Below are 55877 nucleotides of genomic sequence, written 5' to 3' on the forward strand. Positions count from 1 at the left end.
CCGATTTCCCCGGTCTATCGATCACGGTGTTCAGAATATATAATTTAGATATGGCTAGTGATAACAATTATATATGGGGGTTGTGGTACGGACGGACGCATGTCCAACGATACTGCACCGGTGTCGCGACGGCGCATGATGCGAGCGGCCGCACTCGGTTCGGCGCTCGGACTCGGCGGAATCGTCGGGTCCGACTCGGCCACCGCGGAGGCACCCCGTCGACTCAGCCGCGACGAATTGCTCCGCCACGACGGCGTGACGAAACTGGACGAACGGACGTCGACCGACTGTGATCCCTTCGCGATGTGTACGGGGAACACCTGCTCGATAAGCCCGATCCGGAACTATCGGCACATCTACGAGTGTTGCGACGACGGCTGCGAACTCGTCACGACGCGGTGTGAGTGCCCGGCGCAGATTCCGTAGTATCGCGGACGTCGACGTTCGATCTTAGGGGCCCGTTCGGATTGATTCGCCGGTTGAAACGGTGGCCCGACGCGGATCCGATCGGTCGACGGTCGGACGGTGGCTGGCCTGACGACCATCGACGATCGGCCCCTCGACGCGTGCCGGGTCGATGTATGGACCGACAGGCCGACAACGATTCGGCCCCTACGCCGGGTAGTGACACGTCGCGTCACGCACCGGGACGGCATTCACTTCGCCCTCGACCGACACGTCGTCGCCGACGCCCGCAGCTCTACAGGCGACGTCAACGTCGTGAGCCACGCCCACGCCGATCACACGTTCAGTTCGAGCCCCGGGACCGTGGTCTGCTCGGCCGAGACGGCGGCCATCGCGACGGCCAGGACCGGCGTCGACTTCGAGTTCGTCGAATCCGTTCCCAGCATCGACCTCGTCCCCGCGGGCCACGTCGTCGGATCGCGTGCAGCCCTCCTCGAGGACGCCGACGGCACGCGATACTGTTACACGGGCGACTTTTCGATCCGCGACCGGGCGTACCTCGAGGGCTTCGATCCCGCTTCCGTCGACGCGGATGTCCTGGTGATGGAGACCACCTACGGAAGCCCCCGGTATCGGTTTCCGTCGCAGGACGAACTCGAAACGTCGATCCGTGCCTGGATCCGCGAGCACGACGACCGACCGCTCTTCCTGTTCGGCTACTCGCTCGGTCGCGCCCAGAAGTTACAGAAACTGGCCGAGTCGGTCGGGGGTCGACGAATCCTCGTTTCGGAGACGATCGCCGCGGTGAACGCGGCGATCGAGGCCACGACTGACGTCTCCTTCGGCGGCGAGCGGGCCGAGGATGGACCGCTGTCCGACCTGCGACCCGCGGACCTCTCCGACGAGATCGTCGTCGTCCCGTCGAACCAGTCACGACGCGAGTGGATCGACGCGATCGCCGCGGAGACGGGCGCCCTGAAGGCGGGCTTCTCCGGCTGGGCTGTCGACGACTCGTACCTGTATCGCGGCGACTACGACGTCACGTTCGCGCTGACCGACCACTGCGACTACGACGAACTGATCGAGACCGTCCTCACGATCGACCCCGACGTCGTCTACACCCACCACGGGTTCGACGAGACGTTCGCCGACGTCCTGGCGACCGAGTACGGGTACGTGGCCAGACCCCTCAAACGTGATCAGACGGCCCTCAGCGACTTCCAGTGAATCGAGGACGGTCGGAGCGACTGCGGAGGGTGAGAGTGTGCACTCTCGATCGGCACTCGGTTTTTCTCCTTTCCCGACGCTGTATGTCGACGTCTCCAGTATCTTCGATCGATCAGTTCGACGGCCTCGTGTCGTACCGTCTCGCACCGCGTATCGCACGGGCCGCGAACACGATGGTTCCGACGGTGAAGACGAGCCAGCTCACAGTCGAGACCGCCGGATCGGCGGCCCCAACGACGCCGCAGACGATCCCCAGCACGCCGATGGCGAGGACGTTCGACCCGACCACGTTCGCGAGCGCCTCGTCGTCGGTGACGGACTCCGGATCGTAGCCGGCGACGAGTTCGACCATCCCGGCGTATTTAATCAGGCCACCGAGGACGGGGGGGAACACACCGGTCCCGGCGAGTCCGAGCGCTGCACTGCCCATACGTGTCAGTGTGTATTCCAGTCCGAAATGCCTGTCGCTCGCGCAGCCGTGTCACACGCTGAGTGTCCCGGTTCGCAACGCGTGAAAGACGTACGTCTGGACGTATCCCGCGTACTCGCCGCCGAAGCGGTCTCTGATGGCTCGCGAGGTCTCCGCGTAGGAGCCGCGATCGCACTCCGGGTACGTTGCGGCGATGGCCTTACGGATCCAGGTGTCGAGCGGGACGGCCTCGTCGAACCCGAGCGAGAAGAGCAAGACGCAGTCGGCGACCTTCTCGCCGACGCCGACGAACCGGGTGAGGTACTCACGGGCCTCCTCGTAGGGTAACTCCGCGGCGTCGGCTGGGTGTGCCTCGCCGTCGGCGACCATCCGCGCGGTGTCGACGACGTACGGTGCCCGATAGCCGAGGCCGAGGTCGCGGAGATCGGATTCGGTCGCCGTGGCGAGCTGGTCCGGCGTGGGGAAGTCGTGGTGGGTTCGACCGTCGAATTCGATCGCGGTCCCGTACTCTCGGGCGAGCGTCGAGACCATCGTGTTGATGCGCTCGACGCGCATCTGGGCGGAGCAGATGAAGGAGATCAGCGTGTCGAACGGCGGGTCCCTGACCAGGCGCAGCCCGCGGTGGGCCTCGTAGGCCGCCTGGATCAGGGGGTCGTCCGGCGCGGCGTCGACGATCCGTTCGAGATCGTCGTCGAGCCGAAGTGCGCGCCGGATGATGGGGTCCGCGTCGGTCGTCGACCGCCACTCGAGGCCGTCGCCGGTCGGTCGGACGCGGATCACCTCGCCGTCGATCGCGAGCTCGTACCAGGCGTCCGCGCTCGGGTCCGCCGCGTACAACCGACCGTCGCTACGGGTCCAGCGATAGGTCTGGCCGCTCTCGATCGTCAGGTACGCGTCGAACCCGCCGGTGAGGTCCCCGTCCGGAATCGCGCCCGTTTCCATCGACTCGAGGCAACGGAGGCGCGGCCTTTTGCCTTTCGAGATGGCCCGTCGATCGGGCCACGAGGTCGTGGCGTGAGTCGACAACGGGGCGAACCTTCATACTGCATGCGGCCGAACCACATGGCATGGATTGCAGGGTCGTCGTCGAGGCTGCCGTGCCGGTGTTCGACGTGAACACACCGGACGAAGCGATCCGGATCGCGATTTCGAAGACGGGTGAGATGCTGAACCCTGATCTCAACTACGTCGAAATCAACATGGGCGAACGGACGTCACCAGCGGGAGAGGACCTGCCACCCGCGTTCATCGCCGCCGACGAGGCCCTCGTCGCACTCGAACTGGAGATGACCGTGTTCAACGTCGAACGAGACGAACACGCCGCTCGCATCGCCCGCAAGGAGATCGGCCAGCGACTCGAAAACATCCCGCTCGAAGTGCTCGAGGTCGAAGAACTCCCCGACGAATCCACGGAGACGGCGGACGAGCCGACGGGGGAGTCTGGCGACACCGATCTGGACGAACGCGACGGCGATACCCGCGACGAGACGGCCGAACGCAACTCGACGGCCGGCGACGACGAGGACGTCTTGCCGGAGTTCGAGGACTTGCTCGAGTGATCCGTTTCCCCGTCCTGGCTGAATCGAGGCGGAGTGTATACCGGACCTTCGGTGAAACGACGAGTTGCCAGTACCGACCTCGAGATTCGAGACGTGGTAGATCCCGTCGCCCCGTCGATCTGTGGGTGCCCGAGTGTGCGTGACGAGCGACTCCGAACGCCGGACGAGCGATTGGAGACGAATCGGAGAACGTGACGTGTCCGCGTGAGTACGTAGCCACTAGGTGTCTATCGAGACGCCGCAGGAAGTACTTAATCCGCAGTCGCAGTGACCGTCTCGGTCTCTTCCGATTCGGTCATGTGTTCCGTAATTCCGTTCGCAATCGCAAAAACAGCGTCCTTGTGATCAGTTTTCGATTTGTGGATCGATGTGGGTCGAATCCCAAGTGACTCGTACTCTGTGAGGTCGATTGTACAATTGTCCCACGCTCGGCACTGGTTCGATACCTCGGCAAGAAGCCCGTGAAGGTGGATGAGTTCCTGCTTCTTCATAACCACCCGAGTCTACCAACTGCAGGGTTATATTATTATCCTGAGCCTCGTTACCACGGACCGCTGGCTTGAAACCCCGATAGTCACGCGGTAGAATCTATTTTCATTTCTACGGATCGGTCTCGTATCGCGTGACTGTGGCGTGGTAACGTGGACTTATCTCGGTAAATTCGAGATTTCCACGTCCGTAGCTCACCCGAACGCTCCAACGCGTGCCAGTTCATCGACGGCGTCTGGGCGAGTCGTCCGTGCGCGGGGGCAATCAGTGCGCGTACGGGGGTAACCGGTTTGCACGCCAGGGTGGTTCGGTGCGCGTACGGGGGCAACCGATTCGCATACGGCGGAACCGATTCGCATACGGCAGGGTAGACCAGTACGCGTACGGGAGGGCCGATCGGTTGTGAGTGCATGTGTCGGGCAGTTCGCGGTCTGGGTGGTGAGCGGCTCGTTGGGGAGGGCGAATCTGCCAGCGAGCGGTGGTGATCGAATCTCGAGTGGTGACGGTCGCGCGAGCGTGGATTCGAAGCTACGCAGTCCGTGAGGTATCGGACGAACGGGCGTGCTACCGGGGTAAACTCGGCAGACGGGGGATACGACGGTCCGTCATCGGTGGAAGTGACGTGGTGTCTGCACTGCTCTCGACCGATAGCGTCCACCCGTCGACGGTGGGTGCCCAGGCGATACACTGCTCGACGGCTCAACCGAGCGTCTTCAGCGTCCGAAGGTCCCGGTCGGTCCGGGTGAACTCCGCCGTCCGTCGACTCGCGTGGCAGTTCGGACAGTGAAACAGGTCGGCCGGGTCGGGAAGATCGGTCGGTGGCACCTGCCAGTCCTTCGCACATTCCGGACAGAGTAACTGCACGCTCGTCTCGTCCATGTCACCAATGTACACACTGCGACCTATAAACGTTAGTGTCGGCCTCCTGGTTCGTGAGGGAGCGTATCGTCGTGAAAATCGATATCGGTTGCCGTGAAACCGGGGCGCGAAGAATCGAGAACGGTCGTCATCAGGCGGGTGCGGCCATGTCCGAGGCCTCGAGCAGCTCCTTGTAGCGGTTTCGGATGGTCACCTCGGAGATGTTGGCCACCTCGCTGACCTCGTTCTGCGTCACCTTCTCGTTGGTGAGCAACGCGGCGGCGTAGACGGCCGCGGCCGCCAGGCCGACCGGGGACTTGCCCGAGTGGACGCCGTCACCGCGGGCGGATTCGAGTAGTTCGCGGGAGGTGCGTTCGGTCTCGTCCGAGAGGTCGAGCCCGCTGATGAACCGGGGTACGTAGTGTTCCGGATCGGCGGGCTTGACCTCGAGCGAGAGTTCGCGGACGACGTAGCGGTAGGTGCGAGTGAGCTCCATCCGGTCGACGCGGCTGACCTGCGAAATCTCGTCGAGGCTCCGCGGCGTGCCGGCCTGTCGGGCAGCGGCGTACAGCGAGGCCGTCGCGACGCCCTCGATCGATCGGCCGGGCAGCAGGTCCTCCTCTAGTGCGCGGCGGTAGATGACCGACGCGGTCTCGCGAACGTTCTCGGGCAGACCGAGTGCACTCGCCATGCGGTCGATCTCGCCGAGTGCCTGCTTCAGGTTGCGTTCTTTGGAGTCGCGCGTGCGGAATCGCTCGTTCCAGGTGCGGAGGCGCTGCATCTTCTGGCGCTGGCGGCTCGACAGCGACTTCCCGTAGGCGTCTTTGTCCTGCCAACCGATGTTGGTCGACAGGCCCTGGTCGTGCATCATCTTCGTGGTCGGCGCACCGACCCGGGACTTCTGGTCGCGCTCTGCCGAGTCGAACGCGCGCCACTCGGGCCCGCGATCGATCTCGTCCTCCTCGACGACGAGCCCGCAGTCTGTGCAGACGGTCTCCGCGTGCTCTTCGTCCGAGACGAGTCGACCGCCACACTCGGGACAGTGTTCTGTCTCGTCGCTCCGTTCGCTCGTCTCTTCCCGGTGCGTCTCGTCCGTGTAGGTTCTGATTCGTGTTTCTGTCATGATTCGGGGGGTGCGTTACTCGGGGGCTCCCGGGTGGGGAAACCAGAAGAAACCCGGTCACCTCAGCTAACATAGGGTAAGGGCGAAACGCACTTAAGTGTTACGCCTAGCTTATAAGCTAGTCGGATATTGATTAAGTAGCTTTCGCATATATGGTGATCGATCGTTATCGACCTGGCGCGTCCGTTCGCTCAGACCGTAAAGAGGTGTCCCTCGGTCGGGACGGTGAAGAGACCGATTCGCGCCCCGGCATCGAGCCAGGCGTGGCCGTAGGAGAAGGAGGCGAGCGCGTTCACGAGATCACCATCGTCCCGAAAGTGGCGGCCGTCTTCCAGGTACGACTGGGCCATCTCGCGACACTCCGTCGCCGACTCCGACAACGGAGTGTCGGGCGGCGGCGCAATCTCAGCAGCGTCCAGTGCCTCCGCGAGGAGGCGTTCGTAGCGATCCGTCTTCTCGTGGATGTCGGCGGTCATATGTACACCTCACCGCTGTCCGTGGTAAACGCGTCGGGTTCGTATCCGCAGGATCGTCCGTCTCGCGGGACCCGCCGGTAACCGATCGGGTCGCTGCCGTGGTGTCGGCGCGGCCGGTCGCTTCCCGCGATCGACGGACTACGGGGGGACGGCCCCGAACGCAAGGCGTTTAGGATTCCCGCTCGAATAGCTGTCCATGACCGAGCAGCCGCGCGTCGAGATCTACACGAAAGACGTCTGCCCGTACTGTGAGAAGGCGACGGACCTCTTCGACGAGAAGGGAGTCGAGTACGTCACCTACAACGTGACTGGTGACGACGACCGATTCGAGGAGATGGTAGACCGGGCCGACGGCCGACAGACTGCACCCGAGGTGTTCGTCGACGACGAGCTGATCGGCGGGTGGGACGAAACTAGCGCACTCGAAGAGACGGGCGAACTCGACGAGAAACTCGGTCTCGTCACCGACGGGGGCAGCGACGACGTCGTCGACCACCGACGGCTCATCGTCGCCGGTACTGGCATCGCCGGACTCACGGCGGCGATCTACGCGGCCCGTTCGAACAACGAGCCGCTGGTCATCGAGGGCGACGAACCCGGCGGGCAACTCACCCTGACGACCGACGTGGCGAACTATCCAGGGTTCCCCGACGGCATCAACGGGACGGAACTGGTGAACAACATGAAAGAGCAGGCCCGCCAGTTCGGCGCCGAGATGAGAAACGGGATCGTCGACTCGGTCGACGCGAGCGAGCGACCGTTCCGCGTCGAACTCACGAACGGCGACGCCTACACGGCAGACGCCATCATCGCCGCCTCCGGTGCGAGCGCCCGAACGCTCGGCATTCCCGGCGAGGACGAACTCATGGGCTACGGACTGTCGACGTGTGCGACCTGCGACGGTGCCTTCTTCCGCGGCGAGGACATGCTCGTCGTCGGCGGCGGCGACGCCGCGATGGAGGAGGCGACCTTCCTCACGAAGTTCGCCGACACCGTCTACATCGTCCACCGCCGCGAGGGCTTTCGCGCGGAGGATTACTGGATCGACCGCGTCGAGGAACAGGTCGAGGCCGGCGACATCGAGATCATGAAAAACACGGAACTGATAGAGATCCACGGCTCTCAGGCCGACGGCGTCGACCACGTCACGCTGGTCGAACACCCCGACGGCCACCCGACGGACAAACTAGAGGATCCCGAGACCGAGGAGTTCGACTTCGACGTCGGCGCCGTGTTCTTCGCCATCGGTCACACGCCCAACACCGACTACCTGTCGGGCACCGGGGTCGAAACCGACGACGAGGGCTACCTGAAGACTCGAGGCGGCGACGGCGGCGGACAAACCGAGACCGCCGTGTCCGGGATCTTCGGTGCCGGCGACGTCGTCGACTACCACTACCAGCAGGCCGTGACCGCCGCGGGGATGGGCTCGAAGGCGGCTATCGACGCCGACGAGTACCTGGAGGAACTCGATCGGGCGGCGGCGGACGAGGTCGAGGCGGCTGCCGCGGACGACTAACCCGACCATACGCTCGTTTTCAGTTACTCGAGCCGAGCCGTCGTGTCCCACGACACCTACCCGCGTCTGTGTCCGCTGTTTGTATCTGGTTGTGATGAAAACAATTTTTACCACTTTGGGTGAAACTGGTGTCTGCCGACAATGGTCTTCCGACGAACACTCCTCGTCTGTACTGTCACAGCCCTCCTGGTCTCGGCCGGTTGTCTGGGGGCGTTTCCCCCTGATGACGCGAGCGAGACCGAACCGGGAACGGACCCTCTCGACGCGGCAGAACTGGTCGAACGGTCCCAGTCGTTGAACGTCACGTCAGCATCGTATCACGCCACGGTGACGACGTCGGTGAGTGACGGGACTAAGACGGGGTCGACTACGTACGAGGTCTGGCGGCGTTCGCTCTTCGAGGAGCGCCAGGAAGTCGTCGACGCCGACCAGGAACCGATCGACCCGGATGTGATGGTCAACGACGGATCGTCCATCTGGCTGTCCGACGACGGGACAGATCGCATTGTCCGTATGGAGACGAGTTCGATCCCGAGCCAGCTCACGACGTACAGGCAGCAATTCAACGCGATCGATTTCGACGCGATGGCGGCCGAGCGCGTCGGGACCGACACCGTCGCCGACCGGTCGGTGACGATAGTCGAACTCACCGGTTCCGAACCCGAATCACCGTCAGACGACGTGACGCTGTGGATCGACGACGAGACCGGCGTTCCGCTGAAACAGGAGATGGCGAAGCCCGGCTATCCCGGCCTCACGATGACGATAACCTACGAATCGTTCACCCCGGATGCGGAGATCGCGGACGATCGATTCACCTTCGACCCGCCGGCGGACGTCGAGGTTCTCGACTACGACGAACTGCCGACGGAGACCCACGACGACGTGGATTCAGCCGACGAGACCGTCCCGTTCGACCTCCCCGACCCGACCGTTCCCGAGGCGTATTCGCACAACAGGACGATAACGTCACAGACTCTCCAGGGGTGGATGGCCTCGCTCCAGTACGTCGACGAATCGGCCGATCAACTCACCCTTCTCGTCACCGACGAGCCGAGCGGCCCCAGTACCGACATGGGCGGTGAGCCGGTCGACCTCGGTTCCGTGGAGGCGAGGCAAACGAGTGTTGATTCGTTGAACAGAACGTCTCTCACGTGGACCGCCGGCGAGTTGACCTACTGGATAAGCGGGTACACCGACGAGGAGACGCTGCGTAGCGTCGCCGAATCGATCGTCGAGTAACGACATCGACGCACGGCTGGCTACTTATTCTGCCCCTGGCGCGACCTTAGAACGGAAAGAGCGAGTCGGCCGCCGGGTCGCGTTCGAGCAGTTCGATCTCGTGGCCGTCTTGATCGCGCGTGAAGGCGTACAGGTGGTCGCAGTCGGCAGGCTCGCGGTAGTCGTCGGCCTCCCGCGTCTGCAGCTGGTCCCAGTCGTCGTGGAGGTCGTCGACGCGGACGCAGAGGTGGCCCCAGCCGTCGCCCTGGGTGTACGAGCGCCCGTCGTAGTTGTAGGTGAGTTCGACGGCCATGGCCTCGTCGGCGGCGTCGCGGGGTTCGACGAAGTAGTTCGCGAAGGAGTCGGACTCCCAGCGGCCGACCTCGTCGTACTCGAACTTGCGGGTCCAGAAGCCGAGTGCCGAGTCGGCGTCCTCGACACGGATCATGGTGTGGTCGATCGACCACAGCGCGCCGTCGTCGGGGGATCGCTGGACGATCTCGATCTCGTGACCGTCGGGGTCCTTGACGAAGGCGTAGTGACCGCCGCACGATTCGGGATCGCGGTAGTCGTCGACGCCCTCGTCCATCAGCTGGTCGTAGTGATCCTCTAGTTCGCCCTCAGGGACGCGAACCGCGATGTGGCCCCACGCGTCGCCGATTTCGACCTCGTCGGTGCCGTGGTTGTGCGTGAGTTCGAGCATCGCGCCGTCGTCGTGCACGTCCTCGGGCCCGAGGTAGACGAGTGTGAAGTCGTCACCCTCGTGGCGGTCTTTCTCCTCGTAGTCGAGGTGTGTTCGGTACCACTCGAGTGATTCTTCGAGATCCGAGACGCGGATCATGGCGTGGTCGACGATGCCGTCCATACGCCCGAATACGTGGGCGGGGTGAAAAAGCGTGCCGAAGGCGGAAGGGACGCAATCGCGGTGCAGACGGCCGAGCCCGGGCCCGTCAGGCGGGGACTCGGCCGGCGGATCTACTCGCTCTCTGCGGGGCCGCCGTCGGACGCCACGTCCCCATCGGATCCGGGACCGATCGGTCCGTCAGCGTGCTCTCCGTCGTTCGCGGCGACGGGATCGACGCCCTTGCGTCGCGCGTCGAACTCTGAGAGCCCGTACAGGAGCCCGACCAGGAGGACCGCTCCGATCGCCAGGAGGACGATCGGCGTGATGCGGGTGATCCCCCAGACGGTGATCATCAGCGTGGCTACCCCGCCAACGGTCAGCGCGTAGGGAATTTGGGTCCGAACGTGGTCGACGAGGTCGGCACCGGTGAACGTCGCCGAGAGGACGGTGGTGTCGGATATCGGCGAGCTGTGGTCGCCGAAGATGGCCCCCGAGAAGACCATGCCGACGACGGCGGCGCTCATCGTGTGGTCGCCGGTCATCGTCCAGGCGACGGGAATAGCGATGGGGGTGATGATACCCATCGTTCCCCAGGCGGTACCGGTGGAGAACGCGATGAACGCGGCCGTCACGAGGACGACGGCGGGGAGAAGTGCGATCGGCAGCGAGTCGCCGATGGCGCTCGCGACGTACTCCCCGGTACCGAGCTGGCCGACGGTCGTCCCGATCCCCCAGGCGAGGACGAGGATGGTCACGGCCGTCAGCATGATTCCGAACCCGTCGATCGTCACGTCCGTGGCCTCCCGGAGGTCCATGCTACCCTGGAGGTGGCCAAGCACGAAGCCGGTGGCAACCATGGCGAACGAGCCGTAGATCAACGCCGACGCGAAACTCGCCTCGATGACCATCGTATACAGCGTGTCGAACGGTGCGTCGAGGACCGTTTCGATCGTTAGATCCGACGGTGTGCCGGTCCAGAGCGCTGTGCCGAGCGTCACGACGAGTAGGACGGCGATGGGTGCGAAGAAGTTCACCAACCGGGGATCGTCCGTGTGCGGCTCGCCGAGCGTCCCCTGGACGTCCTGCATCGGCTGTGCGTCGTCACGGAACACGTCTCCGGTACTCGTCGCTCGTCGCTCCGCGTCGAGCATCTCGCCGTAATCGCGCTTCGTCCAGACGACGAGAAAGACCATGACGATCGCCAGGACCGCGTACATGTTGAACGGGATCGACTGGAGGAAGATCTCCATCGCGCTCGGATGTGTTTCGAGCCCGAGACTGTCGTACGCGTTCTCGATCTGATCCAGCTGGAACGCGATCCAGGACGAAATCGCGAGCGTTGCGACTGGCGCAGCGGTCGAGTCGACGATGTACGAGAGTTTCTCTCGGGACACACCGAGCTGGTCAGAGACGTCCTTGATGGTCGAACCGACGATGGCCGTGTTGGCGTAGTCGTCGAAGAAGATGACCAGTCCGAGGGCCATCGCGGCCAGGGACCCCCCTCTGCGGGTCTGTAGTCGCTCCAGCGCCCAGTCTCTGACCGCGTAGGACCCGCCGAGGTTCCAGATCATCGCCACGCCCGATCCGAGCAGTAACGTGAACACGAGGATTTGCGCCTGGAACGAGTCGGCGACGGCGCCGGTTATCCACTCGAACGCCGTGAAGAGGCCGAACCCGTTCGCCACGACGTCGTATCCCCACCCGAGCGGATCACCGAAGAACGCCGTCTGGGGCGTGAGCGTGCGCTCTCTCAGCACCTCGCGGAACCAGCCGTTCGGGTCGCCAAAGAGCGTTGGCCCGCCGGCGTACAGGATTGCCCCCGACCAGATGCCGAGAAACAGTGCGGGCACGGCTTTCCGCGTCCGGATCGCCAGGCCGATCGCCAGCAGCGGCGGTACGAGTGTTAACGCGCCATAACCTGCCATGGTGGGTGTGTACACTCAACCGTCATAAAATTATGTCCCATGACAGATAATGTCGGTGACCGATCAGTCCGTACGCTTACCTCACCCCGGAGTCACCGCCCGATGACGACCACCTCGGAGTCACCGCCCGTAGACGAACCGTTCGCGGCCGATGCACTCGGACGCGACACACTCGAATCAGAGAGGCGTCTCTTCGTCGTTTCGAACGGGGTGTTCGTCGGCCTACCGCCGGAGAATCAGCTTCAGGACGTCCTCGTCTTCGAGGACGTGATCGGTGCCGACCTGCTGTTCGTCGTGGGTGGCGCTCGGTCCGGAGATGCGGGCGAAGCGGAAGCGTTCTTCCATCTCGCCGCCGAGTTTCTCGATGGCTTCGCCGATGGTCGTCCCCGCCTCGACCACGAGGGGTTCCTCCCAGTCGACGCCGCGGCCGGGTTTGTCCATGTAGACGCGGATGAGCCCCAGCCGCTCCCAGATGCGGTCTTTGAGGGCGTCGAGGCCTTTCTCGGCTGCTGCGCTGATGAACGTCACTTCCTCCGGGTCCAGGTCGCGTTCGCGGAGGCGGCCGTCGACGGTCTCCTTGTAGTCGGGATCGATGAGGTCGACCTTGTTCACGCAGGTGATCGAGGGAATGTACTCTCGATTCTCCATGAGGCCGTCGATGAGCCGATCGATCGTGACGGTCTCCTGGAGATTGAGAACGGCGTTGACGTAGCCCTGGTCGCGCAGGACGTCTTTGATCGTCTCCTCGTCGAGTTCCTGGTCGGCACTCGAGGTGATCTTGATGCCGTCTTTGATCTTCGGGCGGACGGTCACCCGTGGCGGCTCCTCGTCGACGCGGATGTTGATGTCGTACAGCTCCTCCTGGAGGCGGTCGTACTGGTCGATCTCGAACACCGAGAGGACGAAGACGATCAGGTCCGCGTTTCGCACGACTGCGAGCACCTGCTTGCCGTCGCCCTTCCCGGTCGCCGCGCCCTCGATGAGGCCGGGCACGTCGAGCAGCTGGATGTTCGCCCCGCGGTGGTTCAACATCCCCGGATTGACGTCCAGCGTCGTGAACTCGTACGATCCCGTCTCACTCTCTGCGTTGGTCAGGGAGTTGAGCAGCGAGGACTTGCCGACGCTCGGGAAGCCGACAAGCGCGACGGTCGCGTCGCCGTGTTTCTCGACGGAGTATCCGCCGCCTCCGCCGGAGCCGGATTGCTGCTTCTCGAGTTTCTCCTTCTTCTCCGCGAGCTTCGACTTCAGCCGACCGATGTGGGCCTCCGTCGACTTGTTGTAGGGCGTATTGGCGATTTCGTCTTCGATCTCGCGGATCTCCTCCTCGAGCCCCATGTACCCGAACGGAACCGGTCGTATCGAAAAACCCTTTCCATGCGCGCCGGCGTCGGTCTCACCGCAGGTCCCCGTCCACATCGTCGTACTACGTGACTGTCACTACTGTACGGGAGTGTACACTACCACACATCGAAACTCACGTTCACACACCGGTCCCTTCCACTGGAAACTGCTTTCGGTACGTATAAGCAGTCCGTTCGAAAAGTGCTGCGTATGCCCAGCGCGTCGATGCTGCGCGACAGCACGCAAATCGTCGTCGGCAGGGCGACCCTCGACGAGCTGGATGTGCAGCTCGACGAACGCTTCACTGTCACCGTCGTCTCGGAACCGGGCGATCGGTACCGCATCATCGGCAGCCCGGTCGAGATCAAGGACGTGTCCGAATTCCTCTCGACACGAGGCGTCAACCTCCGGTAACGACGGGGCGAGACGCTTCGTCGGGACCGTCGTCTCGCGTGCTCGGACAGTGGTTCCGGGGACTTTTTGCCGGTGTGTTTCGAAGGAAGCGCGTGAACGATGCCGCGATCTCGACCGGGTGTCCCCCGGTCGACGACCTTCTGGGTGGCGGGTTCGAGCGCGGGACCGTCACGCAACTGTACGGACCACCCGCGGCGGGGAAGACGAACCTCGCCCTCTCCGGCGCCGTCGAGGCCGCCGCGGCGGGCGGGATGGCCGTCTACGTGGACACGGAAGGGCTCTCTGTCGAGCGCTTCGAACAACTGCTCGACGCGCGCGTCGACGGTGACGCGGACGAACTGGCCAACGCGGAGTCGATCGCCTCGCGGATCGTCATCGAGGAGGCGCTCGACTTCGACGAGCAGGCCGAAGCCGTCCGGGACGTCGAAGAGTTCGCGGATCGTGCCGACCTGATCGTCCTGGACAGTGCGACGGGCTTCTATCGCCTCGAACGCGCCGACGACGCCCAGGCCGGCGACGCGCTTCGGCAGGTGACGAGCCAGGTGACCCACCTCCTCTCGCTCGCCAGAAAGCACGACGTCGCCGTCGTGGTCACGAACCAGGTCTTCTCCGACCCCGACTCCGACCGGACGCGTCCCCTCGGCGGCAACACGCTCGAACACTGGACCGGAACGATCATCCGGATCGACCGGTTCCGCGGCGGCAACCGACGGGCAACCCTGGAGAAACACCGGTCGAAACCGGCAGGCGAGTCCGTCCAGTTCGCGATCACGAACGAGGGTCTCCGAGGGAGCGACCGCCAGCCGTGACTGACGTCACAGACTCTTTCTCGCGTACTGGCCGAGATCCTCGTCGATTTCCACTCACGCGTGCCGGCAGATCTCCTCGTCGACTCCCTTCACGTTTGCCGGCCGAGCCCCTCGTCGCCGACACACGTCGCGCTCGTCGAAATCGAGCCGTGCCGACCGTCCCGGTCGTCGCCGTCGGGTCCTGATCCAAGCCGACCGACCAACCGAGTGGAGGCGGATCGAAACCGGTCGGCCCCGCTATATCTCGTTTAACTTCCGGAGGAGCTGGCCGCGATACTCCTCGTCGCTGGTGATCCCCTTCAGTTCGAGGACGTTGCGCTCGAGTTTGTCGAGCGCGACGCGGAACGCGTTCTCGGCCCCGTAGCCTTCGCCGGAGCCGGCGACCTGCCCTTTGTTCGTCCGCAGCCGGATCTGACACCGGATCAGCGGCTGCCCGCGGAGTTTCTCCTTGTGTTCGTGAAAGCGGACGTGGGCGTGCTGGACCTGCATCTTCGCGTACTTGTCGACGACGGTCGTGATGCTCTCGACGACGTCGGCGCGACTCATCGCTCCGAGTTGTGAGATGTTCGTGATCTGTACGTCCATCTGTTCTTCCTCGGTGTAGGTGAGCGCGCGGAGGACGTCCGTCTTGGTGACCACGCCGAGGATCTCGCGGTCGTCACCGTCCGGCGTCACCGCGAGACCAGCGTAGTCGAACTCGAGCATCGTCTCGACGGCCTCGCGAACGGTCGCCTCCGCCGTCGTGGTCTCGACGGGGCTGTTCATGATGTCGTAGACCGGGACGTCGAGCATGCGCTCGTTGTCGCCGACGCGGTCGCCCTGGGTCATCCGGTCGTTCTCCCGGATGACGAAATCGGCGATGTCGTGGGTGGTGACCATGCCCGTCAGGTACCCGTTCTCGTTTCGGACCGGCAACCGGGAGATGCCGTGTTCGCGCAGGTGGTTGATCGCCTTTCCGATCCCGTCGTCCTCCTCGACGGTGATGGGATCGACGGTGTAGACGTCGGCGACGGTGATGGCCGTGAGGTTGTCGATGACGGCCTCCAGGACGGCGTCGTCGGTGACGATCCCCCAGAGCTCGCCGTCTTCGAAGACGGGGGCGATCTTCGCGTTGCCCTCGATGAGGATGCGCGCGGTTTCGCGCACGTCCTCGTCGCGCTCGACCGTCGGGGCCGGCGCCGATCGACTCGGTTTGAGTAGCGCAGCGACCTTCGCGTCGTCCTCGACGTGACTCTGGAGTACCTGGCGCTCGCTGATGACGCCCTCGTACTCGCCGTCGTCGGTGACGATCAGTCCCTTGGGGTTGCCGTTTTCGAACTCGGCTCGAACCTTCCCCATTCGCGTCCCGACGTCTATCTCGAGGTGGTCACGGGTCGCAATGTCAGCAATATTCATCGCTCTGGTCGCACGTTCTGTCCCGACCGTAATCAACATATTGCCCGTGTTGTGTGTTAGCTATGATCGTATTGCACGTCGGTACGTCGACGCTATCGCCGCCGAAGGCGGTCCCGATCGGCTGATTCCTGGCAGTGCCGTTCGGTTGCGCGTCCGCTACTCGACTCATCGTCGACTCGACAAATCCCGTCTCGGTGCCGTCCGTGTCCGACAGACGGATCCGCCGTCGCCGGGCCCGACTTTTTCGGCCGCGAACGTGTACGAGACGTATGCGTTGTGCTCGATCCCAGCCCGGTACGCGCGACCGGACTCACGCGCTCTCGTCGGTCGCCGACCGGGTCCCTGGAATAGACGCGTTCGGCCGATACACCTACCTCGTCACCGAAATCTTCTGGGGGATCGTCGCGTTCTCGTTACTCAGGCGTGCCGACGCGCTTCGAGCCGCGGCCCGGACGATCGTCGTGCTCTACCCGATCGCGTACGTGTGGGATCGGTACACGCTGGCGGTCGGCGTCTTCAGCATCGACTTGCGAACGGGCGTGGACGTCCTCGGCATCCCCGTCGAGGAGCACGTCTTCATGATCGTCGTTCCGGGACTCGTCGTCGGGATTCACGATACGATCCACGGACGAGTTCGCCCTTGAGCTCGTCGTCGACTCGGTACGCGCGTGCGCGGATTCGGATGCGTGATTGGCCGACGCGAACGATCGACCGACGAGCGACGCGACGACTCCGACGGAGGTGTCTAGTCGCGTCATACGAGTCCATCGCGTCTGCTCCACTCGTACTATCGATTTCGTACGCGACACGTACGCGCTGTAGGGTCGGGAGAAAACCCACAGGTCAATATGGCCGGCGGTGCAAGGACCGTAGCGATGAACACGCGGTCGCCCCCGGCTGGCGAATCCGACGACGGAGCGGGCGACGAGACGGCCACCGGCGGGCCGCGAACGGAGCGTGGACTCGTCGGCGTCGTTCGGTACTTCGTCGCCGTGTGCATCCTCGCTACGCTCGTTCTCGCGACCGTCACCGTCGTTCCACAGGTGTTCGACGAGGTCGTCTATCAGGCGAGTTCGATCGAGACCGACACCCCGCCCGCGGCGGGGGCTCACAACCCCTCGTTGCAACACCCGGACAATCCGGGCAATTCGTCCTACGAAGGTGTAGCGACGGTTCGGAGCGAGCACGTCGAAGATTACGTCCACTTCACGGTGAACGACATCCGCGCCGAACGCGGGCTCGACCCGCTCGTCTGGGACGGGACGATCGCGTCCGTCGCGCGAGCCCACAGCGAAGACATGGCCGATCGCGCGTACTTCGCACACACTAATCCCGACGGGCAGAGTCCGATGGATCGATACGAGACGACCGCGAACTACTGTCACATCTACGGTGAGAACATCGCGCAAAACTGGGCTGACAGGCGCGTTCAGGGATCGGACGGCGAAACGAGGCAGTACCGGACCGCCGAAGAACTGGCCGAGGGGCTCGTTGACCAGTGGATGCACTCCGAACCCCATCGGGAGGCGATACTCACCGAGGACTGGGACCGCGGCGGCGTCGGCGTCTACATCACCGAGGAGGGGAAGGTCTTTGCCACGCACAATTTCTGTACCGAACGCTAAGCGGGTTCCGTCGCCGATTCGGTGGCGTCGCGTCGACCGGGCGACGCCTGGCCGCCGCGCCTGCACGACATCGGACGACGGAACCGACGTTTCGGTCCGTCCGGCGATCGAACCGACCGGAGCGGGACGACCGTGAACGGGCGCACTCTCAGACGCACTGCGATCGACGTCTACCGGATCGCGTCCGAACACGAGGTCACGATACTCGCGGCGGCGTTCGCGTACTACGCGTTCGTCTCGATCGTTCCGACGGTGGTCCTCGCGCTAGTGGTGGGCTCGCTCGTCGGTGGCGAACAAACCGCCGCCGAGATCGTCGCCGTCGCGGGCGACGCCATGCCCGACGTCGGCGCCGTCCTGCTAACCGAGGTTCTGACGGCCGAATCCGGTCGAACGCAGGCGACGGTTATCGCCCTCGTCGTCGCCGCCTGGGGGGCCCTGAAGGTCTTTCGCGGACTCTCAATCTCGTTCGACCGGATCTACGGAACCGCCGTGGAGAAATCCTTCGTCGATCACCTCGTCGACGCCCTCGTCGCGCTGGTCGCCGTCGCCGGCGGACTCGCCGCGATGATCGGTCTCGGCTTCTTCCTCGGTATCGCCGCCGCGTACGTCCCGTTCGGGTACGTCCTCGGGTGGACCGGACTGGTCGCGAGTCTCGTACTCGTCTTCCTGCCGGTCTACTACGTGCTGCCACCGATCGACGTCTCGCTTCGCGAGGTCGTCCCCGGCGCCCTCTTCGCCGCCGTCGGCTGGAGCGTCCTCCAGATCGCCTTCCAGTTTTACGCTGCAAGAGCCGGCCAGTACGACGCCTACGGCGCCGTCGGTGGTATCCTCCTGCTCGTCACCTGGCTCTACCTGGCGGGGATCGTCATCCTGTTCGGCGCCGTCCTCAACGTGGTCCTGGCGGAGCGGGTCACCGAGGATGGAACCGACGAACTGGTCGCACGCACCGGCGATGGCTCTACCGATACGGACCGTTAAGCGGGTGGCAGTCGAACCGGCGTCTATGTCCGCGCCCTCGACCGACCAACTGATCGTGCTGAACAAGGACGAGGACACCGTGTCGTTCGTCGACGCGGCGGCCGGCGACACGATCGACGTCGTCGAAACCGAGTTCAATCCCCACGAGGTGGCCGTCTCTCCGGACGGTTCGCGAGCGTACGTGACCTGCTCGCTCGGCGGCTCGGTGGTCGCTATCGACACGGCCGACCGTACCGTCGTCGACCGGTTCGAACACGACCTGTTCGACTTCCCGCACGGGCTCGCCGTCCGCGAATCCGCCGACGAACTCTGGCTCGCCTCGACGTACAGTAGCCAGCTCTTCGTCTTCGACGTCGACACCTTGGCACTCCTGGAGAGGATCCCGACGCACCAGGACAAGTCGCACATGGTCACGTTCTCGCCCGACGAGGAAACGGCCTACGTGGCCAACATCGGGAGCGACACCGTCACAGTCGTCGACTGCGACACTCGCCGCGTCGTCGCGGATCCGCCGGTCGGTGAGGGCCCCGAGGGGATCGGCGTCGACCCGGATACCGGCGAGGTACTCGTCGCCAACCAGGACGACGGCACGCTCTCGGTCCTGGATCCGGACACGTACGAGGAAACGAGCGAGGCCCTGCTCGGCGAGACGCCCATCCGCGTGATGCTCTCGCCCGACGGCCGGTACGCGTTCGTCCCGAACCGCGAATCGGACAGCGTCTCGGTGATCGACACCGAACACGTTCGGAACGGCGAGCGGAAACCGTGGGAGATCGCCCGAATTCCAGTCGGCATCTGGCCCGGCGGCACCGTCTTCGCGCCGGACGGCTCGCGAGCCTTCGTCGCGAACAACAAGACGAACGACGTCTCCGTGATCGACGTCGATTCGTTCGAAGAAGTGACACGGTACGACGCCGGCATCCATCCCGACGGCATCGCGTATCTAGCGGACCCCGACGCATCGTAACCAGCGTCTGGGCCGCCTCTCGACGCTCACTCGTACGCCGGGAGGATCAGGTCGCGTCGGATCGCGACACTCGCTCCGACGAGGCCCACCCCGACGACGAGTAACCCGATCGATTGCCAGGTGAGCAGGCCGACCAATCCGTCTACGAGGAGCTGGACGAACCGCATCGCCGCTTCCGGGCCGTTAGCGGATTCGATCGCGGATTCGACCGCACCTGAAGCGAACTGCGCGCCGACGAGACTCGCGAGACCGACCATCGCCGTCGCGCTGCCGACGAGGCGAGCGGCGCTCGACGGCGGACCGATCCAGGTGAGAAGTGCGGCGAGCCCGAGTGCGAGCAGCGGGAGGACGATGGCCAGCGTCGACGCCGTCGTGGTCGCGGTCTGTGCTGTCTCCATCGTGCTGCGTTCCTGCGCCCCGAACTCCTCCGTTACGTTCACCGATTCCGGCGCCTCGGCGCGGATAGTGTCCTCGGCTTCGGTGAGTGCGGCGGATCGGAGTTCGGCCATTCCCGTCTCCACCGTCTCGCTGTAGGTGTCGTAGCCGATCGCGCCGGTGAGCGCTTCGACCCTGGCGTCCACGATGGTCTCGACCGGATCGGCGACGGACGCGGGGATCGTGCCATCGTCGACCGCCGCCTGGATCTGGCGCTCTTGCTCGTCGAGTAGGTCCGCTCGAATGTCGCCGCGACGCCGTTCGTACCTACGGTCAAGTTCCTCGTCGCTCAGGTGTCTCGGCGTCTCGTCCTGGATCTGCTGTTTGATGCGCGCTTCGAACGAGGCCCGGTGCTCGTCGAACGAGGACTGACTCTCGGCCATCTCCTCGATCGCCGTCCCGGGTGCCGTCTCTCCGGTTCCGGTCGCCAGCCCTGAGAGCGTCTCGTCGAAATCGGACGGCGAGACTCCCTGAAGTTCGGCTTCGAGTTCTGTGACGGCGTTCTCGATTACGGGGTCCGTCTCGATCGTGAGCGAGAGGGTCTCACGCTCACCGTGCAGGTAGGCGTACAACTCGTCCACGTTCGCGTCGACCTGTGACCTGACGTACTCTCTAGTGATGGCCGCCGCGAGCACGTCGTTCGTCGATCGGTCGATGGGGAGTGCCGGACTGATCGTCCCGCCGTCCCCGCCGAGTTGCCCCTCTATCTCCGTTTCGAGCGATGCGTACAGTTCGGCCTCCGCGGCCGTGTCGGTCGCGTACTCCGAGTTCATTACCGTCCGATCGGTCGCGACCAGGACGTTGGCCGACAGCAGTGCGCCCGAGAACACCACCCCGAGAACGCCGAAGATAACGATACGCTTGATATTCACGAGGGAAGGATTGGGGTACTGGATCATAAGCGCTGTTGCCGGGGGAACCAGCACGGCGCTGTCGTCACCCGCGGGTCGTTCGAACGTCAAAGAAGGGTCTCGACGGCACGGTCGTGGCCCTGTTGCAATCCCGGATCCGTCTCCACCTCGCATCAACTTATTAGGTTTCCTCAGTGTTAGGGTACGTATGACCAGTTCGAAGGGGACGACGCCGATCACCGCAACGGGGCTGTCAGAGTCGCGCCTCGAGCATCTCGCCGACCGCGTGCGACCGGTGAACGATCGGCCCTCGATCCCGGTCCACACGCCGATCACGGACGAGGCGGTCGGGGCGATTCCAGCGTGCGAAGCGACGGACGTCGAACACGCGGTCGACCGTGCCCGTCGCGCCCAGTCCACGTGGAGCGAGACGCCGGTCGACGACCGGGCGGCCATCCTGGAACGGTTCGGCGACCTCGTCGCCGACCGTCGCGAGACGCTGCTGGACCTGATACAGCTCGAGACGGGCAAGTCGCGTCTCCACGCGCTGGAGGAGGTCGTCGACGTGCCGCTTACGTGTTCGTACTACGCGAGCGAGGGGCCGGGGATCCTGGCGGACGACCGTCGGACCGGCGCCGTCCCGCTCGCGACGACGGCGACGGTCACCCGTGACCCGGTCGGCGTCGTCGGGGTACTCTCGCCGTGGAACTATCCGATGACGCTCTCGATGACCGACGCGATCCCGGCGCTGCTGGCCGGGAATGCCGTGGTCTGCAAACCGGACGCGAAGACGCCATTTATCGCACTCGCGCTCGCGGAACTCCTCGAGGAGGCCGGCCTCCCGTCGGGGATCTTCCAGATCGTCACCGGCGAGGGAGCGACCGTCGGGCCGGCGCTGATCGACGCCGTCGACTACGTCGCGTTCACCGGAAGTACGGAGACGGGACGGTCCGTCGCCGAGCAGGCCGGCCGCAACCTGATCGGCTGTTCGCTCGAACTCGGCGGGAAGAACCCGCTGATCGTTCTCGACGACGCAAACGTCGAAACGGCGGCCCGCGGCGCCGTCGAGGGTGCGTTCACCAACGCGGGACAGCTCTGTCTCGCGCCCGAACGCATCTTCGTCGACGAGCGTCGGTACGAGGCGTTTCTCGACGCCTTCGTGGGTGCCACGCGGCGGCTCTCCGTCGGACTCGAATTCGACTACGGTCCCGACGTCGGCTCGCTCATCGATGGCGACCACCTGGCGTCCGTCGAGGCGCACGTCGAGGACGCCGTGTCGGACGGCGCGTCCGTCCTCACCGGCGGGCGCGCGCGACCGGACGTCGGCCCCTTCTGCTACGAACCGACGATCCTGACCGACGTCGATCCGGACGCGCGGGTCGCTTGCGAGGAGACGTTCGGACCGGTCGTCTCGGTGATGCCCGTCGCCGACGCGGACGACGCGATCGAGCGCGCCAACGACACCGACTACGGGTTGAACGCGAGCGTGTGGACGAGTGACCGGTCACGCGGCCGCGAGGTGGCCCGTCAGATCGACTGCGGAACCGTCTGCGTGAACGATCCCTACACGATCGGGTGGGGCGCCGTCGACGCGCCGATGGGCGGCTTCGGCGACTCCGGACTCGGCCGGCGGCACGGGCCCGAGGGTCTCACTCGCTTCACCGAATCGCGGACCATCGCGACCTCACGCGTCGGCCCCCTTGGCGCTCCGCCGGGCGTCCCGAAGTGGCTGTTTGCCCGCGCGTTCACCGGACTGACCGCCGTTCAGCGCCGCCTCACTAGGTGGGTGTCGTGAGGGATCCGACCGTCTTCCTCACCGGCTTCCCCGGCTTCCTCGGCTCCGCGCTGCTCGAACGGCTCCTCTCGCGTGGCGACGGACCGGTCGCCTGCCTCGTCCAGCCGAAGTACGCCGACGTCGCCCGGGAACGGGCGCGGGAGATCGCGGCCAACGTCCGTGGTACCGAGAGCGAATCGGTCGGACGCATCGGTAGCGACGACGATGCCGACGCCGTCGAGACCGTCTCCGACGATGGGGACGCCGACGCCATCCGCCTGGTCGAGGGCGACATCACGGACCCAGATCTCGGCCTCGGCGACGATCGTGACGCGCTCGACGCCGTCACCGAACTGTACCACCTGGCTGCGGTCTACGATCTCGGTGTCGAGCGCGACCTGGCGGAGGCGGTCAACGTCCGCGGGACGGAGCACGTCCTCGCGCTCGCCGAATCTCTCGATGTCGATCGCTTTCACTACGTCAGTACGTGCTACGTCAGCGGGCGGTACGACGGCGTGTTCACTGCGGACCACCTCCGCGAGGGTCAGTCGTTCAACAACCACTACGAGGAGACGAAGTATCGCGCCGAGGTCGCCGTCCAGGAGCGCATGGCCGAGGGCTTCCCGGCGACGATCTACCGCCCCGCCATCGTCGTCGGCGACAGCGAAACCGGCGAGACCGAGAAGTTCGACGGTCCCTACAACCTCTTGCAACTGATCCTCGCCCAGCCCCGCCTGCTCTCCGCGACGTTCACCCTTCCGAACTCGGCCGACGCCGAGCTGAACGTCGTCCCGCGGGACTTCGTCGTCGACGCCATCGCCCACATCAGCGCCCGGGGAGACGCGGTCGGCGAGGTCTACCAGCTCTGCGACCCGGCGCCGCTGTCCGTCCCGGCGTTCGTCGACGCCCTCGCCGACGCGACCGACCACCGCACCGTCCGGCTCCCGACGACGATGGGGATCGCGACCGCGGCGACGAACGCCCTCGACCGACTCGGCATCGAGTCGGATCCCCACACGTTCCCCTATCTCGACCACCCGACGCGGTACGCCTGTCCGAATACGACCCGCGCTCTCGCGGGAAGCGACGTTTCCGTCCCGCCGTTCGAATCCTACGTCGACCGACTCGTCGCCTTTGCAAGGGAGCACCCGGACATACGGGACGAACCGATGATCTGAGTGGGTTCGACGGACTAGACTTGCGACTGGTCAGGGTAGCCGGCACGAGCGATCCGGATGAGACTGAAAGGGGTTGGCGCGCGTGGCGGCGGAAGCCGCCACGGTATAGGCGGTCGGTGGAACCGACCGCCCTCTCGGGGAAGGTGCGGGAGGTAAGTGACGCGGGAGCTGCGCTCCCGCTAATCTGAGACTCCCGTCACAGACACCGCACCGAGCGAAGCGAGTGAGGAGCACAACGACCGCCCCGACTCGTGACCGCCAGGGGCTTTCACCGTGTTCTCTACAGAATACTTCCAGCATTCGTCTACCGAACACCCTGTTGTTGGCGGTACCAACCCGGATCCTTTCCCACTAATTGTCGATAATTATATGGCGCTTCGAGTTGACGTGGTGAACGGAAGTCACGCGCTCCATGCACCGCGCGGGGACATGCGCCGTAGAAATGTCCCGGGTGCTGAACCCACCCGAGACGTGGCTTCCGAAACCCCTACTGGGGGATTCCTTCAGCCATGCTTGCAAACACACTACCGAAACAAAAAGGTCGCGGCGGTCTGTGGTACAGTCAGCGTGCGCTTCGTCCCGAATTAGTCTGGGATTCTAAAGCGAGAGTCGAATCACTCGTCGTTCGACTCGGCTCTCTCCCGGTGAACTGAGATGGGCAGACACGAGTTCGACGAGCCGCGGCCGGACGATCCGTGCCCCCGCTGCGGTCAGGACCTGGCGAAGACGTACTGGGCGTACGTTCGGGCGGTCCACGAGGGGCCACTCTCGTACCGGTACGCGGATTCGGAGAAACGCCTGTGCGTGGACTGCATCGCGGCGATCGGGATGCTGGAGTTCGATACGACTCGGGTGCCTGGGGGTGATCCGGGGTCGGCGTGAGAGATTTCGGTCCGGTCAACCCTCTGTAAGCGGATCACGGGTGTTCGATCGTGTGTGAAACACCTATCGCGACTAGTAGCGCACAACTATAGATAATTCCGGATATAGACAATTCCGGATAGTATTGTATCACGGGTGGAGTGGATATAGATATGAACCGTCGAGCGGTACTCGCCGGTAGTGTACTCATTGGCGGGAGTGTTACCGGCGGCGTCTTGTGGCGGCGTACCCGGAGTAACGTGGCGATCGAAGTACAGAATCTCACCGACGAACGCACGCAGGTCTCTCTGTCCGTTTCGGCGGGTTCCGGCGAAACAGTGTATACTGACCGGTTCGACGTCGGCGCAGGCGGATCGATAACTCGGTACAACGTCGCTGGTACCGGCGAACACGCTGCCACAATTCACGTGGGAGACCGAGAGCACACCCACACACTCGATTCGGTCGTGTGCCACGAGCCACGGATCGTCTTCGAAATAGAAGGTGGGCTCTCGATCGCGTCGTTTTCGACGTGCTAACGGTCAAACGAGTCCTCGGCACGTGGATCTACGTCGAGCTATACATATCCCCTTACTCGGACACCGTGACGTCCTCGCCCGCCGGGTTCCCACGACCGTGGAACGGGCCGGAAGGGGTTCCTCTCTGCGACCCAACACCGTCGTATGACGCTCGTCGTTCCCTTCGACGGATCGGAACTGGCCGAGGCGGCGCTCGTCCGCGCCACAGAGTTCGGTACGGTCTTCGACGAAGATGTACTGGCCGTCAGTGTCGTCCCGAACGGAAACGCTGACTACGCACGAGAGCGCGGCTGGATCGACCCGGACGAAGACTTCGACAGGGAAGCCGTCGTTTCGACGTTACACAGGCAGGTGACCGATCTCTGCCCGAGCGCCGACTTCCGTCACAAGCTCGTCGATCGGTACGCTCCCACCGGCTCCATCGCGAACCGGCTGCGAGCCGTGGCGCGGGACGAAGACGCGTCGATGGTCTTCATCGGCAGCGAGAACGCCGGCCATCTCGTCACCGCGGTGAGTAGCGTCGGCGGAACCGTCGCGACGGACGCGTCCTACGACGTCGTCATCGTTCGACACCGCCGTCCGACCAAAATCGCCACACTCAGGGACGCCTCACCCCACCGAACCCCGAAATCGGATTTTTACTTCCCGGGGTAACCCGAGACGCAGTTGGCAGCCGCCGCTCCACGCGTCGCTCCGCAACCGCTGTCGGTCGAACCCTCGGTGGGGCAGATTTGAACTGCTGCGAGACGTGCTCGCTTCGCTGTGTGCGCCTCGCGTAGTTCGAATCTCCTTCCACCATTTTCGAGCGATGTACTCGTCGCTCCGCTCCTCGCGTGTTGTCGCTCGAAAAGTGGGTTGGGGCAGATTTGAACCGAAGGAAGACGGTCGCCTCACTCCGTTCGGCGCTGCGACTTCCAGGGTTCAAATCTTCTTCCACCATTTTCGAGCGATGTACTCGTCGCTCCGCTCCTCGCGTATTGTCGCTCGAAAAGTGGGTTGGGGCAGATTTGAACTGCCGGTCTCCTCCATGTCAAGGAGGTGTCATAACCAGACTAGACCACCAACCCGTCTGGTCTGCGTTCGTCTGCACTCAATCGTAGCCCGCCCCCGTAATTGAAGGTTTCGAATCGATCGACGGCCGTCGGTCGTTGGCACGGTCCGGGCCGGTACCTGAACGTGGCTCCATCGACCACTGGGTGGCTGCGTGCGACACGTTTAAGTGGATGTATTCTTTTGTACATCGTAAGACAAAGACGTCCATCAGTGATACGCTATGCAGGCCCACGTCGAACGCGTTACGAACGGAACGGACCTCAGTCAGCCCCAGGCGAAGGCGGCCGCGACGGCCCTCTTCGAGGAGGCGACGGAGGCACAGATCGGCGCCCTCCTCGCGGGGTTGCGAGCGAAGGGTGAGACCGAGGCGGAGATCGCGGGGTTCGCGGAGGGGATGCGTGCGGCCGCGCGGACGGTCGACCCGGATTGTGAACCACTCGTCGATACCTGCGGGACCGGTGGCGACGACTACGACACCATCAACGTCTCCACCACGAGCGCGATCGTCGCGGCGGGCACGGGGGTTCCCATCGCGAAGCACGGGAACGCCGCCGTCTCGTCTTCGTCCGGGAGTACGGACGTCCTGACGGAACTCGGGGTCGAGGTACGAGAGGACCCCGCCGCCGTCGAAGCGGCGATCGAACGCGACGGGATCGGATACCTCCACGCGCCGGCGTTCCACCCGGCGATGAAGGCCGTCAGCGGTCCGCGCCGGGAACTCGCGATGCGGACGATCTTCAACGTCCTCGGTCCGCTTACCAATCCCGCCGGGGCGGACGCACAGGTCGTCGGCGTCTACGACCCCGACCTCGTTCCGGTACTCGCGAACGCCCTCGCTCGACTGCCGGTCGAGCGTGCCCTCGTCGTCCACGGCGCCGGGACCGACGAGATCGCTATTCACGGACGGACGCAGGTCGCCGAAGTCTCGGGGTCCACCGTCTCGGAGTACTCGATCACACCCGCCGATCTCGGACTCGACCGCCACTCGATCGCGGCCATCGAGGGTGGCTCGCCGTCGGAAAACGCGGCCGCGCTCGAGGGGATCGTCTCGGGCGAGATCGAAGATGCACGGCGCGACGTCGTCCTCGCGAACGCGGGCGCCGCCGTCTACGTCGCGGGGGACGTTTCGTCACTCTCTGAGGGGGTCGAACTGGCCCGCGAGGCGATCGAGACCGGCGACGCGGCGGCCACGCTCGACCGACTCCGCGGTGTGCCCGCCCGATGACGGTCGACGGCTCGACCGCCGGCGCTCGTCCTGACGCCGAGACGGCCAGTCGGCCGCGTGTGAAGATCTGCGGGCTCACCCGTCCGGCAGACGTCGACGCCGCGATCGACGCTGGCGCCGACGCCGTCGGAGTCGTCTGTGACGTGCCGATCGAGACGCCGCGAGAGGTGACCGCCGAGCGAGCCGCCGATTTGATCGATCGGGTACCGTCCTCGGTCACGAGTGTCCTCGTCACGATGGTGACGGACGTCGAACGCGTCTCTCGACTGGCCGGACGGGTCGACCCCGACGCGATCCAGCTTCACGGCGGCGTCGGTGTCGGTGAACTGGCCTCGTTGCGCTCGCGTCTGGACGCGTTACTCTTCGTCGCCGTCGACGCGGGCGCGGACGAGGTCCCCTCGCACTACGACGAACTGGCCGACGCCCTCGTGATCGACTCCGTCGACGAGTCGGGGGCTGGCGGTACCGGCGAGACGCACGACTGGCGAACGACCGAAGAGCGAGCGGCGTCCCTCGCGTCACCGGTCGTCCTCGCCGGCGGACTCACCCCGTCGAACGTCGCGAGAGCGGTCGCGGTCGCCCACCCGTTCGCCGTCGACGTCTCGACGGGAATCGAGACGGCCGCGGGCGTCAAGGACCACGATGCGGTCCGTACCTTCGTCGAGCGAGCGAGAGCCGCGTCCGTCGAGACGGAGCGTCCATGACGCGACCGGCGCTTTCGCTCGACCGTGAGGAGTTCGTCGCCCTCGCCGGCGACGGTGACGAACGGCCGGCGGTCGTCCACACCGTGGCCAATCTCGACGTCGAGACGACGCCGGTGGCGGCCTACGCCGCACTCTCCGGTCGGCCTGCGGGACCGGACGGCGACGCGGGAGCGGCCACTGACGGGCGAGCCGATCGCTACGCGTTCCTGTTGGAGAGCGCGGGGAAGACGGCTTCGAGCGATCCAGACGGTGCGTTCCGGCCGAACGACGCCGGGTCAGACCGACACGCGCGATATTCTTACGTCGGTTACGACCCGGCGGCTATCGTCACCGTCGACCCGGACGGAACGTCGATCGAGGCCATCTCGCCCGACGCACCGGTAGACCTGGTCGAGACGGACGTCCCGGGCGACGACCTGGACGCGCTCCGCGCCGCAGTGCCGGACGTGCGTCTCGCGAACCCGCCCTCGTACGATCGCCAGCACTTCGACGGCGGCCTCGTCGGGTTTCTCGCGTACGACGCCGTCTACGATCTGTGGCTGGAGGAGGTGGGGGTCGAGCGACCCCCGTCGCCGGTGCCGGACGCCCAATTCCTGCTGACGACGAAGACCCTCGCATTCGACGAGCGTGAGGGAACGATCTCGCTCGTGTGTACCCCGATCGTCGACCGGGAAACCGAGCCGGGTCAGCTCTACGACGACCTCAGCCGGGAAGCGGCACGGGTCCTGGATCGGCTCCGCGACGCCGGAGTGCCCGAGACGGGCGGATTCGCCCCTGGAGACGAACGCGCCGGCGAACGGGCCGACTACGAGGCGATCGTCCGCCGGGCGAAAGACCACGTCCGCGACGGTGACGTCTATCAGTGTGTCGTCTCTCGATCCCGGAAACTCGACGGTGAGATCGACCCGCTCGCGCTGTACACATCGCTGCGTGCGTGCAATCCCTCGCCGTACATGTACCTGCTCGCCCACGGCGACCGCACCGTCGTCGGCGCGAGCCCGGAGACGCTCGTGTCCGTTCACGGCGACCGGGTCGAGGTGAATCCGATCGCTGGAACGTGTGATCGGGGACCGAACCCGGTCGAGGATCGTCGTCTCGCGGGCGAACTGCTGGCGGACGACAAAGAGCGGGCCGAGCACACGATGCTGGTCGACCTCGCGCGTAACGACGTTCGCCGGGTATCGAACCCGGGGAGCGTCCGCGTCGAGGACTTCATGACCGTCCGCAAGTACAGCCACGTCCAGCACATCGAGTCGACCGTCACGGGCGAACTCGCATCGGACGCCGACGCGTTCGACGCGACGCGGGCGACGTTCCCGGCCGGAACGCTCGCCGGGGCGCCGAAGATCCGCGCCATGGAACTCATCGACGAATTCGAGACCCGTCCGCGCGGCCTCTACGGTGGCGGTGTGGGGTACTACTCGTGGACGGGCGACGCCGATTTTGCGATCGTGATCAGGACGGCCACGATCGAACATGGAGTGGGGTCGTCTTCGCAGGGACGGACCCAGAGCGAACGTGAATCGGCCACGCGAGACGATGTATCGCGTCGAGGTCGTGATCGGATCGTCGTCCAGGCGGGCGCCGGGCTCGTCGCCGACAGCGACCCGGCGTCCGAGTACGAAGAGACGGAGGCGAAGATGGGTGGCGTCCTGACCGCGCTCGATCGGATCGCGGTCGACGGGGACGGCGCGAGCGAGTCGACGGATGCGGCCGACGTCGATCGTCGATCGACGGCCGACTCCGACCGACGACTGGAGGCCGACCGATGAGCGCGTCCGATCGATCCAGAACCGACGACCGTCGGCCGTCGGTCCTCGTCGTCGACAACTACGACTCCTTCACGTACAACCTCGTGGAGTACCTGAGCGCGCACGCGGAGCCGACGGTCGTCACGAACACCGCCTCGATCGAAGCGATTCGCGATGCCGAACCGGACGCGATCGTCCTGAGCCCCGGGCCCGGTCACCCGAAGAACGATCGCGACGTCGGCGTCACGCGAGCGGTCCTGACGGAACTGAGCCCACGAATTCCCACGTTCGGCGTCTGCCTGGGGCTGGAGGCGGCCGTTTACGAGTACGGTGGACGGATCGGCCGCGCACCCGAACCCGTTCACGGCAAGGCCTCACAGATCGACCACGACGGCGCGGGCGTCTTCGACGGTCTCGAACAGGGCCTTCTCGTCGGTCGGTATCACTCCCTGGTCGCGACCGAGGTGCCGTCGTGTTTCGACGTGACTGCGACGACGGATCACGGTGACGAGACGCTCGTCATGGGGGTTCGACACCGGACGTATCCGCTTTCGTGCGTGCAGTTCCACCCGGAGAGCGTACTCACGGGTCGCGGCCACGGGATCGTCGAGAACTTCGTTTGGTCGGCCGAATCGGACGCGTCGTCGCGTCAGCCCAGGTAGCCGACGGCCAGCAGCGCGCCGAGGCCGATCGCCGCGATCACCGCGAGCCGGATCGCGAGACTGATGGCGAATCTGACGACCGAGACGGTCGCGACGAGGGCCAGGATCGCGATGATGCCGAACAGCACCGGCGAATCCGACGCGAGCGTTTGTGCGGACTCGACCAGCGGGGACGGAAGCATACACTCCAACTGACGTGTATCGTCGTAACCGTTTCGGTGTTCGGGAGTGACCGTCGGTTTGCGATATCTGTTTCGCGGTCGATACCGGCGTCCCTCGAGGGTCGCCCCGCTCGTCGAGACCCACGTCACCCTCGCGCCGACGCGTACGTCCGCGGTCGAAACCGGGTCGATTTACGTTCCCCGCCGCGAAGCCGGTGGTATGACGACGCCGACGGCGCTCGAGAACGCGGACGGACCGCGGGCGATCGACACGCACGCCCATCAACCGACGAGCGAGTTTCTCCACGACGCGGGTGGCCAGATGATGCGCGACGCGGCCGACCGCTTCGGCGCGGATCTGGAAACCGACACCTACGAGAACATGATCGCCGAGTACCGCGAGGCGGGTGTCGGCCGCGCCGTCCTGCTCGGCTGGGACGCCGAGACCAACACGGGAAACCCGCCGGTACCGAACGATTACGTCGCCGAGGTACGTGACGAGCACGAGGACTTCTTCATCGGATTCGGCTCCGTCGACCCGCTGAAGGACGACTGCGTCGAGGAGGCGATACGTTGCGTCGAGGACCTGGGCCTCTCCGGGTTCAAGTTCCAGCAGATCGCGCAGGGGTTCGATCCGTCCGACCCGGAACACGACGAGCTCTTCGCCACTATCGAAGACCTCGGCGTACCGGTCGTCTTCCACGGCGGGAACTCGACGCTCGGCGCCTGCTCGGCCGGCGGTCGCGGCCTCAAGATCAAGTACGGTAACCCGATGCTGATCGACGACGTCGCCGCGGACCACCCTGACCTGCAGATCCTGCTCGCCCACCCGGCGTTCCCGTGGGAGCGAGAACAGCTCGCGATCTGCCAGCAGAAGGGCAACGTGTACATGGACCTCTCGGGGTGGATGCCCCGGTACATCGACGATCAGGTCGTCCACTACGCCAAGACGCTCCTTTCGGACAAGGTCATGTTCGGCACGGACTACCCGATGATCGAACCCGACCCGTGGCTCTCGCAGTTCGCGGAACTCGACCTCTCCGAGGACATTCAGCGAAAACTCCTCTGGGAAAACGCCGAGGAGTTCTTCGGGTTGTAAGGTTATCTCGGTGTTTCGAATCAGCTTCGAAAGAGAAAACCGTGGCACTGAATTGACTTCTTGACCACTCGATTTACTTTCACTCTGCTTTGGGTACCGTTAAGAGTGGCAGTGTTCTACTCACCGTAGACGCAAGGGACGGCTACAGGGATGCGGCTCGGACCCGTTAACAGACCAGCGACAGCTTTATTGTACAATCTGGTTTGTAGTACCGAAGATTCACTTTCACTTGTGGGTTTGGGTTTTTGTCGCCATTTGATACGAACCTATCAGGCTTTCCGTCCTCGGGTCGTATTTTCACACAATAAATGACCGGAACTGCTTGAAATATCCAAAGATCGTGAAATACAGTGAATCGATACATTAATGCAGTTGGTCATACACCCATTGGCCGTCTTCAACCATGCAAGTGAGTACCCGGTCCGACTGTCAAATCGCCCCCCGGAGCGACGCAGGAGTGGTCTGCGCATGAGCGGGTCCGAGCGCGCGGTGGACGAGATCACACTGCCCGTCAAGCGCACCGATGGCGAGACCCTCGCCGAGCGGATGACGGCGAACGCCTACGAGAACATCCTCCCCGCTCGGTACCTTCGCAAGGACGCCGACGGCGAGTTGATCGAGAGCCAGGAGGACCTCTTCGAGCGCGTCGGCAAGAACATCGCTCTGGCCGAAGCGGTCTACGAGGCGGACAACCAGGACGTCGAGATCACGGTCACCCCCGACCAGTTGAAGCCCGGCCACCCCCGTCGAGACGAGCTGGCCGCCGAGGTCTTCGGTGCGGGAACCACCACCGACGACGACGTCGAGACCTCCCTCACCGAGCACAACGTCAACAAGTTCGCCTACGACACGATCGTTCCCGAGCTCCCGGCGTCCGTCCGCGAACACGTCGAGGACGTGACCGAGACGTTCGTCGATGGCATGTCGAACCTCTCGTTCATGCCGAACTCCCCCACGCTGATGAACGCCGGCGACGAACTCCAGCAGCTGTCTGCGTGCTTCGTCATGAGCCCGGACGACGACCTCTCGGACATTCACGAGACGGCCAAGAAGGCCGCAGAGGTCTTCCAGTCCGGCGGCGGCGTCGGCTACGGATTCTGGCAACTCCGCCCCTTCGGCGACTCGGTCGGCTCGACGGGCGGCATCGCGTCGGGCCCGATCACGTTCATGCGCACGTACGACCAGCTCTGTGAGACCATCGCCCAGGGCGGAACGCGCCGCGGCGCCCAGATGGGTATCATGCGCGTCTCGCACCCCGACGTCATCGAGTTCATCCACGCGAAGAACAAGGACGTCTCGCTCGCGCACACGCTCCGTCTCAACGACCCCGACGACTACACGTACACCACGTTCTCGGAAGCGCTGGAGGAGGCTCGCGATCTCATCGACGAGGACGGCCGGGTCCCCAAGCACCTGCGAAACGCCGTCGAGGGCCACCTCTCTAACTTCAACATCTCTGTCGGCGTCACCGACACCTTCATGGAAGCGCTCCAGAACGGCGAGGAGTACACGTTTACCAATCCCAGAACTGAGGAACCCCACATCGCCACGGAAGAGACCAAGGAGATGTACGGTCGGTACGATCTCGACGAACACGTCGAGGTTGGCGAACCCCTCTCCGTGCCAGCAGAACTCGTCTGGGAGCGCATCGTCGAGGGTGCCCACGAGAACGGCGAACCTGGCGTGATCTACTTAGAACGGGTGAACAAGGAGCACTCCTTCGACGTCGAGAAGCACCCCGAACACCGGATCAAGGCGACGAACCCCTGTGGGGAGCAGCCGCTCGAAGAGTTCGAGGCCTGTAACCTCGGCCACATCAACCTGAGCACCCTCGCCGACCTCGACTCCCCTGACTGGCGCGTCTGGGCCGACGAGCACGCCGACGAGTACGCGAGCCGCGAAGCGGCGATCGACGCGTTCCTCCAGGAGGCCATCGACTTCGAGGAGTTCGACGAGCGTATCGAGTACGGTACGCGCTTCCTCGAGAACGTCGTCACCATGTCGGACTTCCCGGTCGAGGAGATCGAGCAGACGGTTCGCGACATGCGCAAGATCGGCCTCGGTATCATGGGGCTGGCCCAGCTGTACGTCCAGCTCGGCGTGCGCTACGGGAGCGACGCGGGCAACGAGATCGCTCGCCAGCTGATGACCCACATCAATCACGAGGCGAAGTGGACGAGTCACGAACTCGCCCTCGAACGCGGTTCCTTCAACGACTGGGACGACTCGAAGTACGCCGACCCGCAGGACTACACCGACTGGTTCGAACAGCAGACGGGTCTCGACGCCGAGAAGTACCCCGACGGCTTCCCGATCCGCAATCACAACGTCACGACCATCGCGCCGACGGGCACGACATCGATGGTCGGTAACACCACTGGCGGCTGCGAGCCCATCTACAACGTCGCCTACTACAAGAACGTCACCGACGACGTCCAGGGAGACGAGATGCTCGTCGAGTTCGACGACTACTTCCTCCGTACCTTAGAGGACAACGACATCGACGTCGATGCCGTCAAAGCCGAAGCACAAGAACAGATGGCTACCAACGAGTTCGACGGCGTCGAGGGGCTCGACACCGTTCCGGACGCCATCGGCGAGCTGTTCGTCATCACGTCGGACCTCTCCGCGAAGGACCACGCCGCGGTCCAGTGTGCCTGTCAGGCTGGCGTCGACTCGGCCATCTCGAAGACGGTCAACGCGCCCAACGACTCCTCGCTCGAGGACGCAAAGGAGGTATTCGAGTGGGTCTACGAGAACGGCGGCAAGGGCGTCACCTACTACCGCGACGGGACCCGTTCGAAGCAGGTACTCACCACGCGGGCGGACAACGCCGAGTTCGCCGACGAGGACGAAGCCGCAGAAGTCATCGTCGAGCAGATCCGCGAGATCTTCGGCAGCCTCGAGGCGTTCTTCGAGAGCGAGGACGTCCTGGCCGTCGCCGATGAGGAACTGTCGTCGCTACTCTCTGGTGACGTCGACTACACCGAAAAACGAGAGCGACCCGACTCGCTCCACGGCGTCAGTCAGCGCATCGACACCGGCTACGGCAAGGTCTACGTGACGATCAACGAGGATCCCGAGACCGGCCAGCCGTTCGAACTCTTCGCGAACATCGGTCACTCCGGCGGCTTCACCAACTCCTTCACAGAGGCGCTCGCGAAGGTCATCTCGACCGCGCTACGAAGCGGCGTCGATCCTCGCGAGATCGTCGACGAACTCTGCGGAACGCGCAGTCCGAAGGTCGCCTGGGACAAGGGCGAGCAGATCCAGTCGATCCCGGACGCGATCGGCACCGCGATGCGTCGCTACCTCGACGACGAGATCGACAAACCGTACCCAAAGCAGCAGACTCTGGAGGAGTCCGCCGACGAGATCGGTCCGGAGGCCGAGGTCCGGACGGCGGCGATCGAACACGAAGATACCGAGACTGACGGCGGTGCGGCCGCCCGGCCGGCGGACGCCACACAATCGACGGACGCCACGCAGGATCTGATCGACGCCGGCGAATCACCGGAGTGTCCCGACTGCGGTGCACTCTCGCTGTACTTCTCGGAAGGGTGCAAGACCTGCGAATCCTGCGGTTGGAGCGAGTGCTGAACGCGGCGACCGCCGCGATGGTCACACCCGGCCGGGACCTGAGTTCGATCGTCGACCGTTTTCTCGTTGGTACACGTCTTCGAGCGGCGGGCTCCCGTTCGGTTGCGATGCCCAGCACGTCAGCTGACGCCGCGCATCGGGTCGGCCACCCTCGAATCGGAGTCCGTCGCCGTCGCGCTCGACTGGCGCGTCGATAGCTACTTCCCGGTGCACGTCGGTGTCTTACTCGAATCCGATGGCCGATCCGTCCGAGTCGACCCACGGCGGAACTGAGACGAGCGGGCCGGCCTGCCCGCTCTGCGAGGCGGGGATGTACAAACGTCACTGTAAGTACGTCTGTCCGCACCACGGCGTCGTCTACGACTGCTCTGATCCGTTTCGGTGAGTCGGTCCACCAGCTGGCGGGCGTACAGGTCGGGTTCGAATCTCGAATCGAACGCTGAGTCCGATAGTAGCAATAAGTGTGCGAAGCGCGCTCGTAGAGTCGAACGACCGAATGGCAGCCAAACCGACCATCCTCGTCGTCGACGACGAACGGGAACTCGCAGATCTCTACGCAACCTGGGTCGACGGCGAGTACGTCGTCCGGACCGCATACAACGGGTCCGAGGCGCTAACGCGAGTCGACGACGACGTCGACATCGTGTTGCTGGATCGCCGTATGCCCGATCTATCGGGAGACGAGGTACTAGAGCGGATACGCGAACTGGGTCTCGATTGCTGGGTGATCATGGTCACGGCCGTGGATCCGGGACTCGATATCGTCGAACTCGACGTCGACGACTACGTGACCAAGCCCGTGAGCCGATCGACGTTGATCCGAATCATCGAGAACCTGCGCGTTCAATCGCGCTACACCGATACGGAGCGCCGGCAACTCGCTGCGGTCTCGAACAAGATGGAGTCGCTCGAATCCGACAGTCAAATCGACGGCGTCCGTGAAACCGACGCCTACAGGGATCTGGAGGAGGACTTAAAGCAGTTGAGCGACTCACTCGTCGACGAGTTCGACGAGGTGGAGTGAGCCGATCGGCGAGGGAACCGGGCGTCGCCCGGATGTGACCCGCCGATCTCCTGCTCGTTACGGCGTTCCCGTCTGTTGTGTGGTCTGGTCGCTGACCGATCGATAGAGCGGGCCTGCGAGGACGAGGGCGCTCGCGAGGAGCCCTCCGACGACGAGCGTCGGATCGATCGATCGAACGCTGGCCTCGGAGAGCGTCGCGGCCGACGCGCCGACCGTCACGGCGGCGATCGTCCAGGGTAACTCTCCGATGGCCGTTCCGACGAGGAACCGCGGGAGTGAGACGCCGTGGACGGCTGCGCCGAGGGTCGCGACGTCCGAGGGAATCGGGGCGAGTCGCGAGGCGACCACGCCCCGCGTCGGCCCGACCGTCTCGTAAAATCGGTCGACGTAGGCCCGCGCACGGGCCGCCCGACCACCGTCCGTGGTGTCGATCGACACCGAACCGTGTCCGCCGTCTACCCGTGTGGCCACCAGGAACGTCGGCGTGACCGTTACGACCACGCCGGCGAGGGCGATCGGAACGCCGGCGACGATCCCGAACCCGAATCCGACGAGGCCCGCGAGCGGCGTCGTCGGCCAGGCGAGTGCGGGACGGAGAAGGTAGCAACCGGCGACGACGAGTCCGAAGACGACCGGGTCGGCGGCCACGGCTTCGAGCGTGACGACGACCCGCTCCGGAGAAACGAGCAACCCCACCGTGACCGCCGTGGCGACGAGTCCGAACGCGACGATTCCACGGTCCGGTACGGACGACATTACCCGTCGTTCGGACGGTGGTATTGAAGGTTTTGTGTCTGACAGTCGGATCCGACGTGTAAAACGCGACGGAACGCGACCGTTCGTGGCACAATCCTTATTCGAGTCGCTTTCGGATGAGGAGTCGATGGACGACCGAGTCGAACGGGGGCTGGCATTGCTCGTCCGGCTCGAACACGAGTCACTCTCCCTTTCGGACACCATCGATCGGCTCGAAGCCGTCACGACCGACCCGACAGCGATTCGGACGATCCTGGACGAGGCGGAGACGCGCGGAGTCATCGACCGGGAGGACGCGACTGTCCGACCGCGACGTCACCAGTACCTTCGATTCGGCCGCGACGTGATCTCGAAGGACGGCGAGTTTTCGTGCCGACGGTGTGGTGCGTCGCTCTCGACCGGGTACTTCATGGACCTCGACGCGGGCGAGATCGGTCCGTTCGGCTCGACGTGTATCAGGAAGGTACTGGGTCGGGAGTGATGGAGACCCATGGAGGGTACCGTTGGGCCGAACGGCGATACGCGGTGTTTGACCGCCACGGTCGATTCGCCTCCGTCTGGGTGGTTGTCGGGTTCACCGACCGCGCCTGAGTTCTTCGATCAGTTGCTCGATCGTCTGTTGCTGGCGTTCGAGCTGGGCCGTCTGTCGTTCGACGGCGTCTTCGAGCGCGGCTATGCGGTCCGTCACGTCAGCGTCTGCGTTCGCCGTCGCGGGTTCGAATCCGCTCGATTCGAACGAGGCTTCGGAGCCGCCACCCTCGCTGGGACGTGGGTCGCGTTCGGCCGTCGACTCGGCGCCACTGGCTGACGGACTGGTCGGGTCGGGGTCGACTGACTGTTCTGCCTCGGCCGCCGACGCGCCGGTTTCGACGTCGAGCGTCTCTACGGAGTGTCCGTCCGAACTGTCGGCGCCGACGTCGACCGCCGCGGTCGCGGTTTCGGTGTCGATGGCGGGTTCGGCACCGTCGGGGCCTTCGTCGTCGGAATCCGTACTCAGCGGATCGACGCCCTCACCGAAGTCGACGGTGGAGCGCTGGTCTCGCTCGTCGTCCAGTCCGACTTTCTCGTGGAGTTCGTCGAGCGAGTCGACGTCGTGGACCGCGAAGATGGCCTGTTGCAGTCGCTGGCGGAGCTCTGCCGCGTTCTCGTTGGGGGCTTTGATCCGCTGTTGGCGACCGTCTATCTCGAGGACGACCTGCGTCGCGACGCTACCGGATTCGAACGTGAGGCCGGTGACGTCCTCGTACCGGAACTCTTCGAAGTCCTCGTCCCAGACGGCGCTGCCGATGTGCTTGACGAGGCGCTGGCTGGTGACGATGACCGTCAGTTCACTAAAGCGGAAGGTCTGGACGACGCGCTCGCCGGGATCGGTGATACCGTTGCCGGCCAGGACACCGGCGAGAACGGGGTGGACGACGGCGTCGGTCACGGACGCCGGAACCTTGAACTCGCGGGTTCCTTCGAGCGAGTACTCGAGGGTGATACGTGTCTTGCGCCGACCTTCGGTGACCGCCACCCGATCGGCGTCGTGCGGGAATTCGTCGACCGATTCGTCGCTGAGGAGGCCGTCGGACCGGTATATGAGGGTACTTTCGGAGGTGACGAAGAGCTCGTCGTCGCCGCCGAGAGACACCCGCTCGACGACTTCGGCGTCGTCGAGCGACGACTGGACGATGGCGGGTACGCTCATGCACCCTCGTTGGAATCACCGTATGATAAAACCGTGGGTGGGCGAGCCACGCCGGCGAGGAATCGGAAGGGTTTAGAAAACGTCCCGACTACGGACGAACGAGCCCGGGTGGCTTAGCTGGACATAGCGCCGCACTCATAGGGTTCAGAGATTCGGTGCGGCACAGCGAGTCCGTGTCCCACGAGGACTGCCGAGCCTCGGACCTGGGACATGCGGAGATCGAGGGTTCGGAGCCCTCCCCGGGCATTCTTCTATCGACGCCACGAGTTGGAGACGAGTGCCAACTCCGACGTGTCTGCGTGGACGGCGTGACGAGCGCGGGATCGACTCCGGCATTCTCGGACCCTCGGTGCGTCGTACGAGGCCGAGAGCGGGGAGACCGGTCGGGACAGTTCCCCGGTACTGCGGACGGTTCGGGTCTCAAGCTGGACTGGCCGACCGTCGGTTGTCCCTCACTTGTCGATCCGCGACTCCAGCGTCGCGAGTCGGTCTTCCAGTTCGGAGATGCGCTCGTCTTTCTCGTCTATGGATTCTGCCAGTCCCTGAATCGCGGCGAGCGCGACGCCGTCGGAATCGACCGACGCGATGGCGGTCTCGTCCGCGCCGAGATCGAACGTGTCTGCGAACTCCTCGGCCATCGGTCCCATGTGTCGGCCGTCTTCGTGCTCGCGGAACTCCCAGGTGGTGACCGAGAGCGACCTGACGCCCCGGAGTGCGGCCTGCGGGTCGACCGGTTCGACGTTCGTCTTCGCCGCGCTGGCGCTCACAGTGTTGAACGCCGGTGCGTGGATGGGCATCTGGAAGTGCGCTTCGTCGGGACCGGACGACGAGATGTCGGTGTCCGTAGAGTCCCCGAACACGACCGCTCCGTCGTGCGTTGCGGTGGCGCCCCGACCGGCCGCGAACGAGTCCTCGCCGGCCGCTTCGTTCGAGAACCCGCCGGGAACGGTCGCCCGATCGCCGCTCGCCGTGTTGTTACGACCGCCGCCGACCGTCGCGTGGGCACCGCTGGCCGTATTCCCCTGTCCGCCCGTGGCGCCGCCACCGCCGACCGTCGCTCGCCGGGCACTCGCCGTATTGCCGACACCGCCACCGACGGTCGCGTCGACGCCGCTCGCCTCGTTGCCCGCGCCGCCGGCCACCGTCGCCGCCTGACCGGTGGCTTCGTTTCCCCAGCCCGCGCCGACCGTCGATCGAATGCCCGTGGCCTCGTTCTCGAGTCCGCCGCCGACGGTCGCGTACTCCGCTTCGGTCTCGTTGTCTTCGCCACCGCCGATCGTCGTGTGCTTGCCTCTGGCGGTATTCCACGCGCCGCCGCCGATGAAACTCAGGGTGCCCTCCGCCAGATTACCGCCACCGCCGTCGATGCCTTCGACCGTGCCGCCGCCAGCGATGGTACTCGCGGTCCCCGTCGTCCGATTGTTTCGGCCGCCGCCGACGACGCTGTACCGACCGAACACCGAGTTGTCGTGACCGCCGCTCGCCGTCCCGAAGTCGTCCCCGGTGAGGTTCCGCTCGCCACCGCCGACGGTACTCGCCTGTCCGTCGGCTCGGTTGTCTTCGCCGCCGCTGACGGTGCTCAGGTCGCCATTCGCCTCGTTTCCGACGCCGCCGCCGATCGTGCTTCCCTCGCCGCTCATCGCGTCCCTCCGCCCGTTCCATGCCGTCCGTCTCCCGTTCGGTGGGCCTCAATCGCCGGTCGGTCTCTCCAGGTTGCTGTCCGGTTTCTCCGAGTTGGTCCGTGTCGTGTCATTCGTGTTCTCCATCGATCCGCTCCGTTCGCGCCGCTTCGGGTGTTCTTCCTCGCGCGTCTTCACGATGCTCGAGCCACCGGTACGGCCCATCCGCTGGCGATACAGATCGCTACCCGTTTCCATCATCGATAGCTAATCACCGACGCTATCTACGCGAACGTAGTGCTTAACGGTATCCGTTGAACTATCGGTGTCGATTCCGCCCCTCTTTCGGAAACTCGTTCCCACGCGGGATCATCGACGTCTCGCAGTAGGCCTCGCCCGCGGCGTAATCGACGCCCGGCTGAACGTACGGATACGGGCCGTCGGCCGGCGTGTTCTGTGCGTCGCCGCCGTCGTCGGCCGTCTCGACGAGTCCCATCACCTCGTAGTCGACGGGTGAGTGTTCGGCAAGGTAGTCGACGATCACGTCGACCGGAATCGTCTCCTCGTCGACGCGGACGTCCCGAAAGGGGAAGCCGCAGTTGCCGAGGTCGCGTTCTGGATCGCCGGGGCGAGTGAACGTGGCGACGGAGTAGGTCTCCTCGGGGTCGATCGCCTCGCCGTCGATCCGCATCTCGACGAGGCGGCGGTTTCGCTGGGCGGTCGGATCGATCGTTACCGCGACGTTCGAGGAGAAGTTCCGGACGCGGCCGTCTTCCTGCTGGTAGGGGTACGGCGTGAAGTTGTCGACGAGGAAGTCCTCCACGTGCGAAATTAACTGCTGGCCGAAGGCGACGCCGCGTGCGACGGGCGCCGTCTGCGGGAAGAACGTGTAGAGCTGGCCGAGGGTGACCTCGCCCGGTGGGATGGCGGTCCCGTACCGGAATCCGTGGGCGACGGCCAGGTCGGTGTCGAAGTGCTCACGGAGCGCGTCGTTGAACAGCGTGTTCCAGGCGCTCTCCAGGAACGACTGGCGATACAGCGGCTGCTCCGTCTCGCCGACGACGGTGTCGAGCGGACGGTCTAGCGTGCCAGCGCCGCGCTCGAAGTCGGGGTCGTCTACGAAGAAGGGTTCTCTGATCGACTCGACCGTTTGTTCCGCATTGGGGTCCGGGTCTGGCGTCTCGTCGTGACTCTCGACGAGTGGATAGAGGTGGTGGCGGAACTGCATCTCGCCGTCCACGATGCGAATGTCGACCCGGCCGAGCGCCTCGCCCATCCCGGATTCGACGACGACCGTCTCGGTCTCGGAGACGACGATCGGCTCCCAGGTGTACTCGTGGGTGTGGGCGCTGAACAGCACGTCGACGCTCGCACAGTCCTTCGCCGCCTGGACCATCCACGGCAGGCCGATCTCGGTCACGGCGACGACGACCTCGGCACCCTCGTCGCGGGCAGCCTGCGCTGACTCCTCGAGGAGAGCGGGATGCTTGCCGAACCGGTACTTCCCCTCGGCAAACGCGGGGGCCATCCGGTCGACGTAGACGTTGGTCATCCCGACGACGCCGACGTCGACGCCACCGACCTGGACGAGACGAAAGGCGTCGTACAGTAACTCGTCGTCCCAGCTGTACAGGTTGTTCGCGAGGACCGGCGCGTCGAGGGCGTCCATCAGGTCGACGAAGTTGCCATCCTCGGCGGCCTCGTTGCCGAAGTCCCAGTTGCCGGGGACGTAGACGTCGGGGCGGAGATGGCGGTCGATCGGCTCCAGCATCGCCCGGCCGTTCGTGTACGTCGTCTCTGCCGAACCGTGGAAGGTGTCGCCGCTCATGAGCGTGCAGACCTCGTGATCGGCTCGCAACTCGTCGAGTTTCGCCGCGAGGATCGGGACGCCACCGCCGTGCTCGACGGTGCGATCGTCGCCGCCGAAATCGAGGTCGGGAGCGGACGTCGGATTGTCGTAGTAGACCTGATATCGCGGGGTGAGTTGGCCGTGCAGATCGCTGATATGGGCGAAGACGACGTCGGGGGCTCCGCTGTCGGCTGCAGGCGTCCCGTCGAGCGATCGCCAGGGTCCTGCGGGAGAGGGGTCGTGACTCATGTTCGGCGGGCGAGCTACACCGATGATCACTACATAGGTTGGGGTATCCTGCGCGCACGCCGGGACCGTGGCGTAATCGTCAGCTAGTGGGTACACCCGATCATCCTCGACTATCAAGCCCAAACGGGATACCGGAGGCCGTGGGCCATATACGGGCGATGCACGACGTCCGACTCGATCGTGGTGGGATGCGATGACGACGAACTGGGTGACGACCGGCCTCACGTCCGCGGTGATTCTACTCGCGTCGATCGTCCACGGCATCGCGGGCTTCGGCTTCGCGCAGGTCTCGATGGGAATGATGCCGCTGTTTCGCTCGCCCGCGAGCGCCTCGATCATCTTCACCGCGACGGCCGTCGTGAGCAACGGGCGCGTCTGGTGGAGCGTCCGCGACGCGTTCGACTGGCGCAAGTGGATCGTCCCGGTCGCCGGACTCGTCGTCGGGATGCCGCTCGGCATCTACGTCTTCAGTCGATTCGACGAGAATTCGATGCGCGTTGCCATCGGCGCCGTCCTGGTCCTCGCGGTGATCGTCGTGGGCGCGACCCAGCAACTGGATGTCGTCACCGACTGGATCGAGGCACGCGACTATCGGCCCGGCAACGTCGTCGGCGCGACCGCCGGCCTGTTCGCGGGCATCTTCGGCGGCTCCGTCGCGGTGCCCGGCCCGCCGATGATCGTTTACGGCGCGTTCATGTCTGCCAGCGGGTTCTGGAGCGACGAAGAGATGAAGGCAGTGTTCACTGCCTTCTTCGGGACACTCATGCTGTATCGCCTTGCCAGTCTTACCTACACGGGCGCGGTGACGGCGCCCCTGATGATCGAGGCGGCGATCGCGATACCGATGGTGTTCGTCGGTGCGTGGGCTGGTGTGTACATATTCGACAATATACCGCAGCGGGTGTTCCAGTGGCTCGTCCTCGTGCTACTGACCGTGAACGCGTTCGTCCTCCTTTTCACGTCGATTCCAGAACTATAACCGCCAAAAAACCGACGTCTTCGGTTGCTACCGACCGACCCTGCGACGACTCTGCCACGACCGATGCCATTTTGGTATTGGGGATATAGAACAATACTGTGTCGACTATCACCTCCCGATTAGTCGGTGCACTCGGACTGCAGGGACACCTATCGGTGAACGATCGACACCTGCTCGGGTACACGACCGTCGCGCACGCGCTCAATCACGCGGTGATCCTCTCGATCCCGCTGTTCGTTCCGATCTGGCTCGGTGAATTCGGCGTCTCTCGGGGCGAGATCGGTCTCGCAGTCACGATCATGACCGCGCTGTTCGGCGTGACGGCGCTCCCTGCCGGCCTCCTGAGCGATCGATTCGGTTCCGACGTACTCATCTCGGGCTTTCTCGCGACGACTGGCATCGCGCTGTTACTGGTCCCCTTCATCGACGGTTTCGTCGGACTCACTGTCGTACTCGCCCTGGTCGGCGCCGCGGCCGGTCTCTATCACCCGCCAGCGCTGAGTTTCATCAGTCGCGAGGCCGACCAACCGACCAGGGGATTCGCCTACCACGGACTGGGCGCGAACCTGGGGATCGGGCTCGGTCCACTCGTCCTCACGCTCGGGCTCGCCGTCGCCGGTTGGCGAACGGTCCTCCCGTTTCTCGCCGTCCCGCTGCTCGGATTCGCCGTGCTGTTTGCGCTGCGTGGGCCCGACGACTATCCCGACGACCCGGCGTACAGTGCCGACGGTGACGTCCGGAGCCATCTTCGACCCTTCCTCGGGCTCACGTTCGGGCTGATCGTCGTGATGTACATCGCGGCCGGTCTCTACTACCGCGGTGTGTTGACTTTTCTGCCGGACTTCCTCGATACGGTCGCGTCGCTCCCGGTGGTCTCGGTCGGCTCGGTCTCGTTTGAACCGGGGCGCTGGGTGTACTCGGCGATATTGCTGGTCGGTTCGATCGGACAGATCGCCGGCGGAAACCTCGGCGAGCGCTACGGACCGGGTCGGGTCCTGCTCGGTATCTTCGTCGCGACGAGTGGCGCACTCGTCGGCATATCGGCTCTCGGCGGTGGGGCGGTACTGATCGCTGGATTCCTGTTCGGTATCCTGCTGTTCACCCTTCCGCCGCTCCAGTCGGCAATCGTCTCGGAGTACGTCCCGGCGGCCAGTCAGGGATTCGGGTACGGACTGGTCTTCGCGATCAACTTCGGAATCGGATCGCTGGGAGCGACGCTCGCCGGAACCGTCATCGACGCGAGTTCGTTTACGCGATTCTTCCAGCTGTTCGCGCTCTTCCCGCTGCTCGCATTCGTCGCGGTATCCCTCCTGTACAGACGAGGGCTGGAGAGCTGATCGACGGGGAGTGGTCGACCGGGAGACCGGTAGTCCGATCAGTAGATGAGTTCGTCGTCGTTCTCGACCATGTATAGCGTGCGTGCGGCGATGTTGACTGCGTGGTCGCCGACACGTTCTAAGTCGCGAATCGTCAGCAGGAGTCGGGAGACGTCCTGGAGGAGGTCCTCGACCTCGTCGGAGTCGTCGAGCTCTCGCTCGATCAGATCCCTGACGACGATCTCGCTGGCGCGCTCGGCGAAGTGATCGACGTCGTCGTCGCGCACGGCGAGGTCGCGACAGGCTGCGACGTTTTCGGTGTCGTAGGCCTGGACGGCGTCGTCGACCATATCGAGCGTCTCGACGCCCATCTCCTGGATGTCGACGTCGGGAAAGAGATCTCGCGTCGCGTCGAGCGTGTACTCGCCCAGGTTGACCGCGAGGTCGGCGATGCGTTCCAGATCGGTGATGATCTTGAACGACGCAGCGATAAAGCGGAGGTCGCTCGCGACGGGTTGCTGGAGCGCCAGCAGGTCGATGCACTGCTGTTCGAGTTCGAGGTACATCTGGTTGACCTCGTAGTCGCCCTCGATCACTTCGCGAGCGAGGTCCTCGTCCTTCCGGTCCAGCGCGTCGAGCCCCATCCGGAGGCGTTCCATCACGACCTCGCCCATGTAGCAGACGTCCTCGCGAAGTCCCTCGAGTTGTTCCTGATATGAATCTCTGGCCATGTTCGACGTTCCACGACCGACTGGCATGTAGCTTGCGCCTCGTAGTACGTTGCTGGCGATTTCGCCAAAGATGGACGGCCTGTCGAGTCCGCGTGTGCTCGGAAGTCGGTCGGGTTCGCGGCGCGTATCGAGTCTCCCCGGTCGGACCGAGACGGCATGGGCGCAACGGACTATCGAGCGATAACCTATCCGTGGAGAGTGGCTCAAGGCTCGAGGAGGACCTTCGTCACGCCCTCTTCGCGTTCGTCGAACCGCTCGTACATCTCCGACGCCTCGTCGATCGAGACGTCGTGTGCGTCGTTGTAGACGACTGCTTTCGTTGGCATCGAATCACCACGACACCCGACACTTGGTCTGTGCCAAAAGGTTCTCCACGCAGGTGCAACGGGCTGGGAGTGAAATGGGGTGCGGTGCGGTGTGGAAGAACGCAGTCACCGTGAACGAACGGAGTGAGTGAGCGGGCCGACGACCCCACCGGAGGTGGGGGAGGAGTGCTTTTGATCAACCTTTTGCCGAGTGTCGACGCGCCGTGGAGCGCGATAGCGCTCCCGGCGCGACATGAACGCAGGGCAAAAGGTTGTTAGCCGAACTTCCCGGTGATGTAGTCCTCGACGCGCTGGTGGTCGGGGTTCTCGAAGATCTTGTTGGTGTCGTCGAACTCGACGAGTTCGCCGCCGGTGAGGAAGACGGCCGTCTTGTCGGAGATGCGGGCCGCCTGCTGCATGTTGTGGGTGACGATGACGACGGTGTAGTCCTCGGCGAGTTCCTCGATCAGGTCCTCGATTTTCGAGGTCGCGACGGGGTCCAGCGCCGACGCCGGCTCGTCCATCAGGATGACTTCCGGGTCGGGGGCGATGGCGCGAGCGATGCAGAGGCGCTGTTGTTGCCCGCCGGAGAGTTCGAGGCCGCTCTCGTCGAGCTGGTGTTCGACCTCGTCCCAGAGTGCCGAGCGTTTGAGTGCGGTCTCGACCTTCTCGTCGACGTTCTCGTCGTCTCCCTGTACCTTGAGGCCGTAGGCGACGTTGTCGCGGATGGATTTGGGGAACGGGTTCGGTGACTGGAAGACCATGCCGATCTTTCGGCGCAGGGCGACGGGGTCGACGTCGTCGTCGTAGACGTTCTTGCCGTCGAACAGGAGGTCACCCTCGATGCGGGCGGTGTCGACGAGGTCGTTCATGCGGTTGATCGAGCGCAGGAACGTCGACTTCCCACAGCCCGACGGGCCGATGACGGCGGTGACCTGCTTTTCGGGAATCTCGATATCGACGTCGGTGAGCGCCTGTTCGTCGCCGTAGTAGACGTCTAAGTTCCGCGCTTCGAGCAGGGTGCGGTCCATCATCGTTCGCTGATCAGGACCATCCCTGTCGTCGACGATGTCGGAATCGAGCGTGGTGTCTGGCTGGTCGGCGGCCGATTCGGTCTCCGAGTGGGACATCTGTGGTGGTGTCATGATCAGGTGGATTGCTCAAAGCGGTTGCGGATGACGATGGCGATCGAGTTGATGGTGAGCAGGATGACGAGCAGCGTGACGACGCCGGCGGCGACGACGCCGTACTGGAACGCCTGCTGTGGGTACGAGGCCCAGTTGTAGATCTGCAGCGGCATCGCGCTGGCCTTGCTCAGGAGGCCCGTCGGGACGCCGAAGACGGTCGTGGGCGCGGCGATCATGATGAGCGGTGCCGTCTCCCCGATCGCCCGACCGAGCGCGAGGATGGTGCCGGTCATGATGCCCGGCATGGCTCGTGGTAAGACGACGTTGCGGATCGTCTGCCACTTCGTCGCGCCCATTCCGTAGGAGGCCTGTCGCTGCGAGTCGGGCACCGCGCGGATCGCCTCCTGGGCGGAGATGATCACGATCGGCAGGATGAGCAGGCCGACGGTGAACGCGGCGGCGATCACCGACCCGTAGCCGATGTCCAGCAACCCGACGAACAGGCCGAGCCCGAGCAGGCCGTAGACGACCGACGGGACCCCGGCGAGGTTGGCGATGTTGAGCTGGATGAACGTCGTCAGTGGGCCGTCGCTCGCGTACTCTTCGAGGTAGACCGCCGCGCCCACGCCGAGCGGGAAGGTGATCAGCGCGATGAGGAGCATGATGGCGATCGAGCCGACGATCGCCGGGAGGAAGCCGGCCTGGTCCGGGAACGGGTGCGGTGGACTCGTGAGGAAGCCCCAGTCGAGCCAGCCGACGGCGTCGACGGCGACGTTCGCGAGCAAAAGTGCCAGCGAGACGATTCCGACGAGCGTCGCGCCTAGTGCGAGCAGTCGGAAGGCGACGTCTTTGCGGCGACTGATCCGGCCGAACGTGGCGTCAGAGTGTGCGCCGGTCGATTCGGCCGCCATCAGTGGTACACCTCCCTGTAGCGCGAGGCGACGAACTCACTGATCAGGTTCATGGCGAACGTGATGACGAACAGCGTGAGGCCGACCGCGAAGAGGCTCTGGTACTGCACGCCCTGGCTGACCATGTCGCCGGTCCCGATCTCGACCATCGCGGCCGTCATCGTCTGGACCGAATCCAGGAACATCCCGGCCGGGTTCGTCAGATCGGCCATCTGCGGCGTCTGACCGGCCGCCATGGCGACGATCATGGTTTCCCCGATCGCCCGGGAGAGGGCGAGGATGAACGAGGAGAAGATGCCCGACAGCGCGGCCGGGACGACGATCGTCGTGGAGACGGTGAACTTCGTCGCGCCGAGGCCGTAGCCGGCCTGACGGAGCGAGTCTGGCACGGCGCTCATCGCGTCCTCGCTGATCGAAGAGACCATCGGGATGATCATGATGCCGACCATGATCGACGCCGAGAGGGCGTTGAACGTCCCGATGGGGAGAAACCTGTCGAGAAACGGCGTGACGTAGACGAGTGCGAAGTAGCCGTAGACGACCGTCGGGACGCCGGCGAGCACTTCGAGAGCGGGTTTGAGGTACGCGCGCCGACGCTCCGAGGCGTACTCGGAGAGGTAGATCGCAGTCAGCAGGCCGATCGGCAGTGCGACCGCCGCGGCGCCGATCGTGACCGTGAGGGTCCCGGAAATCAACGGCAGAACGCCGAAAGAGACCGGTTCGTGACTCGGTGCCCAGTTCGTTCCCGTGAGGAAGTCGACGATCGACACCGTCCCGAAGAAGTCGACGGCGTCGACAAGCAGCGTGAGGATAATTGCGACGGTCGTCGCGATCGAGAGGAGCGCACAGAGCAAGAAGAGGTAGCGAAACGTCGTGCCGCGGAGGGTTCGGATTCCGTCGTGGGAGAAGTCGGGCTGGCTCATGCGGTCACCTCGTCGATCGTCGCTTCGAGTTTGTCCTCGTTCTCCGCCCGTTTCTCCTCGTTCAGCGGCACGTACCCGATCTCGGCGATCAGGTCACTCGTCGTTTGCTCCATGTAGTAGCGAACGAAGTTCCGAACCGTCGGGTCGGCCAGCGACTCCTTGGCCACGTAGATGTACAGGTCACGCGTGAGTGGGGTGTACTCGCCGGTCTGTGCGGTATCGAGCGACGGTTCGACGCAGCCGTCGCCGTCGTCGACGGCGACTGCCTTGACGGAGTCGGGGTTTTCGCTGTAGTACGAGAAGCCGAAGTAGCCCATCGCCGTCTCGGAGCCCTGGACCCCCTGGACGATCGTTCGATCCTGTTCAGTCGCGTAGTAATCGCCGCGATGGTTCGTCTCTTCACCGACGATCTCCTCTTTGAAGTAGTCGAACGTCCCCGAGGTGGTCGCAGCCCCGTAGAGTTCGAATTCTTCGTCGGGAAACGAGTCGTCGATGTCGCTCCAGCGATCGGCGCCGTCTGCACGCCAGATCTCCTGGAGCTGTTCGACGGTGAGACAATCGACGAAATCTGCGTCCGGATTGACCACGACAGTGAGCGCGTCGGTGGCAACTGGAAACTCGATCGGTGTGACGTCGTTGTTCCCGCACTGTCCCTCTTCGGCGTCGGCAATCTCCCTGCTGGCGTTGTTGATATCGGTTCGGCCCGCACAGAAGAAGTTCCCGAACCCGCCCCCGGTCCCGGTCTTACTGAGCGAGATGTTGGTCGTCGGGTTCTCCCGCGTGTACGCGGAGGCGATCGCTTCGGTCACGGGGAAGACGGTACTGCTCCCCGCGACGTTGATCTGATTGCCTTCCGCGGCGAGAATCCCACTACACCCCGCCAGTGCACCAGAAACGGAGACGCCAGCCGCGGCGAGAAGTTCTCGCCGGCCGACTCCGGCCGGCCCGGCCGCAGGTGAGTCTCTCGACATCACTGGGTAGGAACCACAGCGTAGGTAAGTAGACTTCTATGATGTCTATATAGGGGTATGTAGTGTCACAGTAGATGGGCGGTGGCTGGCCGTGGCGGACGACTGATATCGTTCGATGCGGAGTTCGGTCGTCTCAGTTCTCATACCGCACATTCTGCGTCGAGTAGCGTCCGTATACTCGGATTCTGATTCTCGAAAGGGCAGGCGGAATCGCCCGATTCGACTGTGACGGTGGTCGGTGAGACTGATCGTGGATGTTCAGACTGAGGCCGGTGTTCGATCCAGTATCGAAATCGATTCCGCGAGTACCGACTCGTTTCTTGGCTCTTTCACCCTCTCTGGGATGGAATACATAGATCGTAGTGCATTTATATTGGGGTGGGCCCATACTCACGTATGGAGACCCGCAAGGTGCAGGTGACCGGCGGTTCTACGTATACCGTCTCGTTACCCAAGGAGTGGGCGACGGCGAACGGGGTCGAGGCCGGAAGCACCGTCGAATTCTACCCGGAGGACGGTGCACTCCTGTTGACGCCGCGGCGCGAGAGTGGACACCAGGAGGGGACGATGGACGTCACGGACATCACCGACGAGCAGCTCACCCGCGCGGTCATGACGATGTACGTGAGCGGGTTCGATCTGATCCGACTGACCGCCGACCGCGTCACGACCGACCAGCGGCGGGCGATACGGGACGCGACGCAGAACCTGGTCGGCGTCGAGGTACTCTCGGAGACGACGGACAGCGTCGTCATCCAGGACCTGCTCGACTCGGCCGAACTCTCGATCGTCAACGCCGTCTCCCGAATGCGCCTGATCGCGGAGTCGATGCTCGAGGACGCCGTCACCGCGATCGTCGAGAACGACGACGACATCGCCCACGACGTGATCCAGCGCGACGACGACGTCGATCGCCTCTTCCTCGTCGTTTCGCGGATCTTTCGAGCGACGCTGCGCTCTCCGACGGCCACCGAATCGCTCGGCGTCACGCGTGAGGATTGCTTCGACTATCACTCGAGTGCTCGCCAGCTCGAACGCGTCGCGGACCACGCGGTGAAGATGAGCAAACTCGCCGTAAAGCTCGACGACGTCCCCGACGACGTCGCTGACGGCCTTGTTGCCCTCTACGAGGACGCCGACGACGTCATCCGGACGTCGATGGACGCCCTCGACGCCGAGGACAGCGACCGGGCGACGAAACTCGGTCACTCGGCTCGCCAGGCCGTCCGCGAGATAGACGAACACACCCGGACGATCGACGATCGTCTGCGCGAACTCGATCCCGTGGAGGCGCAGTCGCTCGGTCTCATCGTCGACTCGCTCTCGCGGTGTGCCGACTACGGCGGCAACGTCGCCGAAACCGCGCTTCAGAAGGCCGCGCCGCGGCCGTAGCTCGCTCACGAGCCGGGACGACGATCGACGCGTCTAAATCCTGTCAGTTCGTCGGCCCATCCGATGACCGCCGAGTCGATTCGAGCCCGCCCGGCCGAACCGCCCGATACCTGCCCGCTCCGCGACGTTTGCGTAGAGAGCTGGCGACGTGCCTACGCCGGGTTACTACCCGACGCGTACGTCGAGGCGAATCTGGAGACGTTCTACACGGCCGATCGGCTCCGCCGGGAGATCGAGGCGCCGGGGGAGGCGGGCCGGTGGCTGGTCGCCGTCGAGTCCGGGGCCTCGTCGCCAGCTGGTCGCGTGTTCGGCGCCGGACGCGGAACACCGCCGATGGACGGTCGCTGCGAGGTATTCACGCTGTACGTCCATCCCGAGTACCAGGGTCGTAGAGCGGGGTCGACGCTCCTTTCGACGATCACGGCCGAGCAGCGAGCGGAGGGCGGTCGTGAACAGGTCGTCGAGGTCTTCGCGGGCCACGAACCGGCGATCGGCTTTTACGAACACCACGGCTTCGACCGAATCGGCGAGCGACGCACTGACGTCGTCGCTGCGGTCGATCTTGACCACCGGACGATTCGCATGGCTCGCGAGATCTGAGTGTCTCTCCGCAGCGACGTCACGAACTGTGTGGAAAATCCGCGGCCTGGATCCGTGCTGCCTAGTCGAGGAGAACCGCGTTGACCTGGCCGGTCTGGCCGGGTCGAGACGTCACACGCGCGGTCCCCTCGCTGGTCTCGATGACGGCTCCTTTCGTGATGATGTTCCGCCGGACGTAGTTCGGGTTGGCGTCGTTCTCGACGACGTTTTCGATCTCGGCGGCGACGGTCGCCTCACCGTCGTTGACCTGCGCGACGTTCGTCGCCAGCGCGCGCGTCTTCGTGTTCTCTCCGCGGACGTCGGTCGTCTGGAAACGGGGCTCCCCGACCTGTGTTTCGGTCGGCTCGCGCCCGAGTTCGTCCTTTCGCGGGTTCCGTGCGTGTTTGAGGCGTCCACCGGTACGCTTGCGCGTCGAGCGGCCCTGATCTTGCATGGGCGGAGAAACTGCCGGCGCGTACTTATTAGCTCCGTTTCGCGCGCTCGTAGTCGGCGACCGACTCCACCGCGGCGACCGACTCCACCGCCGGCGTCTGCGGGAGCCGGTCCGTCCGCTCCGGCGATCGGTCCGACACCGTATCGGGGGGAACCGTCACGGTTAACGGGGCCGTCGCGAAACGAGGGTTCGATGAGCCTTCGGGTCGCCGCCGCCGCACCGTTCGTCCAGCGAGGCACGCAGTCGATGCGCCAGAACGAGTTCGTCGTGGCGCTGTCGATGGATCGCGACTGGTTCTCGCCCGACCAGGCGAAGCGCTTGGCCGACGTCGCCACCGAAGCCGGTATCGTCGAACGCGACGGGGAGACGCTCGTTCTGACTGTCGATACGGCCGATATCGAGGTTCCGGAGGAGTTCGTCCCCGACGAAGACGTCCTCGCGGAGCGCTCGCCCTTCGAACGGATTCTAGACGCCGTCGTCGCGGGCGGTCGGCCCAAACACGAGGCCGTCGGGGCGATCAACGCCTGCCAGCAATCGCTCGGACTCACGATCGAGGCCGCGGCGCTCGTCTACGCCCGTCGGGAGGGCGTCGACATCGAGGACGTTCTCCCGGCGGTTCGTGAGGCCGTCAGGAATCCCGACTCGTGAGCGCGTCCGGCGGACTGGCGACCGTCGTCGATCGAAGCCGATTACCCGTCCGCCCGTCACGACTCCGTATGGTCGACGAGCGAGTGACGGACGGAATCAGGATCGCGGAGTTGCTCGCCTCGGAGGTCGAAGGCCGTGGCGACGGCCCGCTCGGTGCGCTCCGGGTGACCGACGCGAATCAGGACGTCGAGCCTTCGATGGACGGAGCTCGTGCGTACTCGATCACTCGGACCCGAACCGAGGCTGCCGGAACCGACACCGGGTCGGCCGACGAATCCGCCAGCGGGACCGATCGTCCGGTCGCCACGGTCAACGTCCACGACGACCGGATTCACCTCGCCGTCCGCACGAACCCCGACGCGACTCACGAGGACGCCTCGGCGGCTGGCCTCAGAACCAGGCCGAAAGCGACTGAACCGCCGCAGACGCTGGTGTTCGTCGAATCGGGAGCCGAGGTAAAACGGGCGGCGACCGTACTGGCGTCCGTCGCAGACGAAGCAGAGTAGGGATCCTCACCGGGCCGACGTCTACCGACGGTTAGGCGTTCGTGAGCGCCGCGACCACGTCCGGGAGGTCCGTCGCGAGGCGATTCTGGTCGACTGTCGCGTCCGCACGTGGGTCTGGTTCGGCGTCGGGCGGCAGCACCTGGACGGCCGCGAGACCCGCGTCGGCCGCTCCGCGGACGTCGGTCTCGACGTCGTCGCCCACGTAGGCGGCCTCGTTCGCGTCGACGTCGAGGGCGTCGAGTATCGCCTCGAAGGCCCGTTCGTCGGGTTTGCCGGCCTCGAGTTCGCCCGTCACGCGGACGGCGTCGACGGCCGACTCGATGTCCAGCGCGTCGAGTTTCTCGCGCTGAGCGCGGACCGGCCCGTTGGTGAGCACGCCGAGCCGGTACCGGGTGCCCAGGTCGTCGAGCATCCGTTCGACGCCCGGGAGGATCGAGAGCGAGCCGGTCACCGATTCGCGGTACGCCCGGGCGACCCGCGCGGGGTCGGCGTCGCTGTCGTAGTCGGCGAGCAACTCGTCGAAGATCGGCTCGCGCGTCTCGCCGGTGAGGTGACGGCGGTGCGCCTCGACGTACTCGCCACGCTCCAGCGTCGGCGCGCCGGCCGCCTCGCTCGCCTCGGCCAGGAGCGTCGCCCGATCGCGGTCCGGAACAGCGAGCGTCTCGTCGAGATCGAAGATCACCGCGCGGAGCATCGATCAGGTATAGGAACCGAACGGGTTCAAGGTTTCCGTCCCCTGGACCGGATGGAAGGGAGAATAGCCGAGTGCGTGTGCGAAATGTTGAGTGGGGGTATGACCGGGTGTGTAACTCTACGCGGCTGCCGCCATCGGAGCGACGACCCTCACGATCAAGACCGCCAGTACGAGCGCGTCAGTAGCACGAGAACGGGGAAGAGCTCCAGTCGACCAATCCACATGAGGAAGATCATAACGATCTTAGAGCTATCAGGAAAAGCGAGATAACTTCCAAAGGGCCCGATCGAACCGAATCCAGGACCGATGTTTCCGATCGTCGCCAGGCTTGCACTGAACGCTTCGAGAGGGGTTAGGGAATATCCAATTCGGCTCGCGTCGAGGGCAATAACCAACGTTGCAAACACGAAGACGAACAGGTACATAAACGTGAACCCGAGGATGCTTCGAACGACTTCCTCGTCGACGACGGTACCACCGAGTCTGATCGGTCGAATAGCGTCTGGGTGAACAGCAGCGAATATTTCGCGACGAAGAAATTTCAGACTAACGAGCCATCGGACCACCTTGATGCCACCACCGGTCGAACCAGCAGAACCTCCGACGAACATCGCAAACAAGAGGACTAGTTTGCCCGACCCGTCCCACGCGACGAAGTCGCTCGTTGCGTATCCGGTCGAGGTCAATAGCGACGTTATCTGAAAGGCGCTCTGTCGTAGTGAGTTTTCCATCGCTCCTGCGGTTGTACCGCCGAGTTCTGATAGCGATGGCGCAGCACCGAAATAGAGCATGCCTGCAAGGAGTGCGGAAAACGTCCCGATCGCGGTGATGTACGTTCGGAACTCGGGATTTCGGAAGAGCAAATTCCCTTCCCCGCGGAGGATATACCAGAATAGCGCGAAGTTTGTTCCGGCAATTATCATAAACGGGATGGCGACCCATTGGACGGCGGGTGAAAATGCCGCGATGCTATTTGCTTCCGGGGAGAATCCGCCAGTAGGAAGGGTGGTAAAAGCGTGTGCGATAGCATTAAACGCGGTCATTTCTGGTGCGTACCCGGTGAAGTGTAATGTAGAGAGTATAATGACGTAGAGGAGGGTGAATCCAATGTATACGAACCACAGGATACGTGCTGTCTCGGCGATTCGGGGTGTCAGTTTCTGTAGCTGTGGACCTGGGGCTTCTGATTGAACAAGTTGTGCACCGTTCATCGCCAACTCCGGAAGTATAGCGACCATCAGGACGATGATCCCCATTCCACCGAGCCACTGTGTGAGTTGTCGCCACAGTAGGATCGCGTGCGAGTGCCGCTCGTACGATATTTCGTCCATCACGGTCGCTCCCGTCGTCGTGAACCCCGACATGGACTCAAAAAGAGCGTTCACGGGATGAGCTAGCGATGATTCCGTCCCGACTCCGGCTATCAGGTAGGGAACTGCGCCGACGATCGCAACGGCCAGCCACGTGATTGCGACGAACAACATCGCCTCCCTCATACGGAGTTCCGTCTCGGAACTCAACTTCTCGAGTGCGTGTCCGGCGATGAGAGCAAAGAGAATCGTGAGGCTAAACGTGAAAATCTCCTCGCGGTAGATGAGTGCGACAGCAAGCGGTACTAATAGCGGGATAGAGAGGTACTTTAGAACGGTTCCAGTA

Annotated in this window: 57 protein-coding genes and 2 tRNA genes (1 of these 59 only partly in view); 32 read left to right on the forward strand and 27 right to left on the reverse strand. The window is 64.5% G+C overall.

Translation table 11 applies throughout. From position 1 onward, the window contains the following. Window positions 1-99: 99 nt before the first annotated feature. Both NO366_RS10930 and NO366_RS10935 read left to right on the forward strand, forming a co-directional pair. Window positions 100-426 carry a hypothetical protein gene (locus tag NO366_RS10930; RefSeq protein ID WP_256530824.1) on the forward strand — a complete coding sequence of 109 codons (327 nt, stop codon included), beginning with the start codon at window positions 100-102 and terminating at the stop codon, window positions 424-426. Between the two features lie 198 nt (window positions 427-624). Beyond that, entirely contained in the window at window positions 625-1632 is a 1008-nt protein-coding gene (locus tag NO366_RS10935; RefSeq protein ID WP_256530825.1) for an MBL fold metallo-hydrolase, read from the forward strand. Window positions 1633-1744: 112 nt separating this feature from the next. Here NO366_RS10935 and NO366_RS10940 read toward each other — a convergent pair whose 3' ends face one another. Beyond that, window positions 1745-2062, reverse strand: a complete 318-nt coding sequence (locus tag NO366_RS10940; protein WP_256530826.1) for a DUF3784 domain-containing protein — start codon at window positions 2060-2062, stop codon at window positions 1745-1747. A 51-nt stretch (window positions 2063-2113) separates the two neighbouring features. Further along, window positions 2114-3004, reverse strand: a complete 891-nt coding sequence (locus NO366_RS10945; RefSeq protein ID WP_256530827.1) for a DNA-3-methyladenine glycosylase family protein — start codon at window positions 3002-3004, stop codon at window positions 2114-2116. A gap of 125 nt (window positions 3005-3129) precedes the next feature. Here NO366_RS10945 and NO366_RS10950 point away from each other — a divergent pair, with 125 nt between their 5' ends. After that, a complete protein-coding gene (locus NO366_RS10950; protein ID WP_256530828.1) occupies window positions 3130-3621 on the forward strand; it encodes a DUF555 domain-containing protein in 492 nt (163 codons plus the stop codon). 251 nt (window positions 3622-3872) lie between these two features. Here NO366_RS10950 and NO366_RS10955 read toward each other — a convergent pair whose 3' ends face one another. From NO366_RS10955 to NO366_RS10970, 4 genes are all read right to left on the reverse strand, one after another. Further along, window positions 3873-4112: a UPF0058 family protein gene (locus NO366_RS10955; RefSeq protein WP_256530829.1), complete on the reverse strand. Its 240-nt coding sequence runs from the start codon at window positions 4110-4112 to the stop codon at window positions 3873-3875. Between the two features lie 697 nt (window positions 4113-4809). After that, window positions 4810-4989, reverse strand: a complete 180-nt coding sequence (locus NO366_RS10960; RefSeq protein WP_256530830.1) for a DUF7836 family putative zinc-binding protein — start codon at window positions 4987-4989, stop codon at window positions 4810-4812. Between the two features lie 130 nt (window positions 4990-5119). Next, the gene (locus NO366_RS10965; RefSeq protein WP_256530831.1) at window positions 5120-6091 is read right to left on the reverse strand and encodes a transcription initiation factor IIB; all 972 of its coding nucleotides are present in this window, start codon (window positions 6089-6091) and stop codon (window positions 5120-5122) included. Window positions 6092-6282: 191 nt separating this feature from the next. Next, window positions 6283-6567, reverse strand: a complete 285-nt coding sequence (locus NO366_RS10970) for a DUF357 domain-containing protein (protein WP_256530832.1) — start codon at window positions 6565-6567, stop codon at window positions 6283-6285. Window positions 6568-6763: 196 nt separating this feature from the next. Between NO366_RS10970 and NO366_RS10975 the strand changes: the two genes are divergently transcribed. Both NO366_RS10975 and NO366_RS10980 read left to right on the forward strand, forming a co-directional pair. Then, the gene (locus NO366_RS10975) at window positions 6764-8086 is read left to right on the forward strand and encodes an FAD-dependent oxidoreductase (protein ID WP_256530833.1); all 1323 of its coding nucleotides are present in this window, start codon (window positions 6764-6766) and stop codon (window positions 8084-8086) included. Between the two features lie 141 nt (window positions 8087-8227). Further along, entirely contained in the window at window positions 8228-9328 is a 1101-nt protein-coding gene (locus tag NO366_RS10980; RefSeq protein ID WP_256530834.1) for an outer membrane lipoprotein-sorting protein, read from the forward strand. 46 nt (window positions 9329-9374) lie between these two features. Here the strand turns inward: NO366_RS10980 and NO366_RS10985 are convergent, their stop codons facing one another. The 3 genes from NO366_RS10985 to NO366_RS10995 all read right to left on the reverse strand — a co-directional run bounded on the left by NO366_RS10985 (window position 9375) and on the right by NO366_RS10995 (window position 13411). Then, window positions 9375-10172 (reverse strand): VOC family protein, encoded by a 798-nt coding sequence (locus NO366_RS10985; RefSeq protein ID WP_256530835.1) that lies wholly within the window; start codon window positions 10170-10172, stop codon window positions 9375-9377. 110 nt (window positions 10173-10282) lie between these two features. Then, window positions 10283-12076: a Na+/H+ antiporter NhaC family protein gene (locus NO366_RS10990; protein ID WP_256530836.1), complete on the reverse strand. Its 1794-nt coding sequence runs from the start codon at window positions 12074-12076 to the stop codon at window positions 10283-10285. Between the two features lie 222 nt (window positions 12077-12298). Beyond that, the gene (locus tag NO366_RS10995) at window positions 12299-13411 is read right to left on the reverse strand and encodes an OBG GTPase family GTP-binding protein (protein WP_256530837.1); all 1113 of its coding nucleotides are present in this window, start codon (window positions 13409-13411) and stop codon (window positions 12299-12301) included. Between the two features lie 216 nt (window positions 13412-13627). Here NO366_RS10995 and NO366_RS11000 point away from each other — a divergent pair, with 216 nt between their 5' ends. Continuing rightward, on the forward strand, window positions 13628-13831 hold the full coding sequence (locus NO366_RS11000; protein ID WP_256530838.1) for a VNG_1110C family protein: 204 nt from the start codon (window positions 13628-13630) through the stop codon (window positions 13829-13831). Window positions 13832-13923: 92 nt separating this feature from the next. Next, complete coding sequence (gene radB, locus NO366_RS11005; protein ID WP_256530839.1) at window positions 13924-14640, forward strand: DNA repair and recombination protein RadB; 717 nt, start codon at window positions 13924-13926, stop codon at window positions 14638-14640. Between the two features lie 237 nt (window positions 14641-14877). Here radB and NO366_RS11010 read toward each other — a convergent pair whose 3' ends face one another. Beyond that, the gene (locus NO366_RS11010; RefSeq protein WP_256530840.1) at window positions 14878-16035 is read right to left on the reverse strand and encodes a CBS domain-containing protein; all 1158 of its coding nucleotides are present in this window, start codon (window positions 16033-16035) and stop codon (window positions 14878-14880) included. Window positions 16036-16304: 269 nt separating this feature from the next. Here NO366_RS11010 and NO366_RS11015 point away from each other — a divergent pair, with 269 nt between their 5' ends. From NO366_RS11015 to NO366_RS11030, 4 genes are all read left to right on the forward strand, one after another. Continuing rightward, window positions 16305-16679, forward strand: coding sequence for a lycopene cyclase domain-containing protein (locus NO366_RS11015; protein WP_256530841.1), 375 nt, complete (start codon window positions 16305-16307; stop codon window positions 16677-16679). Between the two features lie 231 nt (window positions 16680-16910). Further along, window positions 16911-17660, forward strand: a complete 750-nt coding sequence (locus NO366_RS11020) for a CAP domain-containing protein (protein WP_256530842.1) — start codon at window positions 16911-16913, stop codon at window positions 17658-17660. A gap of 132 nt (window positions 17661-17792) precedes the next feature. Next, complete coding sequence (locus tag NO366_RS11025; protein ID WP_256530843.1) at window positions 17793-18638, forward strand: YihY/virulence factor BrkB family protein; 846 nt, start codon at window positions 17793-17795, stop codon at window positions 18636-18638. Window positions 18639-18663: 25 nt separating this feature from the next. Beyond that, on the forward strand, window positions 18664-19605 hold the full coding sequence (locus NO366_RS11030) for a YncE family protein (protein WP_256530844.1): 942 nt from the start codon (window positions 18664-18666) through the stop codon (window positions 19603-19605). Window positions 19606-19631: 26 nt separating this feature from the next. On the opposite strand, the gene NO366_RS11035 is transcribed toward NO366_RS11030, so the two are convergent. After that, window positions 19632-20912, reverse strand: a complete 1281-nt coding sequence (locus NO366_RS11035) for a hypothetical protein (protein WP_256530845.1) — start codon at window positions 20910-20912, stop codon at window positions 19632-19634. Window positions 20913-21099: 187 nt separating this feature from the next. Between NO366_RS11035 and NO366_RS11040 the strand changes: the two genes are divergently transcribed. The 5 genes from NO366_RS11040 (at window position 21100) to NO366_RS11055 (ending at window position 25897) form a co-directional block, all read left to right on the forward strand. Further along, window positions 21100-22686, forward strand: coding sequence for a succinic semialdehyde dehydrogenase (locus NO366_RS11040; RefSeq protein WP_256530846.1), 1587 nt, complete (start codon window positions 21100-21102; stop codon window positions 22684-22686). Next, a complete protein-coding gene (locus NO366_RS11045; protein ID WP_256530847.1) occupies window positions 22674-23843 on the forward strand; it encodes an SDR family oxidoreductase in 1170 nt (389 codons plus the stop codon). The genes NO366_RS11040 and NO366_RS11045 overlap by 13 nt, the downstream gene beginning before the upstream one ends. Before the next feature lie 654 nt (window positions 23844-24497). Continuing rightward, the gene (locus tag NO366_RS11050; protein ID WP_256530848.1) at window positions 24498-24725 is read left to right on the forward strand and encodes a hypothetical protein; all 228 of its coding nucleotides are present in this window, start codon (window positions 24498-24500) and stop codon (window positions 24723-24725) included. 152 nt (window positions 24726-24877) lie between these two features. Beyond that, entirely contained in the window at window positions 24878-25243 is a 366-nt protein-coding gene (locus NO366_RS18740) for an Ig-like domain-containing protein (RefSeq protein ID WP_484496873.1), read from the forward strand. A 144-nt stretch (window positions 25244-25387) separates the two neighbouring features. After that, window positions 25388-25897 carry a universal stress protein gene (locus NO366_RS11055; protein ID WP_256530849.1) on the forward strand — a complete coding sequence of 170 codons (510 nt, stop codon included), beginning with the start codon at window positions 25388-25390 and terminating at the stop codon, window positions 25895-25897. A gap of 338 nt (window positions 25898-26235) precedes the next feature. On the opposite strand, the gene NO366_RS11060 is transcribed toward NO366_RS11055, so the two are convergent. Continuing rightward, window positions 26236-26310, reverse strand: a tRNA-Val gene (locus tag NO366_RS11060). 206 nt (window positions 26311-26516) lie between these two features. Here NO366_RS11060 and trpD point away from each other — a divergent pair. From trpD to trpG, 4 genes are read left to right on the forward strand one after another with little or no spacing between them, the layout of a single operon-like run. Next, the gene (trpD, locus tag NO366_RS11065; RefSeq protein WP_256530850.1) at window positions 26517-27521 is read left to right on the forward strand and encodes an anthranilate phosphoribosyltransferase; all 1005 of its coding nucleotides are present in this window, start codon (window positions 26517-26519) and stop codon (window positions 27519-27521) included. Then, window positions 27518-28225: a phosphoribosylanthranilate isomerase gene (locus tag NO366_RS11070; RefSeq protein ID WP_256530851.1), complete on the forward strand. Its 708-nt coding sequence runs from the start codon at window positions 27518-27520 to the stop codon at window positions 28223-28225. Before trpD ends, NO366_RS11070 begins: the two co-directional genes overlap by 4 nt. Then, window positions 28222-29997, forward strand: a complete 1776-nt coding sequence (trpE, locus tag NO366_RS11075) for an anthranilate synthase component I (protein ID WP_256530852.1) — start codon at window positions 28222-28224, stop codon at window positions 29995-29997. Before NO366_RS11070 ends, trpE begins: the two co-directional genes overlap by 4 nt. Next, window positions 29994-30638 carry an anthranilate synthase component II gene (gene trpG, locus NO366_RS11080; protein WP_256530853.1) on the forward strand — a complete coding sequence of 215 codons (645 nt, stop codon included), beginning with the start codon at window positions 29994-29996 and terminating at the stop codon, window positions 30636-30638. Before trpE ends, trpG begins: the two co-directional genes overlap by 4 nt. Here trpG and NO366_RS11085 read toward each other — a convergent pair. Next, window positions 30626-30820 carry a DUF8029 family protein gene (locus tag NO366_RS11085; RefSeq protein WP_256530854.1) on the reverse strand — a complete coding sequence of 65 codons (195 nt, stop codon included), beginning with the start codon at window positions 30818-30820 and terminating at the stop codon, window positions 30626-30628. The two genes, trpG and NO366_RS11085, sit on opposite strands and share 13 nt — an antisense overlap. Window positions 30821-31019: 199 nt before the next feature. Here NO366_RS11085 and NO366_RS11090 point away from each other — a divergent pair, with 199 nt between their 5' ends. From NO366_RS11090 to NO366_RS11105, 4 genes are all read left to right on the forward strand, one after another. Next, a complete protein-coding gene (locus NO366_RS11090) occupies window positions 31020-31898 on the forward strand; it encodes an amidohydrolase family protein (RefSeq protein ID WP_256530855.1) in 879 nt (292 codons plus the stop codon). Between the two features lie 468 nt (window positions 31899-32366). Next, on the forward strand, window positions 32367-35498 hold the full coding sequence (locus NO366_RS11095; RefSeq protein ID WP_256530856.1) for an adenosylcobalamin-dependent ribonucleoside-diphosphate reductase: 3132 nt from the start codon (window positions 32367-32369) through the stop codon (window positions 35496-35498). 235 nt (window positions 35499-35733) lie between these two features. Next, the gene (locus tag NO366_RS11100) at window positions 35734-35883 is read left to right on the forward strand and encodes an HVO_2523 family zinc finger protein (RefSeq protein ID WP_305880596.1); all 150 of its coding nucleotides are present in this window, start codon (window positions 35734-35736) and stop codon (window positions 35881-35883) included. Window positions 35884-35994: 111 nt separating this feature from the next. Continuing rightward, a complete protein-coding gene (locus NO366_RS11105) occupies window positions 35995-36522 on the forward strand; it encodes a response regulator transcription factor (protein WP_256530857.1) in 528 nt (175 codons plus the stop codon). Window positions 36523-36579: 57 nt separating this feature from the next. Here NO366_RS11105 and NO366_RS11110 read toward each other — a convergent pair whose 3' ends face one another. Further along, entirely contained in the window at window positions 36580-37278 is a 699-nt protein-coding gene (locus NO366_RS11110) for a TVP38/TMEM64 family protein (RefSeq protein WP_256530858.1), read from the reverse strand. 127 nt (window positions 37279-37405) lie between these two features. Here NO366_RS11110 and NO366_RS11115 point away from each other — a divergent pair, with 127 nt between their 5' ends. After that, window positions 37406-37759: a DUF5830 family protein gene (locus NO366_RS11115; RefSeq protein ID WP_256530859.1), complete on the forward strand. Its 354-nt coding sequence runs from the start codon at window positions 37406-37408 to the stop codon at window positions 37757-37759. Window positions 37760-37852: 93 nt separating this feature from the next. Here NO366_RS11115 and NO366_RS11120 read toward each other — a convergent pair whose 3' ends face one another. Continuing rightward, on the reverse strand, window positions 37853-38968 hold the full coding sequence (locus NO366_RS11120; RefSeq protein WP_256530860.1) for a DUF7115 domain-containing protein: 1116 nt from the start codon (window positions 38966-38968) through the stop codon (window positions 37853-37855). Window positions 38969-39070: 102 nt separating this feature from the next. Here NO366_RS11120 and NO366_RS11125 point away from each other — a divergent pair. Then, a tRNA-Met gene (locus NO366_RS11125) sits at window positions 39071-39214 on the forward strand. 206 nt (window positions 39215-39420) lie between these two features. On the opposite strand, the gene NO366_RS11130 is transcribed toward NO366_RS11125, so the two are convergent. The 3 genes from NO366_RS11130 to NO366_RS11140 are packed head-to-tail and all read right to left on the reverse strand — an operon-like array spanning window position 39421 to window position 42685. Next, window positions 39421-40608, reverse strand: a complete 1188-nt coding sequence (locus tag NO366_RS11130; protein WP_256530861.1) for a tail fiber domain-containing protein — start codon at window positions 40606-40608, stop codon at window positions 39421-39423. 48 nt (window positions 40609-40656) lie between these two features. Beyond that, a complete protein-coding gene (locus NO366_RS11135) occupies window positions 40657-40848 on the reverse strand; it encodes a hypothetical protein (protein WP_256530862.1) in 192 nt (63 codons plus the stop codon). A 58-nt stretch (window positions 40849-40906) separates the two neighbouring features. Continuing rightward, window positions 40907-42685 (reverse strand): bifunctional metallophosphatase/5'-nucleotidase, encoded by a 1779-nt coding sequence (locus NO366_RS11140; RefSeq protein ID WP_256530863.1) that lies wholly within the window; start codon window positions 42683-42685, stop codon window positions 40907-40909. A gap of 193 nt (window positions 42686-42878) precedes the next feature. Between NO366_RS11140 and NO366_RS11145 the strand changes: the two genes are divergently transcribed. Both NO366_RS11145 and NO366_RS11150 read left to right on the forward strand, forming a co-directional pair. After that, a complete protein-coding gene (locus tag NO366_RS11145; RefSeq protein ID WP_256530864.1) occupies window positions 42879-43664 on the forward strand; it encodes a sulfite exporter TauE/SafE family protein in 786 nt (261 codons plus the stop codon). Window positions 43665-43819: 155 nt separating this feature from the next. After that, on the forward strand, window positions 43820-45001 hold the full coding sequence (locus tag NO366_RS11150) for an MFS transporter (protein ID WP_256530865.1): 1182 nt from the start codon (window positions 43820-43822) through the stop codon (window positions 44999-45001). 38 nt (window positions 45002-45039) lie between these two features. On the opposite strand, the gene phoU is transcribed toward NO366_RS11150, so the two are convergent. From phoU to NO366_RS11180, 6 genes are all read right to left on the reverse strand, one after another. After that, complete coding sequence (gene phoU / locus NO366_RS11155) at window positions 45040-45711, reverse strand: phosphate signaling complex protein PhoU (protein ID WP_256530866.1); 672 nt, start codon at window positions 45709-45711, stop codon at window positions 45040-45042. Window positions 45712-45914: 203 nt separating this feature from the next. Then, entirely contained in the window at window positions 45915-46037 is a 123-nt protein-coding gene (locus tag NO366_RS11160; protein WP_256534061.1) for a hypothetical protein, read from the reverse strand. Between the two features lie 254 nt (window positions 46038-46291). Continuing rightward, window positions 46292-47161, reverse strand: coding sequence for a phosphate ABC transporter ATP-binding protein PstB (gene pstB, locus NO366_RS11165; RefSeq protein ID WP_256530867.1), 870 nt, complete (start codon window positions 47159-47161; stop codon window positions 46292-46294). 2 nt (window positions 47162-47163) lie between these two features. Next, window positions 47164-48054, reverse strand: coding sequence for a phosphate ABC transporter permease PstA (gene pstA, locus NO366_RS11170; RefSeq protein WP_256530868.1), 891 nt, complete (start codon window positions 48052-48054; stop codon window positions 47164-47166). Further along, on the reverse strand, window positions 48054-48977 hold the full coding sequence (gene pstC, locus NO366_RS11175) for a phosphate ABC transporter permease subunit PstC (protein WP_256530869.1): 924 nt from the start codon (window positions 48975-48977) through the stop codon (window positions 48054-48056). The genes pstA and pstC overlap by 1 nt, the downstream gene beginning before the upstream one ends. Then, complete coding sequence (locus NO366_RS11180) at window positions 48974-49948, reverse strand: PstS family phosphate ABC transporter substrate-binding protein (protein ID WP_256530870.1); 975 nt, start codon at window positions 49946-49948, stop codon at window positions 48974-48976. Before NO366_RS11180 ends, pstC begins: the two co-directional genes overlap by 4 nt. 396 nt (window positions 49949-50344) lie before the next feature. On the opposite strand from NO366_RS11180, the gene NO366_RS11185 reads away from it, so the two are divergent. Both NO366_RS11185 and NO366_RS11190 read left to right on the forward strand, forming a co-directional pair. Beyond that, window positions 50345-51340, forward strand: a complete 996-nt coding sequence (locus NO366_RS11185) for a phosphate uptake regulator PhoU (RefSeq protein WP_256530871.1) — start codon at window positions 50345-50347, stop codon at window positions 51338-51340. 63 nt (window positions 51341-51403) lie between these two features. After that, on the forward strand, window positions 51404-51940 hold the full coding sequence (locus tag NO366_RS11190; RefSeq protein ID WP_256530872.1) for a GNAT family N-acetyltransferase: 537 nt from the start codon (window positions 51404-51406) through the stop codon (window positions 51938-51940). A gap of 61 nt (window positions 51941-52001) precedes the next feature. On the opposite strand, the gene NO366_RS11195 is transcribed toward NO366_RS11190, so the two are convergent. Further along, entirely contained in the window at window positions 52002-52373 is a 372-nt protein-coding gene (locus tag NO366_RS11195) for a 30S ribosomal protein S8e (RefSeq protein ID WP_256530873.1), read from the reverse strand. A 192-nt stretch (window positions 52374-52565) separates the two neighbouring features. On the opposite strand from NO366_RS11195, the gene NO366_RS11200 reads away from it, so the two are divergent. Further along, on the forward strand, window positions 52566-53021 hold the full coding sequence (locus NO366_RS11200) for a DUF2240 family protein (protein WP_256530874.1): 456 nt from the start codon (window positions 52566-52568) through the stop codon (window positions 53019-53021). 68 nt (window positions 53022-53089) lie between these two features. Next, window positions 53090-53527: a DUF7993 family protein gene (locus NO366_RS11205; RefSeq protein WP_256530875.1), complete on the forward strand. Its 438-nt coding sequence runs from the start codon at window positions 53090-53092 to the stop codon at window positions 53525-53527. A 31-nt stretch (window positions 53528-53558) separates the two neighbouring features. Here NO366_RS11205 and NO366_RS11210 read toward each other — a convergent pair whose 3' ends face one another. Next, on the reverse strand, window positions 53559-54221 hold the full coding sequence (locus NO366_RS11210; protein WP_256530876.1) for an HAD family hydrolase: 663 nt from the start codon (window positions 54219-54221) through the stop codon (window positions 53559-53561). Between the two features lie 155 nt (window positions 54222-54376). Next, window positions 54377-55877: the 3' portion of a TrkH family potassium uptake protein gene (locus NO366_RS11215; protein WP_256530877.1), read on the reverse strand. Its footprint extends 38 nt past the window's final position; 1501 of the gene's 1539 nt are visible here — the last part of the coding sequence; its start codon lies beyond the right edge, outside the window — the gene reads right to left on this strand; the stop codon is at window positions 54377-54379.

Source organism: Halovivax cerinus, from assembly GCF_024498195.1.
Taxonomy (GTDB): domain Archaea; phylum Halobacteriota; class Halobacteria; order Halobacteriales; family Natrialbaceae; genus Halovivax; species Halovivax cerinus.

Excerpts from the sequence above, each read along its gene's own strand:
- NO366_RS10930 (WP_256530824.1), top strand. The coding sequence starts at position 100 with ATGTCCAACGATACTGCACCGGTGTCGCGACGGCGCATGATGCGAGCG.
- NO366_RS10940 (WP_256530826.1), bottom strand. The coding sequence starts at position 2,062 with ATGGGCAGTGCAGCGCTCGGACTCGCCGGGACCGGTGTGTTCCCCCCC.
- NO366_RS10945 (WP_256530827.1), bottom strand. The coding sequence starts at position 3,004 with ATGGAAACGGGCGCGATTCCGGACGGGGACCTCACCGGCGGGTTCGAC.
- NO366_RS10950 (WP_256530828.1), top strand. The coding sequence starts at position 3,130 with ATGGATTGCAGGGTCGTCGTCGAGGCTGCCGTGCCGGTGTTCGACGTG.
- NO366_RS10955 (WP_256530829.1), bottom strand. The coding sequence starts at position 4,112 with ATGAAGAAGCAGGAACTCATCCACCTTCACGGGCTTCTTGCCGAGGTA.
- NO366_RS10960 (WP_256530830.1), bottom strand. The coding sequence starts at position 4,989 with ATGGACGAGACGAGCGTGCAGTTACTCTGTCCGGAATGTGCGAAGGAC.
- NO366_RS10965 (WP_256530831.1), bottom strand. The coding sequence starts at position 6,091 with ATGACAGAAACACGAATCAGAACCTACACGGACGAGACGCACCGGGAA.
- NO366_RS10970 (WP_256530832.1), bottom strand. The coding sequence starts at position 6,567 with ATGACCGCCGACATCCACGAGAAGACGGATCGCTACGAACGCCTCCTC.
- NO366_RS10975 (WP_256530833.1), top strand. The coding sequence starts at position 6,764 with ATGACCGAGCAGCCGCGCGTCGAGATCTACACGAAAGACGTCTGCCCG.
- NO366_RS10980 (WP_256530834.1), top strand. The coding sequence starts at position 8,228 with ATGGTCTTCCGACGAACACTCCTCGTCTGTACTGTCACAGCCCTCCTG.
- NO366_RS10985 (WP_256530835.1), bottom strand. The coding sequence starts at position 10,172 with ATGGACGGCATCGTCGACCACGCCATGATCCGCGTCTCGGATCTCGAA.
- NO366_RS10990 (WP_256530836.1), bottom strand. The coding sequence starts at position 12,076 with ATGGCAGGTTATGGCGCGTTAACACTCGTACCGCCGCTGCTGGCGATC.
- NO366_RS10995 (WP_256530837.1), bottom strand. The coding sequence starts at position 13,411 with ATGGGGCTCGAGGAGGAGATCCGCGAGATCGAAGACGAAATCGCCAAT.
- NO366_RS11000 (WP_256530838.1), top strand. The coding sequence starts at position 13,628 with ATGCCCAGCGCGTCGATGCTGCGCGACAGCACGCAAATCGTCGTCGGC.
- NO366_RS11010 (WP_256530840.1), bottom strand. The coding sequence starts at position 16,035 with ATGAATATTGCTGACATTGCGACCCGTGACCACCTCGAGATAGACGTC.
- NO366_RS11015 (WP_256530841.1), top strand. The coding sequence starts at position 16,305 with ATGCGTTGTGCTCGATCCCAGCCCGGTACGCGCGACCGGACTCACGCG.
- NO366_RS11020 (WP_256530842.1), top strand. The coding sequence starts at position 16,911 with ATGAACACGCGGTCGCCCCCGGCTGGCGAATCCGACGACGGAGCGGGC.
- NO366_RS11030 (WP_256530844.1), top strand. The coding sequence starts at position 18,664 with ATGTCCGCGCCCTCGACCGACCAACTGATCGTGCTGAACAAGGACGAG.
- NO366_RS11040 (WP_256530846.1), top strand. The coding sequence starts at position 21,100 with ATGACCAGTTCGAAGGGGACGACGCCGATCACCGCAACGGGGCTGTCA.
- NO366_RS11050 (WP_256530848.1), top strand. The coding sequence starts at position 24,498 with ATGGGCAGACACGAGTTCGACGAGCCGCGGCCGGACGATCCGTGCCCC.
- NO366_RS18740 (WP_484496873.1), top strand. The coding sequence starts at position 24,878 with ATGAACCGTCGAGCGGTACTCGCCGGTAGTGTACTCATTGGCGGGAGT.
- NO366_RS11055 (WP_256530849.1), top strand. The coding sequence starts at position 25,388 with ATGACGCTCGTCGTTCCCTTCGACGGATCGGAACTGGCCGAGGCGGCG.
- trpD (WP_256530850.1), top strand. The coding sequence starts at position 26,517 with ATGCAGGCCCACGTCGAACGCGTTACGAACGGAACGGACCTCAGTCAG.
- NO366_RS11070 (WP_256530851.1), top strand. The coding sequence starts at position 27,518 with ATGACGGTCGACGGCTCGACCGCCGGCGCTCGTCCTGACGCCGAGACG.
- trpE (WP_256530852.1), top strand. The coding sequence starts at position 28,222 with ATGACGCGACCGGCGCTTTCGCTCGACCGTGAGGAGTTCGTCGCCCTC.
- trpG (WP_256530853.1), top strand. The coding sequence starts at position 29,994 with ATGAGCGCGTCCGATCGATCCAGAACCGACGACCGTCGGCCGTCGGTC.
- NO366_RS11085 (WP_256530854.1), bottom strand. The coding sequence starts at position 30,820 with ATGCTTCCGTCCCCGCTGGTCGAGTCCGCACAAACGCTCGCGTCGGAT.
- NO366_RS11090 (WP_256530855.1), top strand. The coding sequence starts at position 31,020 with ATGACGACGCCGACGGCGCTCGAGAACGCGGACGGACCGCGGGCGATC.
- NO366_RS11095 (WP_256530856.1), top strand. The coding sequence starts at position 32,367 with ATGAGCGGGTCCGAGCGCGCGGTGGACGAGATCACACTGCCCGTCAAG.
- NO366_RS11100 (WP_305880596.1), top strand. The coding sequence starts at position 35,734 with ATGGCCGATCCGTCCGAGTCGACCCACGGCGGAACTGAGACGAGCGGG.
- NO366_RS11105 (WP_256530857.1), top strand. The coding sequence starts at position 35,995 with ATGGCAGCCAAACCGACCATCCTCGTCGTCGACGACGAACGGGAACTC.
- NO366_RS11110 (WP_256530858.1), bottom strand. The coding sequence starts at position 37,278 with ATGTCGTCCGTACCGGACCGTGGAATCGTCGCGTTCGGACTCGTCGCC.
- NO366_RS11115 (WP_256530859.1), top strand. The coding sequence starts at position 37,406 with ATGGACGACCGAGTCGAACGGGGGCTGGCATTGCTCGTCCGGCTCGAA.
- NO366_RS11120 (WP_256530860.1), bottom strand. The coding sequence starts at position 38,968 with ATGAGCGTACCCGCCATCGTCCAGTCGTCGCTCGACGACGCCGAAGTC.
- NO366_RS11130 (WP_256530861.1), bottom strand. The coding sequence starts at position 40,608 with ATGAGCGGCGAGGGAAGCACGATCGGCGGCGGCGTCGGAAACGAGGCG.
- NO366_RS11135 (WP_256530862.1), bottom strand. The coding sequence starts at position 40,848 with ATGATGGAAACGGGTAGCGATCTGTATCGCCAGCGGATGGGCCGTACC.
- NO366_RS11140 (WP_256530863.1), bottom strand. The coding sequence starts at position 42,685 with ATGAGTCACGACCCCTCTCCCGCAGGACCCTGGCGATCGCTCGACGGG.
- NO366_RS11145 (WP_256530864.1), top strand. The coding sequence starts at position 42,879 with ATGACGACGAACTGGGTGACGACCGGCCTCACGTCCGCGGTGATTCTA.
- phoU (WP_256530866.1), bottom strand. The coding sequence starts at position 45,711 with ATGGCCAGAGATTCATATCAGGAACAACTCGAGGGACTTCGCGAGGAC.
- NO366_RS11160 (WP_256534061.1), bottom strand. The coding sequence starts at position 46,037 with ATGCCAACGAAAGCAGTCGTCTACAACGACGCACACGACGTCTCGATC.
- pstB (WP_256530867.1), bottom strand. The coding sequence starts at position 47,161 with ATGACACCACCACAGATGTCCCACTCGGAGACCGAATCGGCCGCCGAC.
- pstA (WP_256530868.1), bottom strand. The coding sequence starts at position 48,054 with ATGGCGGCCGAATCGACCGGCGCACACTCTGACGCCACGTTCGGCCGG.
- pstC (WP_256530869.1), bottom strand. The coding sequence starts at position 48,977 with ATGAGCCAGCCCGACTTCTCCCACGACGGAATCCGAACCCTCCGCGGC.
- NO366_RS11180 (WP_256530870.1), bottom strand. The coding sequence starts at position 49,948 with ATGTCGAGAGACTCACCTGCGGCCGGGCCGGCCGGAGTCGGCCGGCGA.
- NO366_RS11185 (WP_256530871.1), top strand. The coding sequence starts at position 50,345 with ATGGAGACCCGCAAGGTGCAGGTGACCGGCGGTTCTACGTATACCGTC.
- NO366_RS11190 (WP_256530872.1), top strand. The coding sequence starts at position 51,404 with ATGACCGCCGAGTCGATTCGAGCCCGCCCGGCCGAACCGCCCGATACC.
- NO366_RS11195 (WP_256530873.1), bottom strand. The coding sequence starts at position 52,373 with ATGCAAGATCAGGGCCGCTCGACGCGCAAGCGTACCGGTGGACGCCTC.
- NO366_RS11200 (WP_256530874.1), top strand. The coding sequence starts at position 52,566 with ATGAGCCTTCGGGTCGCCGCCGCCGCACCGTTCGTCCAGCGAGGCACG.
- NO366_RS11205 (WP_256530875.1), top strand. The coding sequence starts at position 53,090 with ATGGTCGACGAGCGAGTGACGGACGGAATCAGGATCGCGGAGTTGCTC.
- NO366_RS11210 (WP_256530876.1), bottom strand. The coding sequence starts at position 54,221 with ATGCTCCGCGCGGTGATCTTCGATCTCGACGAGACGCTCGCTGTTCCG.